The sequence below is a fragment of the Methylococcus sp. EFPC2 genome, assembly GCF_016925495.1.
Taxonomy (GTDB): Bacteria; Pseudomonadota; Gammaproteobacteria; order Methylococcales; family Methylococcaceae; genus EFPC2.
Genome location: NZ_CP070491.1, coordinates 3,394,021 through 3,450,988, shown reverse-complemented (window position 1 = coordinate 3,450,988; position 56,968 = coordinate 3,394,021). Strand labels below are relative to the sequence as shown.

Below are 56,968 nucleotides of genomic sequence, written 5' to 3'. Positions count from 1 at the left end.
ATTCGGCTTCGACACTTATACCTTGGACCAGATAGAAATCGCCGGGCTGCTGCACGACATCGGCAAGCTACGCGTTTCGGAAGAGATCATAGAAAAGCCCGGCCAACTCACGCCGGATGAAAGAGCCTGCGTCCACAGGCATAGCTACGATACCTATCGCATCTTGCTCAGGGTCTTCGGCAACTCGAACATCCCGAAGTGGGCCGGCCTCCACCACGAAAACCTGCTCGGCGCGGGCTACCCATTCAAGACCGCCGGGAAGAACCTGGATCTGGAAACACGCATCATCAGCGTATCCGACATTTTTCAGGCCCTGGCTCAACACCGGACATACCGGCCCAAACTGAGCTTGAACGAAATATTGCTGGAATTGGATAAGCGGGTTTCCTCCGGCGAACTCGACCGCGATGTGGTGGCGAAACTCCGCGAGCACTCAAGCTGGTGCTATTCCTTGGCGACGACCGGGACCTAACACTCATCCCTTGATCGTTCACCCATACGATGTTCCACGTGGAACAGCATTCAGCACTGCAACCAGGAATCTGAATATGCGCAGATAAGCCGGACGAAGTTTCGCAAACGGGCCATACTAAATCGGACTTAGACTCCCTGACGCCTTCAACCCATGCACCCCGCCATTGATAAACTGCTCGAAACCGCCTCCACCGTAATCCTAGGAAAACACCACCAAATTCGCCTAGCCGTATGTTGCCTGCTCTCACGCGGACACTTATTGATCGAAGATGTCCCCGGAGTGGGAAAAACCATCCTCTCCCATACACTGGCCAATCTGCTCGGACTCAATTACCAACGCATTCAGTTCACCAGCGATTTATTGCCGGCCGACATCGTCGGCTCTTCCATCTACGACGCCAACAGCCACAGCTTTCGTTTCCAGGCAGGCCCCATCTTTCACCAGATGATATTGGCCGACGAAATCAACCGTTCCACACCCAAGGCGCAAAGCGCGTTGCTGGAGGCCATGGAGGAACACCAAGTCACGATAGACGGCGAGACCCGACCGCTGCCTGAACCGTTCTTCGTCATCGCAACGCAAAATCCGAACTACCAGATCGGCACATTCCCCTTACCGGAATCACAACTCGACCGATTCCTGATGCGCATCACCATGGGCTATCCCGACAGCCGCTCGGAGCGTGCCTTGTTGCGGGGAGAGGCGCGTCTAGCACTGCTCGGAAGATTGCCGGTCTGCCTCGAAGCGAGTGAACTGAAGAAAATACAGGAAGACATCAATCAGATATTCGTGTCAGACCCTCTGCTCGACTATCTGCAGGCGCTGATACGTTACACCAGGGAGTCGGCCGACTATCAAAGCGGACTTTCGCCCAGGGCAGGACTCGCGCTGCTGAATGCCGCCAGGGCTTGGGCCTTCCTGGAAGGTCGGGACGCCGTGCTGCCGGAAGACGTCCAGGTCGTACTGCCGCCCGTCGCCGGCCACCGGCTGAAGCTTGCCGCGAGCGCGGAAACGGATTCCCAAACTACCGTCTTCCCTCTGCTCGAACGCGTGCCGATACCCTGAGCATGGCCGGACTCACGTTCCGCGAACGCCTGGATCCGCGACGCTTTTTCCGAGGTGAAAAAGCGGTCGACGGCCCTATTCAGCTCGATCACCGCCGGGTATTCATCCTGCCCAACCGCCGTGGCTGGGCGTTGGCGCTTTTGTTAACGATTCAGGTCCTGACGGCCACGCAATACAGCAACAACCTCACCTTTATCCTGACCTTCCTGCTCGCCAGTATCGCGCTGCTCGGCATACTCTATGGCTTTCGCAATCTCGCAGGTATCAGGCTGCGCCGGGGACGAGTCAGCCCGGTTTTCGTCGGAGAAAAGGCTCACTTCGAACTGCATATCGACAACCCGACCACCGCGCCACGTCTAGCGATAGTCCTGACCCTCGAGCAAAGTCCCAAGCTAACGATCCATCTCCCTCCGGGAGAAAGCCTGACGATACCCTTGCCGGTGCCGGCCGAACGGCGCGGCTGGCTTAACCTGCCTACGGTGACTTTGAGCAGCACGTTTCCCTTGGGTCTGTTTCGCGCCTGGTCGCCGGTCAATCTGAAACAACGGGTCTTGGTTTACCCCCGACCGTCTCCCGATCCGCTGCCGTTTCCAGAACATCCCGGTACCGAAGGACACCGGCTGGACCACGATGATTTTCACGGCTTCCAGAGCTATCAACCCGGCGATCCCCTGCGTCACATCCATTGGAAAGGTGTCGCCAAGGGTCAGGGGGTACATATCAAGGAATACCGGGGAGCAGAGCACCATGAGTTGCTGTTCGACTGGGTACTAACCCCCGGCAAGGACACCGAAGCTAAGTTGAGCCGATTATGCCGCTGGGTAATCGACGCCGAATCGGCCGGCATTCCCTACTCCTTACGAATACCCGGACTCAGTGTCTTACCGGGTCGCGGCCCACTGCATATGAGCCGCTGCCTGGAAGGTCTCGCCTTATTTGGAACCGGTCTATGAACGCCGATCTGATCCACCCAACGAAAGACCGCACACGACTGGGACTGCTATTGGGAACCGTCTTTCTGGTCTTGCTGCCACACATCGACAATCTCGAACCGTCCGTCCTGGGGTATGTCGGTCTGTTGCTCGCCTGGCGCGGAGCCGCCCTGTACGGGCGAGCCGCCTTGCCGAATCGATGGCTGCTCTTATTCCTGACCTTCGCCGGCGCAGGCTTGGTCTATTTCGAATACCACCGTTTTTACGGCCGGGAGGCCGGGGCGGCCTTATTCACGGTAGGCCTGGGATTGAAACTCATGGAGTTGAAATCCGCGCGCGACGTCTATCTGGTGTTCTTCCTGGCCTGCTTCGTCGCCGTCACCCAATTTCTATTCTCGCAAAGCCTATGGATGGCGGCGTATACCCTTACTATCGTGGTATTGCTGGTCGCGTCCTTGATCGGCTTCAACAGCCCGGACAGCTACGCGTTGCGCCAGAGACTCAAACTCGCCGCCGTGATGGTCGGTCTATCGCTGCCCTTGATGTCGGTGTTGTTCGTATTCTTTCCCAGAGTGCCGGGTCCGTTGTGGAAGCTGCCCGACGATACCCCTCAGGCAATATCCGGATTGAGCGATACCGTGGAACCAGGTGCGATCAGTCGCTTGGCGCTCTCGCAGGAACCGGCGTTCCGGGTCGAATTCGACGAGGCTCCTCCGCCTGCAAACCTGCGTTACTGGAGAGGTCCCGTCTTCTGGAAAACCGATGGCCGCCGCTGGACCCTGCCGGCAGACTTCAGATCGGAACCACGAATGCCGGCCTGGTCGGGTTCCGCCATCGGCTACACCATCACCCTGGAACCCCACCAACAAAACTGGGTGTTGGCGCTGGATCTGCCTTCGCACTTTCCGTCCGACGTACGTCAGACGAGTGAATACCTGTTGATCGCCAGGAACAAAATTGGCGAACGCGCCCGCTTCCATCTGGAGTCCCATACCGCTTACAACACCGGCGATCTGCTTCCGCGCGAAGCCAAATTAGGTCTGGAACTACCCAAACCGCCCGCCCCCAGAATCAAGGCCTTGGTGGAAAGCTGGAAATCCGAAACATCCGCCCCTGACGACATCGTTCAACGAGCCCTGCGTTATTTTCGCGATGAGTCGTTCTATTACACGCTGGATCCCCCCCCGCTCGGCGGCGATCCCGTAGACACCTTCCTGTTCGAAACCCGACGCGGATTTTGCGAACACTACGCCACCGCGTTCGTCGTATTGATGCGGGCGGCAGGTATTCCCGCGCGTCTGGTTACGGGCTACCAGGGAGGGCAATGGAATAATGTCGGGCGCTTCCTCGAAGTTAAACAAGCGGACGCCCATGCCTGGGCGGAGGTCTGGCTGCAAAATCGAGGATGGACACGGATAGACCCTACTGCAGCCGTCGCCCCCGAGCGCATAGAGCGTGGACTCGATATTGACACCCAGATCGCCGCAGGAGAAATACGCTTCAATCTCCCGGCAGGCATGGCAAAGGAAGGACGTTCCCTATTCAGCGAATACTGGCGTCAGTCGCGCGAGATCTGGGCCAGCATCGACCATCAGTGGAATTTATGGGTGCTGAGCTACGGTCCGGAAAACCAAAGCCGTTTGATGGCGATGCTAGGCATCGTGGACTGGCGCGGACTCGCCCTGGGCTTGGGTGTCGGCCTGGCGGTTTTCGGCGCTGTAGCCGCATGGTGGATATTCCCTCGGCGAGTTTCCGTGCGCGGCGATAGGTGCGTGCGCATCTATCAACGCTACTGCGCGAAACTCGCCAAGCGGGGCCTCGTTCGGCATCCGACGGAAGGACCTCTCGCCTACGCGAATCGTGCCAGCGAGGCCTTTCCGGACGCTGGCCATATCCTGGCGGAAATCACCGGTCTCTATCTGAAAATACGCTACGGACGAATCCCTAGCCAGAACGACCTGAACCGTCTGCATAAGGCTGTCAGAACTCTGAAGCTCTAAATCCTGCTTTTCATTTTGCCGCGCGGTCGAGCGTTGGATAAGTCCGTGTGCAAACCTGTGAATTGGACGTGCAAACATTCTGGATATCGACCAGCACCCGATTTATCCACAGGTCCTGCACCACCGAAAACACGATTGCCCACACCCACGAAAGACACCCAAGTCTTTGACTTATTTTGGGAAGAACGGCTTATCCACAAATAAATCTGACTTAATTATTAAAATTATCTTTCTTTTAAAAAAATTTTTAACAATTGATATCCCTCACGCATCTGCCGCATTCGAGTGTTATTCGACCACGAGGACTTTCAATACAACGCCGTCCGCGTCCACCACACGCACCTTGGTGCCAGCGGGGCAGTCATCGCCATGTATCTTCCAACTGGTATCGTCCACGTGGATACGGCCCTGGCCATTGATGATCGGCTGCTCCAGGGTAAAAACGCGGCCGATGTAAATTGCCGTACGTCGATTGAGCAAGGGTTGATCACTGACGATGGGATGCTTTTTCAAATACTTACGGAACACGCCGATGCTGGCGATCGACATCACTGAAAACGCGATGACTTGATATTCCAAGGGCAGCGTCGGAAACATCCACAACAGCAAACCGGTCACTCCCGCCGCTTCCGCCATCCACAGAAAAAACATACCCGGCGCCAGCAACTCCAGGATGAGCAGCAAGGCTCCGAAGGCCCACCAGTGCCAAAACACGATTTCCCGCATCATACCTTGGTCCCTTCCGCCTTCTTGTCGAACAGCGTTTTCGTCAACTCGCCTATGCCGCCGAGCGAGCCGATCAGGCTGGACGCTTCGAGTGGCATCAGAACGATCTTGTTGTTGGGAGCCGACGCGATGTGTTGCAGTGCCTCCGTATATTTCTGTGCGATGAAGTAATTCACGGCCTGAATATCGCCCTTGGCAATGGCTTCCGATACGAACAGGGTGGCGCGGGCTTCGGCTTGAGCCAAGCGCTCGCGCGCCTCTGCGTCGCGGAAAGCGGCTTCCTTCTTGCCCTCGGCCTGCAGTATCGCGGCCTGTTTCTCGCCTTCTGCACGAAGAATCTCGGCTTGCCGCAAACCTTCCGCTTCCAGTACCGAAGCGCGTTTGTCGCGCTCGGCTTTCATCTGCCTAGCCATGGCATCGACCAGGTCTTTGGGGGGCGCGATGTCCTTGATCTCGATGCGCGTCACCTTCACGCCCCAAGGGGTGGTCGCGTCATCCACCACAGACAGCAAGCGGATGTTGATCTCGTCGCGCTTCGACAACAATTCGTCCAAATCCATGGAGCCCATCACGGTGCGTATATTGGTCATCGTCAGTTGCTGGATCGCCCATTGCAGATTGGTCACTTCATAGGCCGCTTTGGCCGCATCGATGACTTGGTAAAAGATCACCCCATCCACGCGGACCATGGCGTTATCCTTGGTGATGACTTCTTGCGAAGGCACGTCCAATACCTGTTCCATCATGTTTATCTTGGCACCGACCTGTTCGATCAAGGGAATGATGTAATCGAAACCGGGGGTCAACGTGCGCGTGTATTTGCCAAAGCGCTGTACGGTGTATTGAGTTCCCTGCGGTACGAACTTGACGCTGAGCACTACGAACACGATGGATAAAACGAAGATCAAAAACACCAAGGAGATGAAACCGGTCATTGCGACCTCCTCATATGGGCGGTTGATGAAAAAGTTCTTCTTAGCATAGTCACTTGGGACCAGCATGAGCACTTTTGAGTCAAAGTGCATTCCACTAGTTGTAACAATATTTTTTAAAAAAAATATTTATTACAATGTAGTCAATATTCGGGGATAAGCCGGTTTTCCGTCGTAAAAACAAGCGCCTAGCGATTACATGGCTTGTGCGAAACGATGAGATGAAATGTGATTGAATTGTGGATAAGTTGGGAGTCTCTGAAGACTCACCAAGTCGGCATGTTTTTTCCACAGCTTATCCGCCGTCTTCGCATGCTATTTCTGAACCGGTCGGTACCTGCCGGCCCAAAACGATACATTTGCTGGGGATCTCTCCAATCCGCCCTTTTGCATAGCGAGCGCTATTTATGAACGAAAACACGGCTTACGCATCGAGTTCGGGCAGACGAGAGCACCGCAGAAGTCTGCGAAGTTCGTCGGGCAGGCGGGTCATATTGGTGATCGTCGCGGCGCTGGCGCTGGAAACGCTGGTTTTGGTGTTTCTGATTGTCACGGTCGGCGTACAAGAAAAAGAAAATTCGGATCTCGTGGCCGAAAGCAAAAAATTGACCGCGGAACTCGCCATGGCTCGCCCCGAACTGGAGAAATTGCGCGAAGAAGTAGAGGCCCTGGTTTCGGGGCGCTTGCCTCATCTAAGCCGACTGGAACTCGACAAGGTCGTGCCGCTGAACAAGGAGTATGTGAAAAACGTCACGTTCAGCGTGGCCGGCACGAGTAAGGAACAACATCACGAATTCAAGATGGTGATGCACAATTCCGGGCTCTTGGCGGTTCATCCGCGCGTCGATGTCCTGTTCTTCAACGAGGTTGGACTGCAGATAGGGGTATCGCCGATAGGGATACACAAGGACGGCACACCGACCCTGGACATGCTGGAACGCGGCGAAATACGTTCTTTCGGCGGCGTGGTTGAAGTCGTGGAAAACGAGCGGCCTGTTTACTTCATGGTGCGTATAAGGCAGTAGCCAAGGTCCGAGCCGAGGCGACGATTATTCCGGTCCTCGCCATACGCGTAGATATTCCCCCGGAGCTTCGCGGCTGGAGCCTATCACGAGGCGTTTGCGTCCATCCTCGCAGCATTCCAGCGATCCAGCCGCCTCTACCCATTCGCCCGACATCGCCTGCCCCGTGTAGGTGTGGGTGAAGCTCAGGATTTCGGCGATTTCCGGATGATCTATCCGATAAACGGAAGGCTGGCCGTAGGCTCCGGCATCGTCGAATATCCGGGCACGCAGGACGGTGCTTCCTGACTTGCGCCATCTGAGTGTGTCCGCCATCCCCGGACATGCTTCAATCAGGGCCAGGTCGAACTTGCTGCCGCCCGCCATGCCCTTGTTGCCCTTACGCCGTTCGTGCCAGACGAACTCGTCGTAATCCAGCTCACACTGCCTTCTCGCGTAAGCTTCGCGCCAGTCTGACTCGCTTAGATCGTCCAACTCCCCATCGTCCATCAATCGGCGGACCGCGGACCGAGCGGAAAAAAACACCGCGCTCCCATAAGCGACTAGGTCGATATCCGAGGCCGGGTTTTGTCGGCCGATCAGCAGCGATCCGGTCACGCCCAGGTCGCCGACCGGAACTCCCTTGATTGCCAACAGATCGACCAGATACAACAGGCGTTCTTCGATAATATCTTCCGCGCCTCTGGCGGTGATTATCCGTAAGCGCTCGCGGGGCCGATGATGATGGACGATATCGCCCAGAGGAACCCCGTGCAGCGGGGCGTCGAGGCGAGTCGAATGGTGTAGATAGCGTGGATAGTGCTTCGCCAACAGGCCGTTCGCCTCGTCGGTCGACACCTTACGGGGGCCTTGACCCTCCGGCGCATAACGCAGGAAGGCCAATACCTTGTTGTCTTCCACATGGGAGTCGACGACGGCGAAAATCAGTCCTTCGCGGGTTTCCACGAAGTCGCGGGGAAGGACCTTCATGATTGCACCAAGCTCGCTGGCAACAATGCCGACGCCCCGTCCATATCGGCGGTTTCTCGATAATTCATCGGCGATCGCTCCGATTCCAAGCGTTTGCCGTCGCGGACGAGGCCGAGTGCGAGGACATGGTCGCCGGCCGGATATTCACCGCTAAGCTCGCAACTAAACCACGCCAGCGCTTCCGGAAGTAGGGGAGCACCGCGAGCGTCCGCCGTCCAGCTGACGGAGGCCAGTTTGTCGACGGATGCTGGCTGGCCGAAGTGGCGGGCCAAGTCTGTCCTGCCTGCCGGCAGCACGTTGACCGTGAAGACGCGGCCGGCCTGCAACAGCCGATACGACGAATGCCGCGGGTTGATGCTGAGTGCCAGGAGAGGAGGATCGAATGACGCCTGCATGAGCCAGGCGGCGGTGAAGGCGTTATGTCGGGTACCGTCGGTGACGCCGATGACATAAACGCCGTGCGTCAAGGTTTCGAACAGGCTTGCAAGCATGGGGTCCCCGTCGCGTACTAAGTCTGGCGATTATAATGCGGACTTTTCCGGGCCGGAGCGATCATGAACACACTGACCCATTTCAACGACGCCGGGGAAGCCCACATGGTGGACGTCGGAAACAAGGCGATCACGAAACGCCGGGCTGTCGCCGAGGGTTACATCGAGATGGCAGCCGAGACGCTGGCCTTGGTACTGGCCGGCGGCCACAAAAAAGGGGATGTCCTCGGCATAGCCCGCATCGCCGGCATCATGGCCAGCAAGCGTACGGCGGATCTGATACCGCTCTGCCATCCCATTGCGCTGACTCACGTCGAAGTGGTCCTGGAGCCCGAACCCGAGCGCCACCGGGTGCGCTGCGAGGCGACGGCTGAAACCCTGGGCGTCACGGGGGTCGAAATGGAAGCCTTGACCGCTACCCAGGTTGCCTTGTTGACCATCTATGACATGTGCAAGGCCGTGGATCGAGGCATGACTCTCAACGGCGTGCGCCTGTTGGAAAAGACTGGCGGTAAGTCAGGCAGCTGGACCAGGCAACCGTAGTGTTCCCGAGCGCGCCTGCGCAAGGGGTGCGCAGACGCACTATAGGCGGACGTTGAAACCGTGAAGGAATGCTTACTCGCCGAGCGCTTCTTTCATCAGTAACAAAGTCATGTCGCGCTCGCTGAGCGGTCTGCTGTAGTAATAGCCTTGGATATGGGGACAATGCTCGCGCTCGAGGAATTCGGCCTGTTCGCCGGTTTCCACGCCTTCCGCGATCAAATCGATGTCCAGGCTGCGGCCCAGCGCGATGATGGCTCGAACGATGGCGGCGTTTTCCTTGTTGTCGGGAATGCCGTCCACAAAGCTGCGATCTATCTTCAATTGCGTGATGGGGAAGCGTTTCAGGTAGCTCATCGACGAATAGCCGGTTCCGAAATCGTCGATCGACAGGCGGATACCGAGAGCGCGTATTTGCGAGAGCTTAAGCAATGTTTCTCTCGAGCCTTCCATCAAGGTGCTTTCGGTCAGTTCCAGTTCCAGGTGCCGAGGGCTGATGCCTGTTTCGAGTATGATTTGGGTCACATTGGGCACCAGATTGTCGTCCTTGAACTGCCGGCCGGACACGTTGACCGATATGACGGGGGGACGAGGGGACTGCTTCTGCCAGAATGCGGCCTGATTGCAGGCGGTACGTAAAATCCATTCGCCCAGGGGGATGATCAGGCCGCTGTCTTCCGCGATGGGTATGAACTCGGCCGGATTGATGATGCCCAGCTCCGGATGCTTCCAGCGGACGAGCGCTTCCACACCCACGATGCGATTCTCGCGCAGATTGAATTGGGGCTGATAAGTCAGCACGAATTCATTCTTCTCCAGGGCGCGGCGTATGCCGTTTTCCAGATTGAGGCGGTTGAGCGCCTTGCCGTTCATTTCCGGCAGGAAGAACTGGTAGGTGTTCTTGCCCCTCTCCTTGGCGTAATACATGGCGGTGTCGGCGCATCGCAGCAGCGAACTGGAGTCCTGGGCGTCGTCGGGGCAAAAGCCTATGCCTATGCTGGCGCTCACAAAGATCTCGTGTTCTTCCAGGCTGAACGGCCGGCTCAGGGCGTCGATGATTTTTTCCGCCACATGTTCCGCGCTTAGCCTGTCGCCCACGCTTTCCAGCAGCAGCGCGAACTCGTCGCCACCGATGCGGAAGATCAGATCGCGGCTGCGCAGCACGGCGAACAGGCGTTTACCCACGCCGGCCAGCAAGAGATCGCCGATGTGATGACCCAGGGTGTCGTTGATGATCTTGAAGTTGTCCAGGTCGATGAACATGACGCCGGTGCGTTCACCGTACGCGGACGCCTTTTCCAGTGCGAAGTTCAGCCGGGCGTTGAAGGAGTGACGGTTGCGCAGGCCGGTCACGGTATCGAAATGCGCCAACCGGTCCAGCTTCTGCTCGGCTCGTCGGCGTTCCGACAGTTCCCGCCGCAGGCTTTGTTCGCGGTCCTGAATCTGCTTCAGCATGTCGTTGAAACCGTGCGCCAGGTCGCCCAGTTCGTCGTGGCTGTCCACGCCGGCGCGGGCGCTGTAGTCGCGCTCGGATGAAACCATGCGCATCAGCGTGGTGAGATTGGACAGCGGAGCGGTTATCGAGCGTTGCAAGCGCCGCAGGAACAGCATCGCCAGGATCAATGCCCCGGCCGCCGTGCCCGAGGCCACGGCCGCGTAACGCACGATGGTGGCGTATAGCTCGCCCAGGTCTGCGATGACGTCGAGGCGACCGACCGTTTCCTCCTTCACGGTGATGGCTTCCTGTACCCGGATTTGCCGCGGTAGGCCGAGTCGTTCAAACGTGTCGGCGAGTTTGATCTGCAGGCGGAAGTCGGACGGTTCGTGCCGCGCAAAGGAAGCGAACACCTGATCGTTGGCCAGACGAATTTCTGCGTTCGCGATGGTGGGCGAGGCTTGCAGGGAATCGAGTATCTCCACCACGGTCTTGCGGTCGCCGAAGACCACCGCCGCGGCGCTGTTGCGCGCGACGATGCGTGCCTGGGCGGTGAGGTTGTCGGTCATCGCATTGCGATAGGAGTCGAATTCGTGGACCACCAGATAGGTGGAGGCAAGAAACAAAGCCATGCCGGTGGTGGCCAGGCTGATGAGTTGCAACTTGGTGCGTATGGAAAGGCGCCGATACAGCCCGCGTAGTTTCAGCTTCATTCAATAAACCCGCTTGGCCAGCCTGAGCAGTTTGCCGCTGATTTCCAGTCCGGACCGGCTCGCGCTCTGGGCATTAATCTCGAACTCGATGTGCGCCTGATTGAGCGACATTTCTATCATCACGCCCTTTTCGATGAAACCCGCCGCATCGCTCACGGTCAGCGTGGGCTTGGTGCGGAGCGAATTCAGGATACGCGGCAAATTTTCCCGCTGCGCTTCGCCCAGAAAGAGGATGTGGCAGTCGCCGATCCGTTCGCTCGATTCGATCATGACGAATTGCAGCCGCTGCGTTCCCAGGGTTTTGCCATCGAGTTTTTCCAGGGTGGATGCGAGCGCATCATTTTCGAACACGCAAAGGTTCAAAGCCGCCGGCTTCTGCGGCCATTCGGCGAACTTGGCGAAGTTGTAGATGAAGGCCGCCTTGAGTTCGGTTTCCGTGACCGCTTCGAACTGTGCAAACGCGAGTGGAGCGAGCAGGCTCAGGACCGGAAAAACCAGAAACTTGCAAAGGATGGAGAAAAACCGCCGTCCCTCCTTAGGCCACCTGAGCATGCTTAGAAGCTCCAGCGCAGATTGGCATAGAAGTCGCGCGTGACCTGGGTCGGCCGGTAGCCAAACGAATTGTTGAATTCGTAATGACGCGAGTCTGTGAGGTTGCGTCCGGTCAGCGACAACTCCAGGTTTTTCAGGGGCGACCAAGCCAGGCGGGCGTCCAGGGTGATGTAGTCGTTCAGTCCCAGTTGAGGGGTTTCGTCCACATAGCGCAGCATCAGGTCAAACTGCGTATTGCTCGTCAAATCCAGCGAGCCGTGCATAAAGAATTGCTGCTGTGGATCCCGAGTCTCGTAATTTTCCGGGTATCCCTGTTTGCCTGGTTCGTTCTTCAGGCTTAGCTTGAGGTAGCTGTATCCGGCACGAAAACGCAGAAAATCGGCCGCTTGCCAGTTGGCGCTTAATTCCGCGCCGTAGGTTTGGCCCTTGAGATGGTTGGCGTGGCTGACAGGAAGTTCGAAATAGCTGCCCCGGTCCACCAGAGGGAGATCTTCGTAACTACGCAGGCGGTCGTAATCGTTGTAGAAAAGGGCAAGGTCCGTGCTCAGCCGCTTGCTCCACTCGGTCCGATAGCCCAATTCGTAGGCGATCAATTCCTCCGGTTTGAGATCCCGGCTGCCGTTGACCGTCCAAAGTATCGGACGAGGGTCGGGGTTTTGGGGCGGGTAGGTGGCTATGCGATAGTGGCTATCCTGTTCGGACCAGGAGGGTAAGCGGACCGCGCGGGAAATCGCCGCCCACAGGCTGGTGCGCCGGTTAGGCGTCCACAGCAGGCGGACGTTGGGTTGAACCTGCAGTTTTTGGGAGGTCCGGTGTTCCAGTTTGGTTCCCAGCGTCAGATGCACACGGTCGGGTATCAACGCGATTTCGTCCTGCAGAAACGCGGCGAATTGGTGATCCTCGCGCTCATCCGGGTTCAGATTGAATGTGGGGCTGCTTCGTGTCTCGTGAGACAGGTACCGGTAACCGCTACCCCAGATGATGCGATGGTGATCGAATACCAGAACGTCATGCTGGAAATCCAGGTCGAAAACATCGATCTCGTAGCTCGCATCCAAGCTGGCACTGCTGCGCCGGTTGTGATCGTAATAAAGCTGAAGAGCGAAGTCCGATGTCTCGGTAAACTTGTGCTTCCAGCGCGACAGCAGATGGTAGCCATCGGATTTCTGATCGCCGGAGACGGGCAGGTTATATGGCGGAGTTAGCCCAGCCTGGTTTTCCGTCGTTCCTCCGGAATCGCTATGAAACATTTCGCCCGACAAACTGAGCTGATCGTCGGCGCTCAAGCGGCTGTCCAGGCGAAACCCTCCCCGCGACGCACGCCAGTCATCGCCCGCCGGTTTACCGCTGGCGTTGTCATAGGCGTCCCGGTCGAAATACTTGCCGAACACGCGCCAATCGGTCCCTTCGCCCCAATGGCCGCCATAGCGCAGCCCTACCGTACCATGCTCCAGATTGCCTGCCGATGCGGATAGCAGCCCGCCCCGGGTCTCATTGGCGTTCTTGGTGATGATGTTGATGACGCCGTTGACGGCATTGGAACCCCACAACGAAGCGCCCGGACCGCGGATGACTTCGATGCGTTCGACGTCCTCCAGCATCGTGTCCTGATTGTCCCACCACACGCCCGAAAACAGCGGTGTATAGACGCTGCGGCCGTCTATCATCACCAGCAGCTTGTTGGCGTATAAATCGTTGAACCCACGTGCCGTGATCGCCCAGCGGTCGCGATCGACCCGTGCAACCTGAACCCCGGGCACCAGGCGCAGGGCTTCCGGTATGGTGGTGGCTCCGCTGCGGCGAATATCCTCCTGTCTGAGGACATAGACCGCGGCGGCTGACGCGGCCAGCGGCCGCGCTTGACGGGATACCGACGTCACTTCGGTGGCGAGCAACTTTTCCAGCGGCATATCGGTGAGCGACTCGGCGGACCCGCCCGATTCGGCGACGGCCGTTTGCAGAAAAGCGGCTACCGCTACGCAGGGCAGCCATAATGACGCGCGGCGGGCGGTAGCGGGACCGGACATCAGCAGGCGCGCGCCGGGCTGCGGTGAGGGGTCCGTATCATCGGCCAGGAGGCTAGTGAATCGGCCATGATCGTCCGAGCTTTAGTGTGTCCATCGGGCCAAAAGGGGTATCGCCAGCCAAGGTCCTAGCAAGTTCGCGGAGGCGGGCTCGAGCCCTGGGCGTAGGAAATCACGCTAAGGTTCGCGCAAAAGCCCGCTCCGCGGCCGCCAGGGTTTCATCCAGCACCGAGCGGTCATGCGCGGCCGAGACGAATCCCGCTTCGAAGGCGGAAGGCGCAAGGTATATCCCTTCCTCCAGCATGAAATGAAAGAAGCGCTTGAAGGCCTCCGCGTCGCATGCCATGACTTGTTCGAAGGTGCCGACGGAAGGCTGAGCGGTGAAGAATAGTCCAAACATGCCGCCTACCCTATTCGTCGTGAAGGGAATACCGGCCCGGTCGGCCAAGGTCTGGAGCCCGTCCACCAAATAACGGGTCTGTTCGCCCAGACGCTCGAAGAAACCGGGCGCGGAGATCAGTTCCAGGGTTTTCAAGCCGGCCGCCATGGCGACCGGGTTGCCGGACAAGGTGCCGGCCTGGTAGACGGGACCGAGCGGGGCGAGTTTTTCCATGATGTCGCGCCGGCCGCCGAACGCGCCCACCGGCATGCCGCCGCCGATGACCTTGCCCAGGGTGGTCAAGTCGGGCCTGATTCCATATAGGGCTTGCGCCCCGCCGAGCGCGACGCGGAAGCCGGTCATCACTTCGTCGAAGATCAGCACCGCTCCCGATGCGTCGCAGACCTCGCGCAGGGTTTGCAGAAAACCCGGCAACGGCGGAACGCAATTCATGTTGCCGGCCACCGGCTCCACGATCACCCCGGCGATTTCCTGGCCGAGTTCGGCAAAGACCTTACGTACCGCGTCGGCATCGTTGTAGGCCAGGGTGAGGGTGTGTTCGGCCAGCGAGGCGGGCACGCCGGGGGAGCTGGGAACGCCCAGGGTGAGGGCGCCGGATCCGGCCTTCACCAGCAGCGAATCGGAATGGCCGTGGTAGCAACCCTCGAATTTGACGATCTTGTCGCGGCCCGTGTAACCGCGAGCCAGGCGTATGGCGCTCATGGTCGCCTCGGTCCCCGAGCTGACCATGCGCACCAGTTCGATGGACGGGACCAGTTCGCAAACCCGCTCGGCCATCTGGGTTTCGATGGTCGTGGGTGCGCCGTAGCTCAAGCCCCGATCGACCGCCTCGTGTACGGCTTTCAAGACGTCCGGATGGGCGTGGCCCAGCACCATCGGTCCCCAGGAGCCGACGTAATCGATGTAGCGCTTGCCCTCGGTGTCGTACAGATAAGGCCCTTCGGCCCGCGACACGAAAACCGGCGAGCCGCCCACGCCCTTGAATGCCCGGACCGGCGAATTGACCCCGCCCGGTATATGTTTTTGTGCCGCTTCGAATAGCTTGGAACTCATGAGATCTCTCGATGGTGGTGCGTGGATTCGTATCGTAGGGTGGGTTAGACGCGCATCGCTCCGGTTTTTTTCGTCCCCATCAAGTCCGAAGCGCGTCGTAACCCACCAGAAAAGCTCAGGTCTTCGGCAAGGTCACTCCCGTCTGCCCCTGATATTTGCCGCCTCGGTCGCGGTAAGAGGTCGAGCAGACCTCGTCGGCACCGATGAACAGCACCTGGGCCACGCCTTCGTTGGCGTAGATCTTGGCCGGCAGGGTGGTGGTATTGGAGAACTCCAGGGTCACGTGGCCTTCCCACTCCGGCTCCAGCGGGGTCACATTGACGATGATGCCGCAGCGGGCGTAGGTCGATTTGCCCAGGCAGATGGTCAGCACGTCGCGCGGAATGCGGAAATATTCCACCGTCCTGGCCAGCGCGAATGAATTGGGCGGAATGATGCAGACGTCCGAGACCAGGTCGACGAAGCTGTTCTCGTCGAAGTTTTTGGGGTCGACGATGGCCGAATTGATATTGGTGAATATCTTGAATTCGTTGGAACAGCGGATGTCGTAGCCGTAGCTGGAGGTGCCGTAGGAGATCACCCGGTTGCCGTCCACCTCGCGCACCTGGTTGGGCTCGAAGGGTTCTATCATTCCCTGCTCGGCCGCCATGCGGCGTATCCATGTGTCGGATTTGATGCCCATTAGTTGTTCACGATGCTGATGGTGGGGAAGCGGGCGCTGTAATCCTTGGCTTTCAAGGCCAGGCGCGCCGCCAGCTTGCGGGCGATCTCCTTGTAGCGGAGAGCGGCAGGACCCTCCGGATCGGCAACCACGGTCGGATGTCCACCGTCGGCCTGTTCACGGATCTTGATGTCCAGGGGCAGGGAGCCGAGCAGGTCGACGCCGTATTTCGCCGCCATCTTCTTCCCGCCGCCTTCGCCGAAGATGTGTTCCTCGTGGCCACAGTTCGAGCAGACGTGCACGCTCATGTTTTCGATGAGGCCTAATACCGGCACGTTCACCTTCTCGAACATCTTCAGGCCTTTTTGTGCATCCAGCAGCGCGATGTCTTGCGGCGTGGTGACGATCACGGCGCCGCTGACCGGTATCTGCTGGGCCAGGGTGAGCTGGATGTCGCCGGTGCCGGGCGGCAGGTCGATGATGAGGTAGTCCAGATTGTCCCAGCGCGTGTCGTTGAGCAGCTGCTGCAGGGCGCCGGTCACCATGGGGCCGCGCCAGATCATGGGGGTGTCGTCGTCGATCAGATAACCGATGGACATGGACTGCAACCCGTAAGCCGTCTTGGGCAGGATGGACTTGCCGTCCACGATCTCGGGCCTCCCGGACAGGCCCAGCATGGCCGGCTGGCTGGGACCGTAGATGTCGGCGTCGAGGATGCCGACCCGCGCGCCCTCGGCGGCCAGCGCCAGGGCCAGGTTCACCGAGGTGGTCGACTTGCCCACCCCGCCCTTGCCGGAGGCCACGGCGACGATGTTCTTCACGCCGGGCATGGGCTTGAGGTTCTTCTGCACGGCATGGGAGACGATTTCACTGCTCAGATCGACCGTCACGCTTTCCACGCCGACGAGCGCGGCAAGCGTTTCTTTGACGGTGGCGGCCAACTGCTCGCGGAAGCTTGCCGCCGGGTAGCCCAATACGATCTTGATGCGGACCGTACCGCCTTCGACCTCGATTTTTTTGACGGCTTTGGCGCTTACCAGATCGATATCCAGGTGCGGGTCCAGGACGGTTTTCAGCGCGCTCTCGACTTCGCGCTCGGTGAGTTCAGACATGACGGACTCCGGTATAAGGGTTTGCCGACATTTTACACACCAGCACCGCGCGCCGGGCCGATTTGCGCACTTTTGTAATGGACTTGCGTACCCGTTTAAGGGCAAGCTAAGGCCCGTCCCCAGCCATTACGTCGTTCTGTAAGGAGTGTGTCATGTCCGCTCGTGATTCCGATGAACTGCAAGACGAACCTGCTCCGGCGGGTACCTGGATACTGCTGATTTTGGTGGCCGCGGCGATGACCGCCGGATGGCTGTTTCTCTACTTCGGCGTATTCCTGCCACGCGGCGTGGTGCACTGAAGCCGCAGACCTGTGTGGGCCGGGAGGGTGAGCCGGCCGCGTGACCGAGATCCGCGCCCAGGCTTACAAACGGCCGCATTTCCAACGAAAAGCTAGGGAGATCGTCGCATGCATATCGATCTGCTCGAAAAGAGATGGCTATACGTCGCCCTCGGAATGATACTTTTGTTCCTGGGGGCGATTTTTTACACCGCGTGGGTCCACAACGTGCACCCGCCGGGTCATGCGGAAACCATAGATTCGGCCAGCCTGCATCTGAGCGAGGAATTCGCCGAGGACAAGCTGGGCGTGCAGGCCGAGCCTTTGGCGAACGGTTCCGTCCAGGTCCGGCTGGTGGCGGGCCGCTACGGTTTCTATCCACGCGAGATCGAGATTCCCGCCGGCCGCACCATCGTGTTCCGCCTGGCCAGCATGGACGTGCTGCACGGGGCGCACATCCCCATGACCAACATGGGCACCATGATCGTCCCGGGCTTCGTTTCGGAAGTGACTACCGTCTTCCCCAAGCCCGGCGAGTATCCTCTGCTTTGCAACGAGTATTGTGGTTTCGGCCACGATCATATGTGGAGCAAAGTCACCGTGATCGCCCCGGAGAACTGGCATGCCCCGACCAAAGGAGGACAGCAGCCATGATCGACGCTACCAGCAGAAAACTCACCCTGTTCAACTTCTGGGTGGCCTTTGGCGCATTCGGGCTGGCCTCGGTCTTCGGCCTGTATCAGGTGCTGGAGCGCAGCGGTTTCATACCCGCCTTGCAGTCGCCCGCCGTCTATTTCGCTTCGGTGAGCACCCACGGCGTATTGATGGCCTTTGTGCTGACCACCTTCTTCATCATGGGTTTCGGCTACTACACCCTCGCCAGCAGTCTGAAAGTCCCGATCTGGAACCCGCTGCTGGCCTGGGCCGGCTACGGCGTCTGCCTGGGCGGGACGGTGCTGGCGGCGATACCCCTGCTGCTCGGCAAGGCCTCGGTGCTCTATACCTTCTACCCGCCCATCCAGGCCAGTGCCTTGTTCTATATCGGCGCGACCCTGCTGGTGGTGGGTTCCTGGTTCTGGGCGGCGATCGTCATCGTGATGTACGTGGAGTGGAAGAAGGCCCATCCCGGCGAACCGGTTCCCCTGCCGGCGTTCGCCACGGCGGCCAACGCTTTCCTGTGGCTGTGGACCAGCGCGGGCGTGGCGCTGGAAGCGGTGTTCCAACTGCTGCCCTGGTCGCTGGGGCTGGTGGACACCATAGACGTGGGCCTGGCCCGCACCCTGTTTTCCTGGACCCTGCACCCCATCGTCTATTTCTGGCTGATACCGGCTTACATCGTGCTCTATGGCTTCGTGCCGCAAGCCGCGGGTGGCAAGCTGTTCAGCGACGAGCTGGCGCGCCTGGCTTTTTTGCTGATCCTGCTGTTCGGCCTGCCCATCGGCTTCCACCATCTCTACATGGACCCGGAACAGGCCCACGGCTGGAAGTTCATCCACATGGTCGGCACCTTCGCGGTGGCGATACCTACCCTGCTGACCGGCTTCACCGTGATCGCCTCGCTCGAAGGGGCGGGACGCAAGCGCGGCGGGCAAGGCCTGTTCGGCTGGATCGGCGCCCTGCCCTGGAAGGATCCGACCGTGCTGGCGGCCATCCTTTCCCTGCTCATGCTGGTGCTCGGCGGCTTCGGCGGACTGGTTAACGCCAGCTACGCGATGAATGCCATGATCCACAACACCGCCTGGGTGCCGGGCCATTTCCACCTGATCTTCGCCGGCACGGTGGTGATCCTCTACCTGGCCGTGGCCTATCGCTTGTGGCCCAGGCTGGTGGGCAAGGCCCTGGTGTCCAAGGAACTCGCGCTGGTGCAGTTGTGGAGCTGGTTCATCGGTTTGGGGATCTTGACCACGCCCTGGCATGTGCTGGGCTTGCTGGGACAGCCGCGGCGAATTTCCAGCGTCAACTACAACAGCGTGCTGACTCTGGCCTGGGACCCGTACGAGCTGGCGATGATCCTGGGCGGCCTGGTTTTGACGGCATCCGCCGGCTTGTTCGTCTACATCCTTTACAAGACGCAGACGGCGGGGGAAGCGGAACAACCCGTCGAGGAGAACTGGGCCGTCGCGATACGGCCGGCGACCGCCCTGCCGGAGTGGCTCAACAGCTTCGGCGTGTGGAACAAGGTCATCGCGGGCCTGATGGCGCTCAGCTACGGCTATCCCATCATCCAGTTTTTCGTGCTGAAGACCTACGATCCGACGGCCTGGGGGTACTGAGATGAGAAGGTTCATCCTCTTTTTTACCGCATGGGCGCTGGCCGGAACGGTCGGCGCCGAACCTTCCACCCGCGTGGCCTGGACTCCGGATCTCCTGCGCTTCGTCAAAGCGGGCGATCCCGCCAAGGGCAAGGAACTGGCCGGCGTCTGCGGAGGCTGCCACAACGACGTCAGCACCAATCCCAACCTGGAAGGCCAGTTGCCGACTTATCTCTATCGCCAGTTGCTGGATTACAAACAGGGCAGCCGCAAAGATCCCTCCACGGCCATGAACGGAGTGGCCGGCACGCTCAGCGAAAAAGACTTTGCCGACCTCGCCGCTTATTACAGCCAGCTGGAACCGGTGCGCGGCATCGGCGGTGCCGACGATCCGACCGACATCGTGGCACGTGGCGACGGCCGTCGCATGGAGCCACCCTGCTCCAGTTGCCACGGAGCCGGCGGCCAGGGCGAGGCGGTCGACACGCCTCGTCTGGCCGGACAAAAAACGGCTTATCTGGAACAAGTCTTGCTGGCGTATAAGAGCGGCGAGCGCCATAACGATGTTTACGGTCGCATGCGCCTGATCGCGGGCAAGCTGAGCGATCGGGAAATCAAACAGCTCGCCGAGTATTACGGCAAGTTGAAGTAACGTGGTTCGCGCCGCGCAACCGACCGGGCATCCGCTCGGTCGGAGACAGCCCGTGCGCGGTTGTCGCGATTCATCAAATTTGTAAGAAACCGAACACTAAAGAGGTAGGTATGAGCATAGCTGGAAGCGTAACGGACTTGATCGGCAACACCCCCCTGGTGCGGATCAACAGACTGGCCCAGGGTGCGGGGGCCGAGATCGCCGCCAAACTGGAATTCTTCAACCCGGCGCACAGCGTCAAGGACCGCATCGGTGCGTCGATGATAGACGCCGCCGAGCGCGCCGGACTGATCAAGCCGGACACCATACTTCTCGAACCCACCAGCGGGAATACCGGCATCGCCCTGGCCATGGTCGCCGCCGCTCGCGGTTATCGGATCACCCTGACCATGCCGGAAACCATGAGCAAGGAAAGGCGTGCGCTGCTGCGCGCCTATGGCGCCGAACTCATATTGACGCCCGGCAGCGAAGGCATGGGCGGAGCCATCAAGAAGGCCGAAGAACTGGCCGCTGCCGACCCGCGCTATTTGATCCTGCAGCAGTTCAAGAACCCGGCCAATCCCGAGATCCACCGCAAGACCACGGCGGAGGAAATCTGGCGCGATACCGACGGCAAGGTCGACATACTGGTGTCCGGCGTCGGGACCGGCGGCACCATCACCGGTATCGGGGAAGTGCTGAAGGAGCGCAAGCCGGGTTTTCAGGCCATCGCCGTGGAGCCGGACGCCTCGCCGGTGCTCTCGGGCGGACCGAAAGGGCCGCATCCCATCCAGGGCATAGGCGCGGGTTTCGTGCCGGACATCCTCAACACCCAGATCTACGATGAAGTCATCCGTGTCACCGCGGACGACGCCTTCGATTTCGCCCGCCGCGCCGCGCGTGAGGAAGGCCTGCTGGTCGGTATCTCTTCCGGCGCCGCATTGTGGGCAGCGACCCAGGTGGCCAAGCGTCCGGAAAACGCCGGCAAACTGATCGTCGTCATCATTCCCTCTTTCGGCGAGCGCTATCTCAGCACCAAGCTGTTCGAGGGCTTGCTGGACTGAGCAGCATGGCGGTCGAACGCGAGGCCCTGACGGCGTTCTTCGAGGATCTGCTACAGGCCTCGCGCTTTCCCGATTACGGTCCGAACGGATTGCAGATCGAGGGGACCGCCCGCATCGCGCGGGCGGCCTTCGCCGTTTCGGCCACCGCCGATTCGGTACTGCAGGCGATCGCCGGCGAGGCACAGGCCTTGGTGGTGCACCACGGCCTGTTCTGGAAATTCCACGGCGCGCGGCCTTTGACCGGGCCGTTCGCCCGCCGGGTGCTGCCCCTGGTGCGCCACGAGGTCAATCTGTACGGCTATCACCTGCCGCTCGATGCGCACCCGGAGGTCGGCAACGCGGCGACCCTGGGCCGGGCGATCGGCCTGGTCGAGCAAACGCCGTTCGGCGATTACCAGGGGGTGCCCACGGGCGTGAAGGGACAACTGGCCGATGCGCCCAGCGCCGGGGAATTGCGTGAGCGGCTGAGCGGATTGCTGAACCGCGAAGTCTGGCTGTCCAGCCCGGACGATACGGCTCGGGTGCGCAGCCTGGGCATCATCACCGGCGGCGCCAACGGCGAATGGAAACAGGCGGTGGCCGCCGGGCTGGACGCCTATCTGACCGGCGAGATGAGCGAACACGACTGGCACGAGGCCCAGGAGGCCGGCATCCACATGTATGCCGGGGGCCACCACGCCACCGAGCGTTTCGGCATCCGGGCGCTGATGGCCTATACGGAGAGTCGTCTAAATCTGAATTGTTTTTTCATCGACAGCGAGAACCCGGCGTGACGGCGAGCCTCTATCGTCGACCGCTGGAAATCGCATCCTGACCGATGCCCGATCGCCGGGATCCCGGAGCTCTCGGCTCAGCGCTGGCAGTGCGCGCAGTAATAACTGGCGCGTTGTCCCAATTTAAGCTGTCTGATGGGCGCGCCACAGCGTCGGCAGGGCTCACCTTCCCGTCCGTACACATTGAGCGTTTGCTGGAAATAGCCGGGGCTGCCGGATTCGTTGACGAAATCGCGCAAGGTGGTACCGCCCTGGGCTATGGCTTCGCTTAGCACCGCCCGTATCGCATCGGCCAGGGCCCGGTAGCGGTCCAGGCCGACCGCCCCGGCCTTGCGCTGCGGATGGATGCCCGCGCGGAACAAGGCTTCGCTGGCGTAGATGTTGCCGACGCCGACCACCTGCTTGCCGTCCATGAGGTAAGGCTTGATCGCGGTCTTGCTGCCGCGCGAGGCCCGGTATAAGTCGTCTCCGGAAAAAGACGCCCCCAGAGGCTCCGGACCGAGGCTCGCGAGCAGTACATGATCGAGCGGATCGTCCGCGGTCCACAAGATACAACCGAAGCGGCGGGGATCGTGAAAGCGCAGACACAAGCCGTCGTCGAATACGAGGTCCACGTGATCGTGCTTGCGCGGTACAGTGTCCGCCGGAACGATACGCAGGCTGCCCGACATGCCCAGATGGATGATCAGGCTGCCGCGTTCGGTGCGCAGCAAAAGATATTTGGCGCGCCGGTCTACGGTTTGGATGACACCGCCGATTAGAAGCTCGCCCAGCTCTTCCGGCACCGGCCAGCGCAAACGGGGTTCGCGGACGACCACGGCGCTGACGGTGCGCGCCGTGATGTGCGGGGCGATGCCACGGCGCGTGGTTTCGACCTCGGGAAGCTCGGGCATGCGGTGCAACGCCTATTTCTTGCCTTTCTCCGGTTCCGGTACAGGCGGCTTGCCCTGGTTCTGCGGATCCAGCGCTTCCATGTCCTCGTCCTCATGATCCAGGTCTTCGTCGGTGAAGTTTCCCCCGGTTTCGTCGGAGTCTTCCTCGTCTTCCTTGGGAGACGGCTGCGGTTTCTGCAGACTCAGCAAGGACTTGGCCGATTCGCCCGCCACCTGATATTGCAGGCCCCAATCGCTGCGCGCCAGGATGAGGTCGGGTTCGCGCTGCAGGATGACGAATTCGATCGGCGCGTGGTCGGCGAAGCCGATGCGGATGATGTCGCCTTGTGCGGGTTTATCCAGGCGCTTGACGTCGATGGCGCGTGCCTGAGACCAGGCGCTCAGCAGATCGGTGATGCCCTCGGCGGCATCGCTGGGCGGCTCGAAGCTCCACTTTCCGTCCTGTCCCTTGCTGGCCTTGAGGCCGGGCAAGAATAATTCATTCGGCTGAGCGGCTTCGTCGGGCAGCAGTTTTTTCTCGACGAAGTCGGTCGCCGGCGCGCTCAAGTGATGGGAAAAATCGTCGTTCACCAGACTCAGGGTATTGCCCACCGCCACGTAGCGGCGCATGTCTATGGGTTCGTAGCCGCCGAAGATCAGATGCAGACTGCCCACGGTCAATTCGGCCTTGGGCTTGTCGAGTTCGTACTTGGCCAGATCGTCCGGGTTCAAGGGGTACTGGGCTTCGCTTTCCGACTTGGCGATATCGAGCAGTTGTCTGACCCGAATCTCGTTGGCCGGCGCGGCGAAGGGAGCGCTCAGCCACCAGCGGCCCTCGCGCTTCTCGAAAACCAGCGTGTCCTTGGCCTTGAGGACGATGCGATCGGCCGCGTTTTCATCCATTTCGCCCAGGGTGTGGGTCTTGGATTCTTCCTTGCCCGGTTCCAGCCAGGCCAGCGCCACCAACCCGGCGATCATGGCCAACATGATCAGATTCAGCCACAGCTTTTTTTGCATCAGCGTCTCCGGCGTTTCCACCATATGAAAGCGCCGCTGCCGAACAGCGCAAGGGGTACGAAGAACAGAAAGCCCAAAGCGATCAGGCTGGAAGCGATGGGCGACAAGTTAAGGGAGCGGTCCGGGGCGGTCTTGGCTGGGATATTGATGAACTGCTCGTTCTGGCTCAGCCAATGGACGATGTTCAAGCCCAGGTTCAGGTTGCCGCCGTTGCCGAGATAGGCATTGCTGAGAAAATCACCGTCGCCCAGGACGACGATGCGCTGTTCGGCGGGCGATTCGGGTTTTTTGTCCTTGCTTTCCGAGCCGGGCTTGGTGCGAGTCAGGGAATAGGCGAGCGTCAGGGGGCCTTCGCGCTCGTTCTTGTCGGCGTCGAACTTGATCTTGCCTTCGATGGGGCCGGTTTCGGTCCAGGAACGCGGCAGGGTTTGCAGGAAAGGGGTGCGTTCGAACGGGCTGTCGCCGGCCTTGTCCAGGGCCGCCACGGTGGGAAACAGGGTCATGGCTTGAAAGCCCATGACGATGGGATGAGGCGGATATTCGGCGACCAGGGCGAAGGTGGGATCGTTGATGCCGAACAACTGGGCCGATGCGTCGACCACTTTGCCGGGCAGGAAGCTCAATCCGAGTTTCTGAGCCAGGGGTTCCAGGCCATGGAGCTCGCCCGGCTCGGCCAGCCAGAGCAGGTTGCCGCCCCGGTCGAGATAGCTCTGGATAATGGCCAGCTCGCCCGGCAGCAGCTTGGTGCGGGGCTCGGCGATCACTAGCACGCTGGTGTTGTCGGGGACCGTCGGCGTGGTGGCCAGATTGAGCAGGGAAATCTTGATGCCCTTGCGGCCCAGCTCGTCGCCGAACTGGCCCAGGTCGTGATTGGCCTGGCCCTTGGGCGAGCGGTCGCCGTGCCCTTCGAGGAAGACCACGTGCTGTTCGCCGACGTGGATCAGCCGTTGCAGGGCGTTGGCGATGGCGCTCTCGCTCGCGTCCTGGACTTCCTCGCTGCGGCCCTGGTATTCGATGCGCAATTCGCCGTCCACGGCGATGCCCAGCTCCCTCACCTGGTCCGGCTGGGTATCCGGGTTGACGAAGCTCAGGCTCAAGTCCGGTTTCTGCCGGCTGAAACGGCCGACCTGCTCGCCGATGCGATCGCGCAAGGCCTTTTCCTCGCGAGCATAAGCGGTGACCTTGACCGGCTCCTTCAGCAGGCCCAGCACCTTGACGCTGGCCTCGGACAGGGTATTGCGGCCGCCGGCGGTCCAGTCGAACTGCGTGGAATAACGGGTGCTCAGCCAGCCGACCAGGCCGATCACGCCGAGGAAAAGCAGGGTGAAAACCAGGTTCTGCAGCCTGATTTCCAGATGAGTGCGGGCGTTGATCTTCATTTTTGCAGTCGGTCGTTATCCAGGGTGTGGATGCTGAGCACGAGGAAGGCGAGGATGAGCAAGGCGAAATAGACCAGGTCGACGGTGCCGACCGAGCCTTTCAGCAGGCTTTCGTAATGTTTGAGCAGGGACAGGTATTCGAGCAGGCCGCCGGCGGTTTCTTCGCCCGGCTTGCCCGTCCAATCTATGATCCATAGCCCGAGCAGGGCACCGAACGTGCTGATGGCCGCGACCGTCGGCTGGTTGGCCAGCGCCGAGATGAACAGTCCGATGGCGGCGAAACCGCCCAATAACAGGACCAGCCCGGTCAAGGCCGCGGCAAGCTTGCCGAAGTCCAGTCCACCGCCCACCAGGAGCGAGAGCGGCATGGCCGCGATCAGGCCGACCATGATGAGCAGAAAGCCCAGCACGCCCAGGTATTTGCCCAGGATGATTTCGGCCATGGACACCGGTGCGCTGAACAGCAGACTCAGTGTGCGGTTGCGACGCTCCTCGCTGATCAGCCGCATGGTCAGCAGCGGTGTGACCAGCAGGAGGATCACCCCGGCATTGCCGAACAGCGGCACGACGATCAGGTCGGTCACGCCGGGCGCGTCGTCCATGCCGGCGATGCGCGGCTGCAGCATGAGGTAATAATCGAGTTGGGCCAGGAACATGTAGGCCAGGATCAACTGGACCACGCCCAGGATGGACCAGGCCAGCGGCGAAAGAAACATCGTGCGGAGCTCGCGCCCCGCGATGGTGAGAGCCATCATGCGCTCAATCCTCCCTGCCGGGACTTTGTTGGGTGATGTCGATGAAGATTTGCTCCATGCTGCGCCGTTCCGGCGTCAATTCCAGCAGTCCCCAGCCCGCGCCCACGGCGATTTCGGAGACCCGTTCGCCGGGGCTGTGCTCCTTGTCGTGCACGATGCGGTAGCGGTTGTCGCCCAACTCCTCGATGGACTGTACGCCCTCGATGGCATAAAGCGTGACCAGCTCGGGCGCCCGCCGGGTCGTCAGCAGCAGGCTGGAAGCCCGCATCTGCCGGGTCAGGCCTTCGATGCTGTCATTCAGCGCCAGTTCGCCCTGGTGGATGATCTGCACCTGGGTGCAGGTGGCCTGAACCTCCGAGAGGATGTGGGTGGACAGGATGATCCCGTGTTCCCGGCCGAGATCCCGGATCAGTTCGCGGATCTCGCGGATCTGGATGGGGTCCAGGCCCACCGTCGGTTCGTCCAGCACGATCACCGCCGGGCTATGCAGTATGGCCTGGGCGATGCCCACCCGCTGCTGATAGCCCTTGGATAGATTGCCGATCAGTCGGTGGCCGACGTCGCTCAGGCCGCAGCGTTCCTTGGCGTTGTTCACGGCGGGACGGCGGCGTTCGCTCGGCAGGCGGTGCAGTTGGGCGCAATAGTCCAGATATTCGTCGACCGTGAGTTCACGGTAGACCGGCGGGTTTTCCGGCAGATAGCCCAGTTCCCGCTTGGCCTCCTTGGGCTCGTCGAGGATGTCGATGCCGTTGATCAGGATTTGTCCGGAGGTGGGCGCCAGGTTGCCGCAGATCATCTGCATGGTGGTCGACTTGCCTGCTCCATTGGGGCCGAGGAAGCCGAGGATCTCGCCCTTTTCCAGGGTGAAGGTGACATTGTGTACGGCGCGCCGGTCGCCGTAGTAACGGGTCAGTTGGTCGACGCTGATGAGGCTGCTCATGGGGCGCTAAAGATACAAAAAAAATCTGAAAGGACAAAGCGTTGGGAGCGCAAGGCCCCCAGGAAGCGCCTTATTTTGGTCAAGCTCCGCCTCGGAGTCCAGGCGGAAGCGTCCGGGAGGGTACCCAGGCCCGATCGTCGGCGGTGGCTTAAAGCAGGTCGGCGATGGCGCTACCCAAGGCTAGGGACAGGGTCAATACCACGGGTATGACGACGACCAGGACACCAACGATCACGGCCGCCTTGTTGAGCCAGTCCTGCACCTGCCACCAGGCGAGAAAACCCTCCACCCTCTCCAACCATGTCTGGCGGGCGGCGGCACTGAAGGCGCACCACCAGAGATAACCGGTATGCCTCACCCGCCGGAGGGCGACGAGCACGCGGCGGACCAGCCAGATACCGAACACTCCGGCGACGGTCAGGTAGGTATAAGCACTGGCCATCTGCGCTCGGTAGGTGGTCAGGCCGAAGACGCGGGTGTAGAAGCGTTCGATGCCCTCTTCCACCAATTCCGCGAGCGTCGACAAGGCTTCTTCTCCGACCACCCAGACCAGGTCCGAGCCGAGGGCGACGGCAAATATCAGGGCGGCAATGACCAATCGTCTCCCGCGGAGATCGCTCCGGCCGGTTCCCGAACCGTTCTTGTCGGACGGGGAATACTTACCGTAATGCAGCCCTGGGAATTTGAACATGGTGAACACTCCTCACCGGATGATCGAGTCCGTGAACCGGCATTCGTTGCAAATGACAATGTCCTGTCTGACAGACGCGTTTTCGATCGAGTTCCCCACGGGTGAGCGGAAAAAACGCCGGCTCGCGGACGAGTCGGCGTATTCGGTACGAACGGAGCGGAAACGGCTCAGGAATTTCGGCTTTCCTCGATCATGTGTTCGAGGATGGGACGGAAGATGATCTCCATGGCCAAGCCCATCTTGCCGCCGGGGATGACGATGGAGTTGTAACGCGACATGAATGAGCCGTGCAGCATGGACAGCAGGTAGGTGAAATCCACGTTGAATTTGCGAGGATCCTTGAAACGGATGATGACCAGGCTTTCGTCCGGCGTCGGAATATCGCGCGCGATGAAAGGGTTGGAGGTGTCCACCAGGGGCACGCGCTGGAAGTTGATATCGGACTTCGAGAACTGCGGCGTGATGACCTTCACGTAGTCGTCCATGCGGCGCAGGATGGTCTCGGTCACATCCTCCGGTTTGTAGCCGCGCTGCGCGGTGTCGCGATGGATCTTCTGGATCCATTCCAGGTTGACGATGGGCACCACGCCGATCAGCAGGTCCGTGTACTTGACCACGTCGATGTCCTCGGTCTGGACGCCCCCGTGCAATCCCTCGTAAAACAGGACATCGGTGGTGCCGGTAGGAATTTCTTCCCAGGGCGTGAAGGTGCCTGGACCATAGCCTCCCAGCGCCTTGCTCTCTTCCTCGCTGTGCACGTAATAGCGGCGGCGGGCGGAACCGGTTTCGCCGTATTGTTTGAAAATGTCGGCCAGCTCGTCGAGGATGTTGGCTTCGATGGCGAAGTGGCTGAAATGCCGGCCCTGATCCTGGGCTTCGGCGATCTTCTTCCGCATTTCCAGCCGGTCGTAGCGATGGAAGCTGTCGCCTTCCAGCACCAGGGGCTTGAGCCCCAAACGGAAGAAGATGTGTTCGAACGACTTCTTGACGGTCGTGGTGCCGGCGCCGGACGATCCGGTCACGGCGATGACAGGGTGCTTCTTGGACATGCGGGTCTCCTTTTGTGTGTGGCACTCCGTTGCCGGTTCGTTGTTATTTTATGCTCAATGCGCCTTGGCCAGCGCGTGCAGCCGGTTGAGCGCGTCGATATCGACCAGATTGAAGTCTTCCCAGGGACGAGCCGTCAGACAGGTCGGGGGCTGATGAGGCTCGCCCAGATGGTCAACGACCAGCAGCGCCCCGCCGAAATCCTGACCGGCGGTGTAGTCGTTGACGCTTACCACGGTATCTATGCCTGCCTGGTGCGAAGAGCGCAGGCCATTTTCCGAGTCTTCGAAGGCCAGACAGACTTCCGCCGGCAAGTTCAAGGCGGCAAGGACGTAACGATAAATATCCGGCGCCGGCTTCTTTTTCGGCACGATATCGCCCGCGCCTATGACCTCGAACCAACCCGGCGCATCGGCGCCGAACGAGGCCGCCAGCAGCGCATCGACGTTTTCGGGCGTGGTGGTGGTGGCTATGGCCAGCCGCAGTCCCGCGGCTCTTGCTTCCTTCAGCAAGCGGATCACGCCGGGCCGGGCGGGTATGCCGCCGCTCGCCACCAGCGCGGTGTAATGCCGGGTCTTGCGCGCCTGCATTTCGTCGATGAAATTGCCCAAGTCATCGGTTCCGATCGGCGGCTCGGGGAGAAAGCGCTCGATGAAATAGCGCATCCTTTCCTTGCCGCCGGTGACGGCGAGCAATTCGCCGTACAAGCCCTCGTCCCAGACCCAATCCAGGCCCGCTTCCGCGAAGGCGAGATTGAAGGCCACGCGGTGGCCCTGGCGTTCGGTGTCTGCCAGGGTGCCGTCGACATCGAAAATCAGGGCTTCCAGCATTGCTTAATTGACGACCGCGTCCAGTTCGCCCTTGGCATACCGGTGGAACATGTCTTCCAGCCGGATTGCCTGGATCCTGGACGCCTGTCCGGCTGCGCCGAAGGCCTCGAAACGGTCCTTGCAGATGCCGGTCATGGCCTTCTGCGATTCCTTGTAGACCTTGCGCGGATCGAAGTTCTTCTTGTCGTCGACCAGGAATTTCCGCATGGCGCCGTAGGAGGCGATGCGCAGGTCGGTGTCGATGTTGACCTTGCGCACGCCGTGCTTGATGCCCTCGACGATCTCCTCCACCGGTACGCCGTAGGTCTGGCCGATATCGCCGCCGTATTCGTTGATGATCTTGGTCCAATCTTCGGGCACCGAGGACGAGCCGTGCATGACCAGGTGCACGCTGGGAATGCGGGCATGGATCTCTTTCACCCGGTCGATGCGCAGCACCTTGCCGGTGGGCTTCTTGGTGAACTTGTAGGCGCCGTGGCTGGTGCCGATGGCGATGGCCAGCGCGTCGACCTGGGTCTTCTTGACGAAGTCGGCCGCCTCGTCGGGGTCGGTCAGCAACTGGGAATGATCCAGCGTGCCTTCCGCGCCGTGGCCGTCTTCCTCGCCGGCCTTACCGGTCTCCAGCGAGCCCAGACAGCCCAGTTCGCCTTCCACGGAAACACCGCAGGCATGGGCGATGTCGACCACCTTGCGGGTGGTTTCGACGTTGTATTCGTAGGTCGACGGGGTCTTCATGTCTTCCTTGAGCGAGCCGTCCATCATCACCGAGCTGAAACCGGACTGGATGGCCCGTGAGCAGACCGCGGGCGAGGCGCCGTGATCCTGGTGCATGCAGACCGGAATGTGCGGATACATTTCCACCGCCGCGAGCACCAGGTGGCGCAGGAAGGGCTCGCCCGCATAGCTGCGGGCACCGGCGGAGCCCTGCAGGATGACCGGAGCGTCGACGGCAGAGGCGGCTTCCATGATGGCCTTGATCTGTTCCATGTTGTTGACGTTAAACGCCGGCAGGCCGTAACCGTGTTCGGCCGCGTGATCGAGTAATTGTCGTAAGGAAATGATGGCCATGGTATGTCCTCGAGAGTACGGAAATCGGGGCGCGATCGCCTAGCCGGAGTCACCCCGAATGCTCCTGATGGGGTGGAAGTGTAGTGCTTGGCCGCGCGGGCGGCGACACCATACAAGGCCGGGGCTGGCGCTTCAAGTGATTATTGACCCGGTGCCGCCTGACGGTGGGCCTGTCAGCCCATGAAACTGCGGGTAGCGGCGCACGTTTGAGGGAGCCGTCCCGGCGTCGATATGGGAACGATACCGAGAGGATAGGGGCGGGATGCGACCGGCTTCGGTGATGGGCTCACGCCGGGAGGCGCAAGACGCGCCTGGCCTGGTAGCCCGGCCGGTCTCGAAAATCGGGTCCGGCTGTTTTCAGCCGATGGCGAGCGCCGTCGGTCGTTTCGCCAGGCGTAGCAAGCCGCCGAGACTCGCGCAGAACAGCCAGAATAGCGAGGGAACCGGAACAGACCCGCCGCCGCCTCCGCTGCCTTCGGAGCCGTTTACATAGCCGTTGATATAGGTTTTGCCGGTAATGTTGCCGAACCATCCGTCGTGGAAAAATAAGGCCACGGTGAGCACGCCGCTGTCCGTCAGCGAGTTGGAGCCCGAGGACCGGTTGTAGAGGGTCTTATTGCTCTGCGCCGTTTCCGAGCCAAAGTTAGAGCTGTTCACCGAAGATGTACTTACTGCGAGCCAAGCGTTCGTGGTGACTGAACCAGCGCGCGTGCTGTCTGTATCGGCATCGACGGCATAATTGATTTGAAACAGGAGCACACCGTCGCCCTGTACGCGGAAACTCCCGGACCGCTCACTGCCTTCGTTCCAGTATTGAGACAGATAGCCACCGGTGGCCGTGGTGAGAGAAGATTCCGTCGACAAGGTGGCGGTGGACGTGGAACTCCTCATTCCCAAGGTATAGCGCGACGTTATGTTGGTCTGGCTGGTCAGGGTGCCGCTGGTCCAGCTTGCCGCAGAGTCCGATAGCCCGGAGTAGAAATTGGAGCTGAGATTGCTATTGTCCGACCGTGTGTACCAGGTCAGTGTCGGGAGTCCTGAGCCCGTGTCTATCGGAGTCACGGTCAGACTGGACCAATCGAGCGTGGCGTGGGCCGTTATCAGGGAGGCGGAGGCTGTCTGGAAAACACTGGAAAGCATTAGGCCGGCCAATACGCAGAGGACTTTCCGAAATTGAGTCACGGACGCGGTGTCGATAGGGTTCGGATAAAACATGTCGTACTCCTTAAAATGTGCGGATTTTTCAGGCTTGCGCCGAGTGCTTGATAAGGACTATCGTCCCGACCGCTCAGGCTGCAAGCCGCCGGCCACGTTTCCTGTGGCGAGGTGGCTCGACGAAATTCCTGTCGCATTGACAAGCCGCGTTGTCATCGCCGAATCGTTCCGCGCCGCCCGTGCGGATGCCGGATTACCCCCACGTCGGCACGCGATGCTTGCCGCGAACGAAGCCAAGGAAGATGGAAGGACCGAACATGCACCCACTCGTCATAGATAACCCGGAACCCTTGTACGCCGCCCTGAGCCTCAAGATGGCCGGGGATGTCGATCCGGCTTTTCTGCATCGCATTCATTGCCTGATACTGTTGGCTCAGGGATGCAACTGCTATCAGGTCGGCGCCTGGTTTTCCCATAGCCCCAGAACGATCCAGCGGTGGGTGCACCATTACCGGCATTTCGGCGTGGAGGGACTGCGCGATGACAAGAAACCCGGCCGGCTCCCCAGGCTGGATTTCGCGACTATGAAAGATCTGAAAAGGGATTTGTCGCGGCCTCCCTATGAATTGGGCGTTCCGTCCTCGGAGTGGAACAGCAGCGCTTTGGAGCGGCACCTGACCCGGAGATTTGGCGTCTCGCTGAGTCGAAGGCAATGCCTCCGGTGGCTAGGGAGGCTCCGGCCGCAAACGGCGGGCGGCATGCGCCAGCATTAACGGCGAGCCGGAAGGTTTGGAAACCCCGTGTTTCCTCCCGAGGGGCGAACTGTAAAAAATTACTACACTATATGTGTGGGTATTCCGTATTCGCTGCAACCGACCGGTTCGAAATGTCTTCCGTTACCGATCGCTGATAAGTAAATTACTGAATAACGGGCACAAACCGTCGATGTCATAGCCACCGGCAAACATCGCGGTGCGTGGAAGTGTAAAAAATTCCGACAAATTCCCGGCTCCGAGGGAAGCACGAGGTACGAACGTCCGTATCAAGTCCGAAACTTCGCGCCCGACGATACTGAAACGGCCAAAGGGTTTATCTCGGCCCACATCGAACCATGAACTATCAAATCACGCCCATCACGGAACACCATATCGAAGGCTATGCCCAGGCGCTCGACCGCGTCGCCCGGGAGCTGCGTTATCTGGCCTATACGGCGGGTCCGCCACTAGCGGTGACGGTCGACTTCGTCCGGCAGAACATCGCGGGTGGATGGCCGCATTTCGTCGCCCTGGACGGTACCGAAGTCGTCGGCTGGTGTGCGTGGCTACTCTGCACCGGCCGGTCTTCGACCATGCCGGCGTGTTGGGTCTCGCGGTGGTGCCCGAGCACCGGGGCAAGGGGCTGGGCCGCAGGCTGCTGGAAACGACCTTGCAGGATCCCCTTCTCCCTCTGGGAGAAGGTGGCCCGAAGGGCCGGATGAGGGAAGAGAGCGCTCGGTTCCAGGGCTACAATCCGCGGGCTATGGGGCCGAGCGGTCTCTCTCGAAGTGAGCGGTCTATTGAGCTGGTGAAATTTCAGCACCAGTGCTGGTTTGGTGTCTTTAAGCCAGCAGTATCGGCGCCGGACCGTGGTTGGGGATGTCGTCGTTGCTCGATGGGCGGGGCGGCATGAGATTGATGGCTAAGGATGGTACGTCCATTGCTTGGGCTTACCGATGCGTTGCGTTCGCCAAGGCTGGCGCAGCCGGGCCGGATCACTGCCGGGTGCCTCCTTACCGAAAGAAATCTCCCGAAAGCCATGTGGATAGTCAACATTGCCCTGCGCCGTCCGTACACTTTCCTGGTGGCGGCGCTGCTCATCCTGCTTTCCACGCCCTACGTCCTGCGCAAGATGCCGACGGACATCTTCCCCACCATCGACATCCCGGTGGTCGCGATGCTGTGGGACTACAAGGGCATGAATGCCAAGGAGATTTCCGACCGGCTGGCCGGTAGCGTCGAGCGCTCGATGTCGCAGATCGACGGCATCGACCACAGCGAATCGGTGTCGATCGCCGGCGCTTCGGTCATCAAGGTGGTCTTCCACGAAGGCACGGACATCCGCACCGCCCTCGCCCAGGTGATGGCCGGCGCCAACTCGGTATTCCGTTCGCTGCCGGCCAATACCTCGCCGCCCCAGGTCCTGCAATATTCGGCTTCCGACCTGCCTCTGGTGCAATTGGGGATCTCCAGCGCGACGGTGCCGGAAACCGATGTGAACGACTACACCAACAACGTCGTGCGCAACGTCCTTCAGGCCAAGCGCGGGGTTTCGTCCACCGCGCCGTTCGGTTCCAAGTACCGCCAGGTCACGGTGGATGTCGACCCGCCTTCCCTGCTGGCACGCGGGCTCGCGCCGGTCGACCTGGTCGACGCGTTGGCGGTGCAGAACCTGATCCTGCCCACGGGAACCATCAAGATCGGTTCGACCGAATACGACGTGACCCTCAACGGCAGCATCGCAGCGATTCCGCGCCTGGCCGACATCCCGGTGCGCACGGTGAACGGCATCACCACCCTGGTACGGGACATCGCCAACGTGCGCGACGGATCCGCGCCGATGACCACCATCGCCCGCCAGAACGGCGTGCGCGGCATCCTCAATTCCATCTACAAGGTGGGTCGAGTGTCGTCCCTGGAGGTGGTCGATTACGTCAGGAGCGCCATCCCCAGGATGCTGGAGCAGATGCCCGAGGGCATAGACATGAGGCTGATGTTCGACCAGTCGCTGTTCGTCAAGGCGGCCATTGGCAATGTGCTGCACGAGGCGCTGATCGCTGCCGGCCTGACCGCCGCGATGATCTTGCTGTTCCTCGGCAACTGGCGCAGCACCTGCATCATCGCGGTGTCCATCCCGCTGTCGATCATGTGTTCGCTGATCGTGCTTTATCTGATCGGCGAGACCATCAACCTGATGACCATGGGCGGCCTGGCGCTGGCGGTGGGTATCCTGGTCGACGACGCCACCGTGGAGATCGAGAACATCGAACGGCAGATGCTGATGGGCAAAAACCCCCATCAAGCCATTCTGGACGGCGCCCAGGAGATCGCGCTGCCGGCCTTCGTGTCCACCTTGTGCATCTGCATCGTGTTCGTGCCCATGTTCTTCCTGACCGGCGTGGCACACAGCCTGTTCTGCCCGATGGCGGAAGCGGTGATCTTCGCCATGCTGGCGTCCTATGTGTTGTCGCGCACCCTGGTGCCGACCCTGGTGATGTACATGATGGCGGGCCACCACGGCCGTAAGGAAAAAACGCCGACCAAAGGCTGGGCGGCGCGTTTCCAGCGCGTACATCATGCCTTCGAGCACGGCTTCGAGGTTTTCCGCGGACATTACGTGGTCCTGTTGAGCCATCTGCTCAAGCACCGCGTCCGCTACGGCGGCCTGTTCCTGGGCTTCTGCCTGCTGTCGCTGAGTTTGGGGCCGCTGCTCGGCGAGGATTTGTTCCCGGCGGTGGACGCCGGCCAGATCCGCCTGCATCTGCGCGCGCCTTCCGGCACCCGCATCGAGGAGATGCCCCGGCTGGTGGACGACGTCGAACGGGTGATCCGCGAACGCATCCCCACGGAAGAACTGGGCGACATCCTGGACATCATCGGCGGCCCGTACAGCACCCGCAATACCTTGTTCGGCAATTCCGGCACGGTAGAGGCGTCCGACACCGAGATCATGATTTCCCTGCGTCCGGGCGAGCATGCGCCCAGCGCGAACTACATCGCCGACTTGCGCGCCGAGTTGCCGCAGCGTTTCCCCGGCATCGAGTTCTACTTCCAGCCGGCCGACCAGGTCAGTCAGACGCTCAATTTCGGCATCCCGGCCCCCATCGACATCCAGTTCGTGGGCGGCGTGCCCAAGGAAGTCATGCCCAAGGTGGTGGAGCTGAACAACCGTCTGCGGCAGATACCCGGCATCGTAGACGCCCATGTCTATCAGCGGACCAACAAGCCGTCGCTGGATCTGGAAATGAACCGCTCGCAGCTCCAGCAAATGGGACTGTCGGCGCGCGACGTGGGGCAGAATCTGCTGCTGACGCTGAGCGGCAGCATGCAGACGGCGCCGTCCTACTGGCTGAATCCGGCGAACGGCAACACGGTGAACATCGGCGTCATGGGCAACGCGCTGGATCTCGACAGCATCGACGCGCTCATGCGCACCCCGATCGGCGGCCTAGCCAATGAGGAGCCGCAACTGCTGGGCAACCTGGTGACGCTCAAACGGTCGTTCCAGCCCTCGGTGGTCACCCACTACAACGCCAACAATTCCATCAACGTCTATGCCAACGTCGAGGGTCGTGATCTGGGCTCGGTCAGCCGCGACATCGAGGCGCTGGTCGAGGACATCCGCGGCACGCTGCCGCGTGGCGTGGAATTGATGGTGCGCGGCCAGATCGAGACCCTCAAGAGTTCCTTCGAAGGCCTGGCCGTGGGACTGGCCGTGGCCATCGTGCTGCTTTATCTGCTGCTGGTGGTGAATTTTCAGTCCTGGCTGGATCCCTTCATCATCGTCAGCGCGCTGCCGGCCGCCCTGGCGGGTATTGCCTGGACCTTGTTCGTGACCGGCACCACGCTGAGCGTGCCGGCCTTGACTGGGGCCATCATGTCCATGGGCGTGGTGACCGCCAACAGCATCCTTCTGGTTTCGTTCGCCCGCACCCGGTTGGCCGAAGGCGTGCCGCCGGTGACCGCGGCTCTGGAGGCCGCCGCCACCCGGGTGCGGCCGGTGATGATGACCGCCTTCGCCATGATCGTCGGCATGCTGCCCATGGCCGCGGGATTCGGCGAAGGCGGCGAGCAGAACGCCCCGCTAGGCCGCGCGGTCATCGGCGGCCTGGCCTTCGCCACGGCCTCCACCCTGCTCTTCGTTCCCCTGGTCTTCGCCAGCGCACACCGCTGGCTGGATCAGCGTTATTCGACCCGCACTCTTCTTGTCGCCGATTGAAAACCCTATGAGTAGTCACCAACCGCCCGCATTCGCCCTACCCGCCGCCGAACAGCCTCAACGTACCCTGGTCTTCGCCAAGCGTGCCGGTGCCTCGGTCCTGGTTTTCCTGCTGATCGCCGGCGCGGTGAGGTTGGCGTACAACCAGCGCGAGTCCGAAAATCTCAAGCAGCGCACCGCCGAGAGCCTGCAGCGCAGCGTGATCGCGGCTCATCCCAAACCGGCCGATTCCGCGCGCAAGGTTTCCCTGCCTGCAAGCCTCCGCGGCAATACGGAAACGCCCATCTATGCGCGCAGCAACGGCTATCTCAGCGCCTGGCACAAGACCATAGGCGACGCGGTGAAGAAGGGCGAGCTGTTGGCGAGCATCGAAGTGCCGGAATTGGAGCAGGAGCTCGCCCAGGCCCGCGCCCAGCGCAACCAGGCCAAGTCCCGGCTGGATCTGGCGAAGTCGACGCTCAAGCGCTGGGAGATCCTGCATCAGACCGACAGCGCGCCGCAGCAGGAATACGAGGAGAAGCGCAGCGCGGTCCCGCAAGCCCAGGCCGATCTGGAGTCGGCCGAGGCCAACGTCAAGCGCCTGGAGCAGATCGAAGGCTTCCGCCGCATCGTTGCGCCGTTTTCCGGCGTCATCACCCGTCGCAACGTCGATGTCGGCAATCTCATCAGCGCCGGCAGCCAGGAGTTGTTCGCCATCACCCAAAACGAAAACCTGCGCCTGACCGTCTGGGTGCCCCAGGTCTACGCCGACGATGTCAGGGCCGGGCAGGATGTGACCGTGCGTTTCCCCGAGGCTCAGGGCAAGACGGCGACGGCCAAGATCGATCATGTCGCCGGCGCGCTGGACCCGGTGAACCGCTCACGTCAGGTCGACATTTCCCTGCCCAACAAGGACGGCAAGCTTCTACCCGGCGCTTACGTGGAGGTCACCCTCGCCCTGGCGAGCAAGAACAAGGCCCTGCTCGTGCCGGCCAACGTGCTGGTGATCGACAACGAGGGGCCCCGGGTCGTTGCGGTCGGTCCGGATAACCACATCGAATTCCGCAAGGTCAAGCTGGGCCGCGACTTCGGCCGCGAGCTGGAAGTGCTGGAAGGCGTAGGCCCGGAAGACGTGCTGGTGGCCAGCCCGTCGGATCTGCTGGTGGAAGGGGACGTGGTGAGAACCGTCGAGCCTGTGCAGAAAGCGGCGGCCAAGCCGCAAGACAAGAACAAAACGGCAGACCAGACACCCAACATTCCGGCCGGCCCCAAACCGGCGTCCAACACTCCGTCCTGAGAAGCGGCTAGTCCGATCGAGATGCCGTTGAATCTAGCCTCTCTGTAATATCCGGCGGAGCGGCGGCATGGTTGTCGCCGATTCGATTGGGAAACGACACTTCCAACACCACACAGCCTATGTCCGTCATGAAGGGGCCGTGGAGTTCTCCGGGCGGCCGGCTGGCGTAGTGCCCGGCTTCCAGCCACAGATCGAATGCCTGGTCATAGAGACGACCGCTGACGATGAATACCTCCTCCGGATAGGGATGGGTTTTTCCTCCGAATGCCGTTGTATCGGCGCCGGGAAGAAAGCGGGTCAATCGGGTGTATTCGCCCGTGACCTCATCGATACTCAGGGTCAATTCCTCGGCCATGTGCCGTAGGCCTTCGATGGGCCTCCAGCGCTCCCGATTCTCCGGGCTTAAGGCGTTCCAATAGCGTGAAGTCGACTTGGTCATGTCTGGCTCGGAGCGCAATGCCTCAGAGTATCGGGTTCGGCCGGGTAATCGCGTGGGTCCGCGGGAGCGATGGCTGGGCTCGCAATCTCATAGTCCTCGACCAGCGCGGCCATTTCCAGGGACTCGGCGAGTGCGGAAGAGCGGAGGCCATGAGCGACGCCGGCTTGATTCTGCGGCGGTTGGTTCTGACTGACCTTCCACTTGCCGGATAGCCGTGAGACGACGATTTCTATCCCGACGACCGCTTCGATGAGCTTATCCGTGAAGTCGTGCGGTGCATCGGATAAGTGCCAGGGATCGGGGAACGCGGCCTCGTTGCTGGCCGTGAATGTCTCCAGGTGGGCGCGTAGCCACGAGGCGTCATCGATGACGCGCAGCGCGCCATAGGCATGGGCGACGGTGTAGTTCCAGGTCGGCACGACCTTTCCCGTTTCAGCCTTCGTCGAATACCACGATGGCCTGATGTAGACGTCCGGGCCGTGAAATACCGCCAATACCTCGACATCCTTGGAGAAATCGCTCCAGATGGGGTTTGATCGGGCGACATGGCCACGCAAGGTACCGAAGGGTGTCGGCTCTGCCGTAAGATGCAGCGGGATGTGATTGGCGTTGAGCCCGCCCGATGACAGGGTGATAAGGGTTGCCAACGGTCGGGCACGGATAAGTTCGTGCAGGACGTCGATTCTCGGCTCGTCGAATTGCTTGGGAATGTACATGATTCTGCGCGAATGAAAGGCTGACCGGGTTCGGCCACGGAAAGTGAACAATAAGGTTGAATTCTAACCGCGCCTCCCGGCCAGGCACCAACCGGGTTCGTATTACTCCAAATCGGGTGGGTGTTCACATCGCCGTTCGACCGCTTCGTTTTCAGTTAATACCGTGATGAGCACCGGCCATGGCTTTGAGCAGATTCCGGGCAAGGCTCTCGCCGCGGTGTCTCCAAATATGTAAATCCAATAGGGTGTGCCGACGAATCGCGAACGATGCGCCGCGTGCCTCAGCGCATATCCCATGGTCTTTTTTAGAGTACAAGCCATGCCAGCCTGACTACCATAAACCACAACACCAAGCTGGATAAGAAATAGGCCGAGAATCTAAAATTGACGATATTTACGGTGCAATGGATAAGGCTATGTATGGCCCGTAATCCTACATAGGTCCAGGCAGTATACAGGAATAAGGCATCGACTTTCTGTGCCAGCAGAAGGAATGCGCATAGGGTATAGAAAACTACAGGAAGCTCGAAGAGATTCTTCAGGTTGTTTGATGGGTTATTTATGTTGGCCGGGAGTCTTGCATTTAGAAGTTCCGGCGTGGCGATGCTTTGTGGGTCTATGCCGTTGCCGAGAATGAATGCAAGCCGGCGCGCGTACATGTATGTCCATACCATGCCGGTAAGAAGGAACAAGGACACTACGGGCTGAAGTATGATCTGCTGACTCATGCGAGTTTTCTTTTCTGGATGCTAACATAAAGACAAGAGGCACACCGCCAACGGAGGTTTAGCGAAGCCGCCGACCCCGATTCAAAAGCCAATCTTCAAAACCGCCAGCCGGCGGCGCGTCCCTTTGGCCACGGTATTGGGCAAAATAGGTAAATCCAATAGGATGTGCCGACGAAGGAGGCGTTCGTGCCTCAGCGTATCCTATGATCCTCTACCTTGGCCACACGGAGTTCGTAGTGCTCGTACCACGCGGCCTTGCCCAAGTCTTGTGCGACAATGTGCTCCACATTCGCTCTCCAATGGGCGATGGCTTCGGTGGAAGCCCAATATGAGACGGTAATTCCGAATCCGTCTGCGCCACGAGCACTTTCGACTCCCAAGAAACCAGGTTGCAAGGAAGCAAGCTCAAGCATTTTCTCGGCCATTGCGCCGTAACCGTTGTCTCCAGGGGTCCGGAGGGAAGAAAAGATTACCGCGTAATACGGTGGTTGCGGAGTTTTCGAGAATGTAGACATGGTTACGAAGCCTGATGGTAAAGCTAAAGGCCGTTGTGAAGCGCAGCGTAGCAACGGTCGACTGGTATGTGTCATTAATGTGTGTAGTTCTTTATTCCCAAGAACCAGACAAATGATGTTGAATGGTTGCGTGACCGATAGTTTTTTTAATTGCGAGTTGAAAGGTATCTGGCTCTGCAAGCCAATAATCGTTGAATAGAGCGAGCCACAGCGGCCTGTGAACAATATTACTGCACTCGTTACTTTATCATTGATCCTTTCGCTCAGTATATACGGAACAGTTGCAAGAATATTGGGACTTGAGGCTTGGTTAGGCGGGTAAAAAACGGAAAAACGGGGTCACGATTAGTTTCCACCCCTTTTCTCCTTCTAACCCTGTGCGGCTCGGTGCTCGCCTGGCATTTCGCTTTTCCGGGGCGAACCGTCCACCCTCCGTCCGCTCAATAACGCTGCTTCGACTGCGCGGGCCGCCAGTCGGCATTTTTTTCGGTGGAAGCCGATAAGGCGCCTCGAGGCCAAAGCAGAACCCCGAGCATGCCCTGGCGGATGAACGGCGGTGTCAGGCTTGTTAAACTCGGCCCTTCCAACCCTGTCATTCAAGGAGTCCCCATGACGCGCTACCTCGCCCTCGCCTTGTTGTTGTTCAGTTCCTGCCTGCAGGCCGCGATCCAGGAAAAAACCGTCGATTACCGCAGCGGCGATACCGCCCTCAAGGGCTATCTGGTGTGGGACGACGCGGTCGCCGGCAAGCGTCCCGCCGTGCTGGTGGTGCACGAATGGTGGGGACTGAACGACTATGCCAAACGCCGCGCTCGGATGCTGGCAGAACTGGGCTATACCGCCCTGGCCGTGGACATGTACGGCGACGGCAAGAACACCGAACACCCCGAAGAAGCCCAGGGCTTCATGCAAGCCGTGCTGAACGGGGCGGGCGTGGCCCAGCAGCGCTTCCTGGCCGCCAAGTCCTTGCTGGAGCAGGAACCGACCGTCGACGCCGGTAAGATCGCGGCCATCGGCTATTGCTTCGGCGGCGCCACCGTCCTGGACATGGCGCGGCAAGGCGTGGACCTGGCGGCGGTCGTCAGCTTCCACGGCAACCTGGTCACCCAGACCCCGGCCGCCAAGGGCAAGGTCAAGGCGCGGGTGCTGGTGCTCAACGGCGCCGACGACAAGTTCGTGACGGCGGACAGCATCGCCGCCTTGAAGAAGGAAATGAAATCCGCCGGCGCCCGCTACCGCTTCGTCAACTACCCCGGCGCCAAGCATAGCTTCACCAACCCCGACGCCGACCGCATCGCTCAGACCACCAAGCTCGATATCGCCTACCAGCCCGAAGCCGACCGGAAATCCTGGGATGCGATGCAGGCCTTGTTCCGTGTAGCGTTCGGCAAGCCGCGCGCAGGCCACGCATCCAAACACCCGCATTGACGGCGCCGCCGTAGCCTGCCGGGTTAGTGCCTCCAGCGCGTCAGCCCGCGTCCCCCTGTCGTCGGGTTAGGTCCGATGCCTAACCCGACCCGTCGGCTCGTCTGCTCGCCGAGTTACTTTTCCAGCAAAGGCTTCCCGGCATCGCCGCCGAAGGTGCGGAGGAACCAGCGTCGTAGCAGCACTTTTTCGTAGCGCAAGGGATCGTAGGTCCTGAAGTCCCGGTAGCCCGTCAGTATCCTGTAGTTGAGTTCGGTGAGCAGTTCATCCCGGTCGGCCTTGACCTGACCGGACGGGTCTTTCCAGACGTAATGCACGGAGAGTTTGGGAGGGTAGACGTCGCTGATGATGCGCGTCCATTGCATCATCTCCGTCCGGCGCCAGGGCTCGAAACCTCCGGCCATGTCGATGTCCTTGAAAACGATCTCCAGAGTGTCGCCCTTGGGCAGATATTCGGCACCCAAGTCCTTGAGGTATTTATCGACCTGCTTGGTCAGATCCGCCACGATACGGGGCGAGGAACTCCCGCCGATCATGAAGTCGGTATAGTTTTCCGGCTGGTTGAATTTGACGGTCACTTCGGCTTGGGCGGACGTGGATATGCAGTATCCAAGCAGCAGGAATATCGGCAGGATGAGCGCTTTCATCGGTGTGTCCTCTGGAACGTAAAGGGATGACGGGGCCTCGGGCGCCGGGTTCCTTCTTTCGCTAAAATCGTTTCGACAAGATCTTCCCGGCTTGGTGCCATCGGCCGCCGAGTGTTGCCAGGGCAACCTCCAAGACGCAGATTGGTGCGATGGCAGCAGCGGGGCTGGGGCGAACGGGGGAAAACCCGTGCAATCCGATTGGGGCTGCGCGGCACGCATGCTGCATCGGGATGCGGGTTGTTTGATGCCGCCCCCATTCATCCCGCTGTTAAGAGTCGTCCATGACCCATAAAAATTCCGTTCCGTCTGCGCGTTTCCGTCACACAGCGCTATCGTTGCGTCCCCAGCAGATCGCGCTGGCCTTTGTTGCCACCACCCTGACCCTGCCGGCATTGGCCGGCCCCGGCGTGTTCCCCACCGGCACCACGCGCTACGATCCGGCCAAGGCCTATAACTCGTTCGTGTTGTTCACCTCTGGGGACAACATCGCCCATCTCATCGACCTCGACGGCAATTCGGTACACGAATGGAAAGACGCCGCCGGCCACAGCACCGCGATCGACCCCAAGCTCAACGGCGGCAAGCTGGGCCACGTGTTCGTGACGCTGGAAACGGGCGAGGGTAAGGGAACCGACCTCGTGCCGGGACAGGTCAACCGCCGCATCACCAAGACGGTGGGCGAGCTGGATTGGGAAGGCAAGACCGTCTGGTCTTTCGGTGAGAAGGCGCCGGGCGGCGCGGCGCAGCAACACCACGATTGGGCCCGTCTGCCCAACGGCAACACCGTGGTGCTGGCCAACCTGGTCCACCCGGTTAAAGGCTTCAAGCTGCCGCAATTGCTGGACGACGTGATTTACGAAGTGAACCCGGCGGGCGAGGTCGTCTGGCAGTGGAAAGGGGGAGATCATGTCAACGAATTCGGCTTCAAGCCGGACCAGCTCAAACTGCTGCGCGCCACCGAAGATCCCGATTATCTGCACGTCAACAACCTCAAGGTGGTCGGGCCGAACCGCTGGTTCGACGCCGGCGACAAGCGCTTCGATCCGGAGAACCTGATCTTCGACGCGCGCAACGCCAATTTCATCGCGATCATCGAGAAGAAGACCGGCAAGATCGTGTGGACCCTGGGCCCCAGTTTCCCCAAGACGCCCAGAGGCCCCGAGGGCCGTAAAGTGCCGCGTCCGGTCGATCAGATCGCCGGCCAGCACGACGCGCACATCATCCCGGACGGCCTGCCGGGCGCCGGCAATCTTCTGGTCTTCGACAACCAGGGGCAATCCGGCTATCCGCCGGTCGCGCTGCCCATTACCGGCGGTTCGCGGGTGCTGGAGATCGACCCCGTCAAGAAGGAAGTCGTCTGGCAATACACCGGTGAAAGTTCCGGCGGACCAGGCTGGTCGTTCCGCAGTACCCACATCAGCGCGGCGCGCCGCCTGCCCAACGGCAACACCTTCATCGACGAGGGTCAAAGCGGGCGTTTGTTTCAGGTGACGCCGGACGGCGAAATCGTGTGGGAATATGTGAACCCCTACTTCCGCACCGGCAAGGATCCGGTCACCGGCAAGCCGACCGCCAACAACCAGCTCTATCGCGGACAGCCCGTACCCTACGAATGGGCGCCGGCCGGCACACCCCGTGCCGAAAAGCCCGTGGTACCGCCGGATTTGAGCAAATTCCGCGTCAATTCGGCGCCTTGATGACGAGGGGGGAGCAGCCCTGAAGCCTGGACTCGCTGCTGTGTGCTCGTCTGCACGCCCAGTGGGTACTGGGAAGGGCTCCCACGAAGCCGGTTTAAGTTATGGTCCGATTGCCATGAAAGCCGCGAAGCGAACACTTTAATCTCCCTCTCCCTCTGAGAGAGGACGGGGTGAGAGAAACAGGTGATGGCGCGAGCGCCATAGCCGGTTAATCAAGGAGAGGGGTATGAACATCTCGGCTTTGTTAATCATCGGAACGATGGCATTGCTGGCAGGCGCAATTCTCTACCTTCCGTTTTTCATCGGGTTTCGGATAATTCACAAGAAAATGCCGCCGAAAATCACAATTACGCGCGCTGGACTAACCGTCTATGGAGCAGGAGTCGTTGTGCTGTTCACATGCTACGCGCAAAGTGTTCTCGCTCCGGATACGATCTTCGGTGATTTTGTAAGTACCCGCGACGGGAGGCTGGCGTTCGCTTTGTTCATAATGGCTTTTTGGGCTTTCGCCGCATCCGTACTGGGAAGATGCGGATATCCCCTGTACATCTACCGACCTCACAGTGGACCTAATTCATAACTGATGGGGCCTGCCGTCCGCACTAATTTGCACGTTTTGGACGAAGATATTGCTCCGCCCCCAAATCCGATCACCGTTTCGAGGTTTTCGATGCATCGCCATTTGCTTACCGCCACCGTCCTTGCCGTTCTCGCTCAGATGTTTCCCGCTGCCCATGCCGTGGCGGCGCCGCCGGCCGCGGATGAAGTCCCGACCCAGTTGCCGCGCAACGTGCGTCCCACCCATTACGACGTGGCGATCGTGCCGGATATTAAGGGCCTGAGCTTCACCGGCAAGGTGGCGATCGCCATCGAAGTGCTGGAGCCCAGCTCCCGCATCGTCCTCAACGCCGCGGATCTGGCTTTCGGTAAAGTCAGTTTGTCCAATGACTCCGACGGAACGGTGTTTGCGGCACCGGCCGTGCAGGCCGATGCGGCCGCACAGACGGCGACCTTCACGTTCGACCGGTCCATACCGCAAGGCCGGTATCGGCTGGACATCGACTATTCCGGCAAGATCGGTACCCAGGCCGCCGGCCTGTTCGCGCTCGACTACGACACTCCGGAAGGCGCCAGGCGCGCACTCTACACCCAGTTCGAAAGCTCCGACGCCCGTCGCCTGATTCCGTCTTGGGACGAGCCGGCGCACAAGGCGACCTTCCGGCTGGAGGTGACAGTGCCGGCCGGACTGACGGCGATCGGCAACACGCCGGTGGAAGAGACGTTCGCACTCGGCAAGGGTTTGGCCCGGGTACGCTTCGCCACCACGCCGCGCATGTCCACCTATTTGCTGTTCTTCGGTCTGGGCGAGTTCGATCGGGCCACGGCGCAGTCCGGCGCCACCGAAATCGGGGTGGTCACGCGCAAGGGCGGAGCGGCGCAGGCGGCATTCGCCCTGGAATCGTCCCGCGCGTTGTTGACGGAATACAACGACTATTTCGGCACGCCTTATCCCTTGTCCAAGCTGGACAACGTCGCGGCTCCCGGCCGCAGCCAGTTCTTCAGCGCGATGGAAAACTGGGGGGCGATTTTCACCTTCGAGCATTCCATTCTGCTCGACCCGACCATCTCCAACCAGGCCGACAAACAACAGGCTTTCTCCGTCGCCGCCCATGAGATGGCCCATCAGTGGTTCGGCGATCTGGTGACCATGGCCTGGTGGGACGATCTCTGGCTCAACGAAAGTTTCGCCTCCTGGATGGACAGCCGCACCACCGCGCACCTGCATCCCGAATGGCGCACCGAACTGCGCGCGGTCGGCGGGCGCGAGCGCGCCATGGAACTGGACGCCCTGGCCAGCACCCATCCCGTCGTGCAACCGGTGAAGGCGGTGGAAGAAATCGCCCAGGCCTTCGATGCCATCACCTACCAGAAGGGCGAAGCGGTCATCCGCATGCTGGAGGCTTATGTGGGCGCCGACGCCTGGCGCGAAGGCATCCGCCGCTATATGAAGGACCAGGCTTACCGCAACACGCAATCGGACGATCTTTGGCGCGCGCTGGAAACGGTCGCCGACAAGCCCATCGCGGCCATCGCCCGCGATTTCACCCTGCAGCCGGGTGCGCCGCTGATCGAGGTGGACGAGGCGGTTTGCCGCGGCGGCCGCAGTCACCTGAGTCTCAAACAGGGCGAATTCAGCAAGGACAGACCGGACAAGAAGCCTCTGGCCTGGCGCGTGCCGGTGATCGTCCGGTCGCTCGGCGATGCGGCGCCGGCGAGCACGCTGGTGACCGGAGGCAGGGCAGATATCACGGTGCCGGGCTGCGGCAGCCTCATCGTCAACGCGGGGCAGAGCGGCTATTACCGGACGCTGTACGCGCCGGGAGCGTTCGCCGGCATCGTGCGCAATTTCGCCGCCATCGCACCCATCGATCAGCTCGGCATCCTGTCCGATACCTGGGCGCTGGGTTTATCCGGGCGGCAATCCGCCGCGGATTTTCTCGACCTGGTCGAGGCCACCCCGGTCGATGCCGAGCCGCAGGTCTGGGGCAGGATCGCAGGCGTGTTTCGCAGCATCGACGAGTACTATCGGGGCGAACCGAGCCGCCAGGCCGCGTTTCGAGCCTATGCGGTCGCCCGGCTGAGGCCTGTCCTGGAACGGGTGGGCTGGGCTGTCCGGGAGAACGAGCCGGATCCGGTGGCCATCCTGCGCAATGAATTGATCGATACCCTGGGCTCGCTGCAGGCGCCGGAAGCCATCGCCGAAGCCCGCCGGCTTTATGCCGCCCAGAAAACCGAGGCGTCGGCCCTGCCCGCCGCGCTGCGCAAGACGGTTCTTGGCGTGGTCGCACGGCACGCCGACGGAGCGACGTGGGATGAATTGCACGCCGCGGCCACGGCGGAGAAGACCCCGCTCATCAAGGACCGGTTCTATGCCCTGCTGGGCGCGACCGAGGACGAAGGGCTGGCGCGGCGCGCCCTGGATCTGGCGCTGACGAACGAGCCGGGCGCGACCAACAGCGCCGCGATCATCCAGGCGGTCGCCCGTCTGCATCCCGATCTGGCTTTCGACTATGCGGTGGCTCATCGTGAAGCCGTCAACGAGAGGCTGGACGGACCCTCGCGCAACCGCTTCTTCCCGCGCATCGCCGAGGCTTCGGTCGACCCGGCGATGATAGGCAAGGTGAAGGCGTACGCGGAGGAGCATATCGCTCCGGGTGCCCGCCGCGCCGCCGACACGGCGGTCGCCAGCATTGCCTACCGCATCAAGGTGCGGCGGGAGCGTTTGGCTCTCCTGGATGGCTGGCTGGCGCGCAGTTCCCATTGAACGGCGGCTTTGCCGTCCACGCCGGCCATCGGTCTGCCCCGGTGCGTGCAGTACTGTTGCCAGGTCACCATGGTCTGCTCGAATTTCAGCAGCGACCCGGGCCGCGCCCGCCTTCCGGTTCGCGCCGCCGGGCGTCAGGTCATCTTCATCTGGCTGAAAGACAAGATCTTTTCAGCTCCCGGTCATGGCGTGTTTCTGGCGGTACGGATTTCGCATAAGCATGCCCGGTTCCAGTCATTCCCTTATATACAAATCTCATCACACCTCGGAGCTTACATGAGTAGATACAAGTACCCGGTTCTCGCTTTGGCAGTCGCGGCCATCCTCGGCGGCTGCGCGAGCACGGACAAGCACCCGGTGCACGCCGCCGCACACCAGCTGAAAGTCGGCGAAACCAAGTCCATCGAATTCTCCGGTACCGGCCGCTGGTTCCAGTTCGGCCAGGCGCCCAACCCGACTCTGGCATGGCCGCCGTTCGCGGTCAGCAGCTATACGGCGGATATCAATTACGATACGTCCAGCGCGCACGTTCAGATCGCCCGCAAGCAGATCGTCGAACCCGGCCGCAATCGTCCGACCCCGGTCGAGCAGAAGCCCGACCAGTACATCAGCGGAACGACCGCATGGAACGTGGCTCCGGCCCCCAACGCCGCACCGGGTTCGGCCGGCGTACCCTCGCTGCAGGCCGCCGCCGTGGAAGAGCGCGCCGCCGAAATCTGGTCCACCCCGCAAGGCTTTCTGAAGGCCGCCCGCGACAACCACGCGAGCTCGGAAGACAGCGAGAACGGCAGCGTCGTGTCCTTCACCGTGGGCGGAAAATACCGCTACGTGGGTACCATCAACGCCAAGAACGAGGTCGAGAGCATACAGACCTGGATAGACAATCCGGTGCTGGGCGACACGCTGGTCGAAACCAAGTTCTCCGATTACAAGGATTTCGGCGGCATCCAGTTCCCCGCCCACATCGTCAGGACCCAGGGAGGTCATCCGGTGCTGGATCTCAACGTTTCCGAGGTCAAGCTGAACCCGGCCGTGGACATCGTCGTGCCTTCCGAAATCGCCAATGCCAAGCCGCCCGCCGTGGTCGTGAAGAGCGAGAGGCTGGCTAACGGCGTCTACTACCTGACCGGCGGAACGCACCACAGCGTCGCCATCGAACAGAAGGACCACATCGTGCTGGTCGAGGCTCCGCTCAACGAGGACCGCTCCAACGCCGTGATAGCCAAGGCCAAGGAATTGATCCCCGGCAAGCCGATCAAGTTCCTGGTGAACACCCATGCGCACTTCGATCATTCCGGCGGCCTGCGTACCTTCGTGGACGAAGGCGCGACCATCGTGACCGAGCAGGCCAACAAGGACTACTACGAGAAGGTTTGGGCCAATCCGCACACGCTCAACCCGGACCGCCTCGAAGGCTCCAAGAAGACTCCGCAGTTCGCCGCCCATAACGGCAGGGTTGCGCTGTCGGACGGCGACCGCAAGATCGAGATCCATTCGATCGCCGGCAACAGCCACAACGACGCATTCGATCTGATCTATCTGCCTGCGGAAAAGATCCTGATCGAAGTCGATGCCTACACCCCGCCGGCTCCGGGCGCGGCGCTGCCGACCTCGGTGAATCCGTACTCGCAGAACCTGTACGAGAACATCCAGAAGCTGAAGCTGGATGTGGCCCAGATCGCACCGCTGCACGGACCGGGCGTGGTCAAGCTGAACGACTTGCGCGGCTACATCGGTCTGGCCAAGGTTGAGGAATCCGAGGCCAAGGGCAAGCCGGGCAAGGCCAAGGCGCACAAGCACAAAGCCGGCGCCCAGGGATAGCAGGCGCTCTAAGGAAAGGGCCGGTGCTGCGGGTTACCGCCGCCCCGGCCCGCTTGCGTTTAACGCGAGCATGGATGAATCAGGAACGTGGAATGGGGTTTGGGTCTGCGATCACGGAGCGGTCGCGGGGCAAAACCCCATCCCGCCATCACCAGCGTAGTCCCCGGCTCGGCCGGGATTCATTCGGAGTGCCCCCGCTTCATGAGCAAATACACACTCACCATCAACGGCGCGTCCAAAACCGTGGACGTCGCTTCCGACACTCCGCTGCTTTGGGTGCTGCGCGACAGCCTGGAACTCGTCGGCACCAAGTTTGGCTGCGGAGTCGGGCAATGCGGCGCCTGCACCGTGCATCTGGACGGCGTGCCCACCCGGGCCTGTCTGACGCCTATTTCCAGCGTCGGCAAGGCCAAGGTCACGACCATCGAAGGCCTGGACCCCAAGGGCGCGCATCCCCTGCAGCAAGCCTGGCAGGAGCTGGACGTGCCGCAGTGCGGCTATTGTCAGGCCGGCCAGATCATGACCGCCGCGGCCCTGCTCAAGGAAAAGCCACATCCCACCGACGAGGACATCGACCAGGCCCTGGCCGGCAATCTGTGCCGCTGCGCCACCTACATCCGCATCCGCGCCGGCATCCACCGTGCGGCCGAAATCGCCGGCAACAAGAAAGGGGCTAAAGCATGAGCGCGCAGATACTTGAAAATGTCGGCCGCCGCGCATTCCTGCGCCAGTCCGCGCTCACCGGTGGCGGGCTGGTGCTCGGCTTCTACCTGGGCGGCGCGGAAGGGGCCGAAGGCAAGGTCGCCAAGCCCTCGGCGGCGCCGGACGGCGCGGTGTTCAAGCCCAACGCATTCATCCGCATCGCGCCCAACGGCCAGGTGACGCTGATCTCCAAACAGCCGGAGATCGGCCAGGGCATCAAGACCTCGCTGCCGACGGTCATCGCCGAGGAACTGGAAGTCAACTGGAAGGACGTGGTCATCGTCCAGGGCGATCTCGATCCGGCCTACGGCAGCCAAAGTGCCGGGGGCTCGCGCTCGACGCCGACCAACTACGAGGAATTCCACAAGCTCGGCGCGACCGCCCGCACCCTGCTGATCGAAGCGGCCGCGCAGACCTGGAAAGTCCCGGCGTCCGAGCTCATCGCCCAGGACAGCGCGGTGCATCACCCGGCCAGCAAGCGCAAGCTGGGCTACGGCCAGCTCGTCGCCAAGGCCGCGACCCTGCCGCTTCCGCCGCCGGAGTCGGTGCGTCTCAAGGATCCCAAGGACTACAATCTGCTCGGTACGCGCATCGCCGGGGTGGACAATCCCAAGGTCGTCACAGGCCAGCCCTTGTTCGGCATCGACATCAAGCTGCCGGGCCAACTCTACGCGGTCTACGAGAAATCGCCGGCCTTCGGCGGCAAGGTGGTCAGTGCCAACCTGGACGAGATCAAGAAACTGCCCGGCGTGAAAGACGTCTTCGTGATCGAGGGCACGTCCGATCTGAAAGGCCTGCTGCCGGGCGTGGCCATCGTGGCCGACTCGACCTGGTCGGCGTTCAGCGCGCGCAAGCAGCTCAAGGTGGTGTGGGACGAAGGCAAGGTGGCCGAGCAAAGCTGGGCGGGATTCGCCGCGAAGGCCAAGGAGTTGTCGAGCAAGCCCGGCAGCGAGACCTTGCGCAAGGATGGCGACCTCGCCGCGGCTTTGAAAGGCGCCGCGAAGACCGTGGAAGCGGCCTACAGCTATCCCTTCATTTCCCACGCGAGCATAGAACCGCAAAACACCACCGCCTGGGTCAAGGACGGCGGCATCGAAATCTGGGCGCCCACGCAGAATCCCGAGGCCGGCCAGAAAATCGTCGCGGAAATCTTGGGCATCCCCAAGGACAAGATCGTCCTGCACATCACCCGCAGTGGCGGCGGCTTCGGCCGGCGGCTGATCCCGGATTACCTGATCGAGGCGGCGGCCATCGCCAAGCGGGTCAGTGGGCCGGTCAAGCTCACCTGGACGCGCGAGGACGACCTGCGCCACGACCAGTTCCGCGCCGGCGGCTTCCATTTCTTGCGCGGCGGCGTGGACGCCAAGGGCAAGCTCATCGCCTGGCACAACCATTTCGTGACCTTCGCCCACAACCTGATCCAGAACGGCAAGCCGGCGCTGGTGCCGGGTTCCGGGGCGAGTCTGTCCGGTGACGAATTCCCCGGCCGCTGGATCCCCAACCTGCTGCTGGAGCAGACGCCTTTGGAATGCGGCATCCCCATGGGGCCCTGGCGTGCGCCGGGCAGCAACGTGTTCGCCTGGGTGTTCCACAGTTTCATCGACGAACTGGCCCATGCGGCCGGGCGCGATCCGCTGGAATTCCGCCTGGAGATCCTGGGCGACAAGGACATCGTGCCCGGCACCGGCGAGCGCGGCGTGCCCTACGACGTCAGCCGCATGAAGCACGTGTTGCAGCATGTGGCGGAGCAGGCCGGCTGGGGCAAGAAGAAATTTCCCAAAGGCCAGGGCCAGGGCATCGCATTCCACTTCAGCCATCGCGGCTACATCGCCCAGGTCGCCGAAGTGACGGTGTCGAAAGACGGCAAGCTCAAGGTCGACCGCGTGGTGGTCTCCACCGACATCGGCGCGCAAATCGTCAACCTGAGCGGGGCGGAAAACCAGGTGCAGGGTTCGGTGATCGACGGCCTCAGCACCCTGCTTTACCCGGAACTGGACATCCAGAAAGGCCGCATCGTGCAGGGCAATTTCCATGAGTATCCGCTGATCCGCATCCCCGAGGCTCCGCCCAAGGTCGAGGTGCATTTCCTCAAGACCAATTATCCGGTGACCGGACTGGGCGAACCCGCCTTGCCGCCTTTGGCGCCGGCCGTGTGCAACGCCATCTTCGCCGCCACCGGCAAGCGCGTGCGTCAACTGCCTTTGTCGAAGACGGATTTGAGCTGGAGTTGAGCCAGAGTAGGCGATCGGTTATCCGCACCGGGAAGAAGCGGGACATTACCGGAACCCTCCCCCTTGCAGGGGGAGGGCAGGGTGGGGGTTGAGCCGTTTGCCCTATGGCGGGTGAGGCAAATTCGTTGGGATATAACCGATGCCGCACGCATGCTTGGGCAATGTTTTTGGAACCAGGAACTTGCTGGAACTGGACGCGGTCCTTGCGTCAGTTTGCCAAGTCCCGGCGGTACCACGACCTTCGGTTGTTTGGGCTCGCTCTCCCCTAACATTGCCGGGGATGACCGCAGAGAAGAGTGCCGCGGTGGGACATTACACGAGATGACGTCCCCAAGTACCACCCCCACCCTGCCCTCCCCCTGACAGGGGGAGGGTTTGTAGTTGCTTTCCCCGTCTCGTCGGGGCTATTTGTTCTTCGATCAAACTCAATGATAGGCATCGTCCGCGTCGCGCTTGCGCGACCTTATACTTTCATCGTCCTGGCCATCGCCATCCTCATCGTCGGGCCGCTGGCGGCCTGGCGGATGCCGACGGACATCTTCCCCAACATCAACGTGCCGGTGATCGTGGTGGCCTGGCAGTATACGGGCCTGTCGCCGGAGCAGATGGCCGGGCGCATCACCACGCCTTACGAGCGCGTGTTGACGACCGTGGTCAACGATATCGAGCACATCGAGGCGAATTCCTACAACGGGCTCGGCATCGTCAAGATTTTTTTCCATCCCAACGTCGACATCAGCGTCGCCAACGCGCAGGTGACGGCGGTTTCGCAGACCATGCTGCGCGCCTTCCCGCAGGGCGCCCAGCCGCCCTTCATCCTCAATTACAGCGCGGCGACCGTGCCCATCCTGCAACTGGCCTTGTCCGGCAAGGGCATGACCGAGCAGATGCTGGCCGACCTGGGCATGTTCGGCGTGCGGGCGCGGCTGACCTCGGTGGCCGGAGCGGCCATCCCCTGGCCCTTCGGCGGACGTTCGCGCCAGGTGCAGATCGACTTGAAGCCGGCGGAGTTGCAGGCGCGCGGCCTGTCCGGCCAGGACGTGGCCAACGCGCTGGCCGCGCAAAACCTGCTGACGCCGGCCGGCACGCAGAAGATCGGCCAGTTCGAATATTTCATTCAGCTCAACAATGCACCGTCCGACCTTAACGCCATCGCCGCCTTGCCGATCAAGACGGTCAAGGGGGCCATGGTCACCGTGCGCGATGTCGCCAACGTGCGCGACGGCGGCGCGGTGCAGACCAATGTCGTGCACGTGGACGGCGCGCGCTCGGCCTTGCTGAATGTGCTCAAGGCCGGCGCCACCTCGACGCTGGACATCATCGGCGGCGTCCGTTCCGCGGTACAGGCCATGAAGCCGTCGCTGCCGGAAGGCCTGGAGGTCAAGCCGCTGGGCGACCAGTCGCTGTTCGTGCGGGCGGCGGTCGACGGCGTGGTGAAGGAGGGCGTGGTCGCGGCCGCGTTGACCAGCCTGATGGTCTTGCTGTTTCTGGGCAATCTGCGCGCGACCTTCATCATTGCGACCTCCATCCCGCTGTCGGTGCTGGGCGCGATCGCCGCCCTGTCGGCACTGGGGGAGACGCTGAATCTGATGACCCTGGGCGGGCTGGCGCTGGCCGTGGGCATCCTGGTGGACGAGGCCACGGTCACCATCGAGAACATCAACTGGCATCTGGAGCAGGGCAAGCCGGTGGAACAGGCCATCCTGGACGGCGCGCAGCAGATCGTCGTGCCGGCCTTCGTGTCCTTGCTGTGCATCTGCATCGTGTTCGTGCCGATGTTCTTCCTGCAGGGCGTGGCCAAGTTTTTGTTCGTGCCCATGGCCGAGGCGGTGATGCTGGCCATGGCCTGTTCGTTCGTCCTCTCGCGCACCCTGGTGCCGACGCTGGCGAAATACCTGCTGAAGCCCCATACGCCGCATACCGACATCCACGGCAACGACCGGGCCCTGCCGCCCGGCCGCTATCCCTGGGTGCGCTTGCAGCGCCGCTTCGAGGCCGGTTTCGAGGGTTTCCGCGAAGGCTACCGCGGGCTGTTGGCCACCGCGCTGGGGCATCGCCGCGTCTTCGTTGCAGGCTACCTGGGCCTGGTTCTGGCGTCTTTCGGCCTGCTGCCGTTTCTCGGTCAAAACTTCTTCCCCTCGGTCGATGCCGGGCAGATCCAGATGCACATACGCGTTCCGGTGGGCACGCGGCTGGAAGAGACGGCCGCCCGCTTCGGCGAGATCCAGCAGGCCATCCGCGGTTTGATCCCGCCGAACGAACTGGGCGTGATGGTCGACAACATCGGCCTGCCCTTCTCGTCCATCAGCATGTCCTACAGCAACAACGGCCTGACCGGCACGCACGACGGCATCCTGCAGATATCCCTGCAACCTGGGCACAAGCCGACCGAGGATTACGTGCGGGCCATGCGCGAAGAATTGCCGCGGCGTTTTCCGGGTATCGCGTTCTCTTTCCTGCCCGCCGATATGGTCAGCCAGATCCTCAACTTCGGCGCGCCCGCGCCCATAGACCTGCAGGTGCGCGGCAACGATGCGGCCGGCAATTTCGCCTATGCGCACAAGCTGCTGAACCGCATCAAACACATCCCCGGCGTGGCGGACGCGCGCATCCAACAGGCGCGCAACAGCCCGGTATTCAATGTCGACGTGGACCGCTCGCGCGCCCGCTATGCCGGCGTGACCGAGCGCGACGTCGCCAACAGCCTGGTGGTGCAGCTCGCCGGTTCCGGCCAGGTCGCTCCGACCTATTGGCTCAATCCGCAGAACGGCGTGACCTATCCCATCGTGATGCAGACGCCGCAATACGAGTTGGACACGCTGGAAGGGCTGCAAAGCCTGCCCGTCACCTCGGACGACAGCACCCTGCCCCAGTTGTTGGGCGGCATCGCCGACATCAGGCGCGGCATGACCCAGTCGGTGGTCTCGCAATACGACATCCAGTCCCTGGCGCAGATCTACGCCAACGTGCAGGACCGCGACCTCGGCGGCGTGGCGCAAGACATACAGAAGGCCGTGGACGAGAGCGCGGGCGAGCTGCCCAAGGGCAGTTCCGTGGCCTTGTTGGGCCAGTTCAAGACCATGAACGGCGCCTACACCGGCCTGGCGTTCGGTCTGCTGGGCGCCATCGTGCTGATCTATCTGCTGATCGTGGTGAACTTCCAGTCCTGGAGCGATCCCTTCGTGATCATCACCGCCCTGCCGGCGGCCCTGGCCGGCATCGTCTGGATGCTGTTTGCCACCGGCACCACGCTCTCGGTGCCCGCCCTGATCGGCGCCATCATGTGCATGGGCGTGGCCACCGCCAACAGCGTGCTGGTCATCAGCTTCGCCCGCGAACGCCTGGACCAGCTCGGCGATGCCACGGCCGCCGCGCTGGAGGCCGGTTTCGTGCGCTGCCGGCCGGTACTGATGACGGCGCTGGCCATGATCATCGGCATGGTGCCGGTGGCCTTGGGCTGGGGCGAGGGCGGCGAGCAGAACGCGCCGCTGGGCAGGGCGGTGATCGGTGGCCTGGTCTTCGCCACCGTCAGCACCCTGCTGTTCGTGCCGGTCATCTTCAGCCTCGTTCATGCCCGCCGCGGCCGCATCGCCGGCACGCGCCCCCTTACCGGAGAGCTCCATGCCGCAAATTCCTGATACATCGCGATCCGCGCAGCCCTCGAACGAATTGAGCCCCTCTCCTTATGGGAGAGGGGTTGGGGTGAGGGGAGAAACGTTAACTGCTCGCGATTGCCGCGCTGGGATGATCAACGCATTTTCCCTCACCCTGCCCTCTCCCAGAGGGAGAGGGTTCAAATATCAAGACGGAAGGGCGCAGGTTTCGGTCGCATTGGTGTTGAGCGTTTTGGCCCTGACCGCCACCGCCGTCCTGACCGTCGCCCACGGTTTGACCAGCCGCAATGCCGAGAACGAGCGGTTGAAGGCGTGGACCGAGGCTCAGGCCATACCCACGGTGGCGGTGGTGAGTCCGGCCGCCGGCGGGAATGTCTCCGGGCTGGAGCTGCCGGGCCGGCTGGAGGCTCATGCCCAGGCGCCCATCTTCGCCCGCGTGAACGGTTATTTGAAACGCTGGACCTCCGATATCGGTACGCCGGTCAAGGCGGGGCAGTTGCTGGCGGAAATCGAGACGCCCGACCTCGACCAGCAATTGGCCCAGGCCAGGGCGGATCTCGCCACGGCGGAAGCCGACGCGGCGCTGGCCGTGACCACCGCCAAGCGCTGGCAGGCTCTGCTGGCGAGCAACACCGTGTCGCGACAGGATGTGGACGAGAAGACCGGCTTCGCCAGCGCCAAACAGGCGGCCTTGCAATCGGCGCGCGCCAATGTGGAACGTTATGCGGCCCTGAAGAATTTTGCCCGCCTGGTGGCCCCCTTCGACGGCGTGGTCACGACCCGCAACACCGATGTGGGCGCGCTGATCAACGCCGGAACCGGCGCAGGCCAGGAATTGTTCGTGGTGTCCGACGTGAAGCGTTTGCGGGTCTACGTCAGCGTGCCGCAAAGCTATGTGCCCCGGGTACCGCCCGGCACCCAGGCCAGCCTCAAGGTGCCGGAACATCCGGACCGCAGCTATACGGCGACCGTGAGCGCCGCCGCCGGAGCCGTGGATGCGGCCA

The 56,968-nt window shown here is 61.4% G+C and carries 50 protein-coding genes (2 of these 50 running past the window's edge); 26 read left to right on the top strand and 24 right to left on the bottom strand.

Going from position 1 to position 56,968, the window contains the following annotated elements:
* From JWZ97_RS14850 to JWZ97_RS14835, 4 genes are all read left to right on the top strand, one after another.
* Window positions 1-472, top strand: the 3' portion of a protein-coding gene (locus JWZ97_RS14850) for an HD-GYP domain-containing protein (protein WP_205430819.1). The gene continues 758 nt to the left of window position 1, outside the view; only the last 472 of its 1,230 coding nucleotides appear in the window; its start codon lies beyond the left edge, outside the window; it ends in the stop codon at window positions 470-472.
* A gap of 153 nt (window positions 473-625) precedes the next feature.
* Window positions 626-1,540: a MoxR family ATPase gene (locus JWZ97_RS14845; RefSeq protein WP_205430818.1), complete on the top strand. Its 915-nt coding sequence runs from the start codon at window positions 626-628 to the stop codon at window positions 1,538-1,540.
* Window positions 1,541-1,542: 2 nt separating this feature from the next.
* Entirely contained in the window at window positions 1,543-2,493 is a 951-nt protein-coding gene (locus JWZ97_RS14840) for a DUF58 domain-containing protein (RefSeq protein WP_205430817.1), read from the top strand.
* Window positions 2,490-4,472 (top strand): DUF3488 and transglutaminase-like domain-containing protein, encoded by a 1,983-nt coding sequence (locus JWZ97_RS14835; protein ID WP_205430816.1) that lies wholly within the window; start codon window positions 2,490-2,492, stop codon window positions 4,470-4,472. Before JWZ97_RS14840 ends, JWZ97_RS14835 begins: the two co-directional genes overlap by 4 nt.
* A gap of 288 nt (window positions 4,473-4,760) precedes the next feature.
* Here the strand turns inward: JWZ97_RS14835 and JWZ97_RS14830 are convergent, their stop codons facing one another.
* Complete coding sequence (locus JWZ97_RS14830; protein ID WP_205430815.1) at window positions 4,761-5,201, bottom strand: NfeD family protein; 441 nt, start codon at window positions 5,199-5,201, stop codon at window positions 4,761-4,763.
* Window positions 5,198-6,133 (bottom strand): SPFH domain-containing protein, encoded by a 936-nt coding sequence (locus JWZ97_RS14825; RefSeq protein WP_205430814.1) that lies wholly within the window; start codon window positions 6,131-6,133, stop codon window positions 5,198-5,200. The genes JWZ97_RS14830 and JWZ97_RS14825 overlap by 4 nt, the downstream gene beginning before the upstream one ends.
* 404 nt (window positions 6,134-6,537) lie before the next feature.
* Here JWZ97_RS14825 and JWZ97_RS14820 point away from each other — a divergent pair, with 404 nt between their 5' ends.
* Complete coding sequence (locus tag JWZ97_RS14820; protein WP_205430813.1) at window positions 6,538-7,155, top strand: hypothetical protein; 618 nt, start codon at window positions 6,538-6,540, stop codon at window positions 7,153-7,155.
* 24 nt (window positions 7,156-7,179) lie between these two features.
* Here JWZ97_RS14820 and JWZ97_RS14815 read toward each other — a convergent pair whose 3' ends face one another.
* Together JWZ97_RS14815 and JWZ97_RS14810 are read right to left on the bottom strand one after the other, a co-directional pair.
* Entirely contained in the window at window positions 7,180-8,121 is a 942-nt protein-coding gene (locus JWZ97_RS14815; protein ID WP_205430812.1) for a hypothetical protein, read from the bottom strand.
* Window positions 8,118-8,612 (bottom strand): flavin reductase family protein, encoded by a 495-nt coding sequence (locus tag JWZ97_RS14810; RefSeq protein WP_205430811.1) that lies wholly within the window; start codon window positions 8,610-8,612, stop codon window positions 8,118-8,120. The genes JWZ97_RS14815 and JWZ97_RS14810 overlap by 4 nt, the downstream gene beginning before the upstream one ends.
* A gap of 63 nt (window positions 8,613-8,675) precedes the next feature.
* Between JWZ97_RS14810 and moaC the strand changes: the two genes are divergently transcribed.
* Window positions 8,676-9,155, top strand: a complete 480-nt coding sequence (gene moaC, locus JWZ97_RS14805; RefSeq protein WP_205430810.1) for a cyclic pyranopterin monophosphate synthase MoaC — start codon at window positions 8,676-8,678, stop codon at window positions 9,153-9,155.
* A 72-nt stretch (window positions 9,156-9,227) separates the two neighbouring features.
* Here moaC and JWZ97_RS14800 read toward each other — a convergent pair whose 3' ends face one another.
* From JWZ97_RS14800 to apbC, 6 genes are all read right to left on the bottom strand, one after another.
* Window positions 9,228-11,300, bottom strand: coding sequence for a bifunctional diguanylate cyclase/phosphodiesterase (locus tag JWZ97_RS14800; protein WP_205430809.1), 2,073 nt, complete (start codon window positions 11,298-11,300; stop codon window positions 9,228-9,230).
* Window positions 11,301-11,852 carry a YfiR family protein gene (locus tag JWZ97_RS14795; RefSeq protein ID WP_205430807.1) on the bottom strand — a complete coding sequence of 184 codons (552 nt, stop codon included), beginning with the start codon at window positions 11,850-11,852 and terminating at the stop codon, window positions 11,301-11,303.
* Between the two features lie 2 nt (window positions 11,853-11,854).
* Window positions 11,855-13,879 (bottom strand): TonB-dependent siderophore receptor, encoded by a 2,025-nt coding sequence (locus tag JWZ97_RS14790; protein ID WP_205430806.1) that lies wholly within the window; start codon window positions 13,877-13,879, stop codon window positions 11,855-11,857.
* A gap of 169 nt (window positions 13,880-14,048) precedes the next feature.
* Window positions 14,049-15,329 (bottom strand): glutamate-1-semialdehyde 2,1-aminomutase, encoded by a 1,281-nt coding sequence (hemL, locus tag JWZ97_RS14785; protein ID WP_205430804.1) that lies wholly within the window; start codon window positions 15,327-15,329, stop codon window positions 14,049-14,051.
* Between the two features lie 115 nt (window positions 15,330-15,444).
* Complete coding sequence (gene dcd / locus JWZ97_RS14780; protein WP_205430802.1) at window positions 15,445-16,011, bottom strand: dCTP deaminase; 567 nt, start codon at window positions 16,009-16,011, stop codon at window positions 15,445-15,447.
* Window positions 16,011-17,102 carry an iron-sulfur cluster carrier protein ApbC gene (gene apbC / locus JWZ97_RS14775; protein WP_205430801.1) on the bottom strand — a complete coding sequence of 364 codons (1,092 nt, stop codon included), beginning with the start codon at window positions 17,100-17,102 and terminating at the stop codon, window positions 16,011-16,013. The genes dcd and apbC overlap by 1 nt, the downstream gene beginning before the upstream one ends.
* Window positions 17,103-17,254: 152 nt before the next feature.
* On the opposite strand from apbC, the gene JWZ97_RS14770 reads away from it, so the two are divergent.
* From JWZ97_RS14770 to JWZ97_RS14745, 6 genes are all read left to right on the top strand, one after another.
* Window positions 17,255-17,401 carry a hypothetical protein gene (locus tag JWZ97_RS14770; protein WP_205430799.1) on the top strand — a complete coding sequence of 49 codons (147 nt, stop codon included), beginning with the start codon at window positions 17,255-17,257 and terminating at the stop codon, window positions 17,399-17,401.
* Between the two features lie 108 nt (window positions 17,402-17,509).
* Window positions 17,510-18,034 (top strand): cytochrome C oxidase subunit II, encoded by a 525-nt coding sequence (locus tag JWZ97_RS14765; protein WP_205430797.1) that lies wholly within the window; start codon window positions 17,510-17,512, stop codon window positions 18,032-18,034.
* A complete protein-coding gene (locus JWZ97_RS14760; RefSeq protein WP_205430796.1) occupies window positions 18,031-19,653 on the top strand; it encodes a b(o/a)3-type cytochrome-c oxidase subunit 1 in 1,623 nt (540 codons plus the stop codon). Before JWZ97_RS14765 ends, JWZ97_RS14760 begins: the two co-directional genes overlap by 4 nt.
* Window position 19,654: 1 nt before the next feature.
* Window positions 19,655-20,284, top strand: coding sequence for a cytochrome c (locus tag JWZ97_RS14755; protein ID WP_205430794.1), 630 nt, complete (start codon window positions 19,655-19,657; stop codon window positions 20,282-20,284).
* A 110-nt stretch (window positions 20,285-20,394) separates the two neighbouring features.
* On the top strand, window positions 20,395-21,327 hold the full coding sequence (cysK, locus tag JWZ97_RS14750; protein WP_205430793.1) for a cysteine synthase A: 933 nt from the start codon (window positions 20,395-20,397) through the stop codon (window positions 21,325-21,327).
* A gap of 5 nt (window positions 21,328-21,332) precedes the next feature.
* Window positions 21,333-22,100 (top strand): Nif3-like dinuclear metal center hexameric protein, encoded by a 768-nt coding sequence (locus JWZ97_RS14745; RefSeq protein ID WP_205430791.1) that lies wholly within the window; start codon window positions 21,333-21,335, stop codon window positions 22,098-22,100.
* 77 nt (window positions 22,101-22,177) lie between these two features.
* On the opposite strand, the gene mutM is transcribed toward JWZ97_RS14745, so the two are convergent.
* From mutM to JWZ97_RS14695, 10 genes are all read right to left on the bottom strand, one after another.
* Entirely contained in the window at window positions 22,178-22,993 is an 816-nt protein-coding gene (gene mutM, locus JWZ97_RS14740) for a bifunctional DNA-formamidopyrimidine glycosylase/DNA-(apurinic or apyrimidinic site) lyase (RefSeq protein ID WP_205430783.1), read from the bottom strand.
* Between the two features lie 12 nt (window positions 22,994-23,005).
* A complete protein-coding gene (locus JWZ97_RS14735) occupies window positions 23,006-23,989 on the bottom strand; it encodes a DUF4340 domain-containing protein (RefSeq protein ID WP_205430781.1) in 984 nt (327 codons plus the stop codon).
* The gene (locus JWZ97_RS14730) at window positions 23,989-25,368 is read right to left on the bottom strand and encodes a GldG family protein (RefSeq protein ID WP_205430779.1); all 1,380 of its coding nucleotides are present in this window, start codon (window positions 25,366-25,368) and stop codon (window positions 23,989-23,991) included. The genes JWZ97_RS14735 and JWZ97_RS14730 overlap by 1 nt, the downstream gene beginning before the upstream one ends.
* Entirely contained in the window at window positions 25,365-26,123 is a 759-nt protein-coding gene (locus JWZ97_RS14725; protein WP_205430777.1) for an ABC transporter permease, read from the bottom strand. The genes JWZ97_RS14730 and JWZ97_RS14725 overlap by 4 nt, the downstream gene beginning before the upstream one ends.
* 4 nt (window positions 26,124-26,127) lie before the next feature.
* Window positions 26,128-27,063, bottom strand: a complete 936-nt coding sequence (locus tag JWZ97_RS14720; RefSeq protein ID WP_205430775.1) for an ABC transporter ATP-binding protein — start codon at window positions 27,061-27,063, stop codon at window positions 26,128-26,130.
* A gap of 148 nt (window positions 27,064-27,211) precedes the next feature.
* Window positions 27,212-27,754: a hypothetical protein gene (locus JWZ97_RS14715; protein ID WP_205430765.1), complete on the bottom strand. Its 543-nt coding sequence runs from the start codon at window positions 27,752-27,754 to the stop codon at window positions 27,212-27,214.
* Between the two features lie 167 nt (window positions 27,755-27,921).
* A complete protein-coding gene (locus tag JWZ97_RS14710) occupies window positions 27,922-28,803 on the bottom strand; it encodes a phosphoribulokinase (protein ID WP_205430763.1) in 882 nt (293 codons plus the stop codon).
* Between the two features lie 54 nt (window positions 28,804-28,857).
* Window positions 28,858-29,631 carry an HAD family hydrolase gene (locus JWZ97_RS14705; RefSeq protein WP_205430761.1) on the bottom strand — a complete coding sequence of 258 codons (774 nt, stop codon included), beginning with the start codon at window positions 29,629-29,631 and terminating at the stop codon, window positions 28,858-28,860.
* A 3-nt stretch (window positions 29,632-29,634) separates the two neighbouring features.
* Window positions 29,635-30,699: a class II fructose-bisphosphate aldolase gene (fba, locus tag JWZ97_RS14700; protein ID WP_205430759.1), complete on the bottom strand. Its 1,065-nt coding sequence runs from the start codon at window positions 30,697-30,699 to the stop codon at window positions 29,635-29,637.
* Between the two features lie 357 nt (window positions 30,700-31,056).
* Entirely contained in the window at window positions 31,057-31,914 is an 858-nt protein-coding gene (locus JWZ97_RS14695) for a hypothetical protein (RefSeq protein ID WP_205430757.1), read from the bottom strand.
* Between the two features lie 257 nt (window positions 31,915-32,171).
* On the opposite strand from JWZ97_RS14695, the gene JWZ97_RS14690 reads away from it, so the two are divergent.
* The 5 genes from JWZ97_RS14690 to JWZ97_RS14675 all read left to right on the top strand — a co-directional run bounded on the left by JWZ97_RS14690 (window position 32,172) and on the right by JWZ97_RS14675 (window position 38,104).
* Complete coding sequence (locus JWZ97_RS14690; RefSeq protein WP_205430755.1) at window positions 32,172-32,627, top strand: helix-turn-helix domain-containing protein; 456 nt, start codon at window positions 32,172-32,174, stop codon at window positions 32,625-32,627.
* A 338-nt stretch (window positions 32,628-32,965) separates the two neighbouring features.
* Window positions 32,966-33,331: a hypothetical protein gene (locus JWZ97_RS20095; protein ID WP_240342362.1), complete on the top strand. Its 366-nt coding sequence runs from the start codon at window positions 32,966-32,968 to the stop codon at window positions 33,329-33,331.
* On the top strand, window positions 33,214-33,522 hold the full coding sequence (locus JWZ97_RS20375) for a GNAT family N-acetyltransferase (RefSeq protein WP_371822627.1): 309 nt from the start codon (window positions 33,214-33,216) through the stop codon (window positions 33,520-33,522). Before JWZ97_RS20095 ends, JWZ97_RS20375 begins: the two co-directional genes overlap by 118 nt.
* Window positions 33,523-33,648: 126 nt before the next feature.
* Entirely contained in the window at window positions 33,649-36,828 is a 3,180-nt protein-coding gene (locus JWZ97_RS14680) for an efflux RND transporter permease subunit (RefSeq protein WP_205430752.1), read from the top strand.
* A 7-nt stretch (window positions 36,829-36,835) separates the two neighbouring features.
* The gene (locus JWZ97_RS14675; protein WP_205430750.1) at window positions 36,836-38,104 is read left to right on the top strand and encodes an efflux RND transporter periplasmic adaptor subunit; all 1,269 of its coding nucleotides are present in this window, start codon (window positions 36,836-36,838) and stop codon (window positions 38,102-38,104) included.
* 7 nt (window positions 38,105-38,111) lie between these two features.
* Here the strand turns inward: JWZ97_RS14675 and JWZ97_RS14670 are convergent, their stop codons facing one another.
* The 3 genes from JWZ97_RS14670 to JWZ97_RS14660 form a co-directional block, all read right to left on the bottom strand.
* The gene (locus JWZ97_RS14670; RefSeq protein ID WP_205430748.1) at window positions 38,112-38,543 is read right to left on the bottom strand and encodes a cupin domain-containing protein; all 432 of its coding nucleotides are present in this window, start codon (window positions 38,541-38,543) and stop codon (window positions 38,112-38,114) included.
* On the bottom strand, window positions 38,540-39,259 hold the full coding sequence (locus tag JWZ97_RS14665) for an FMN-binding negative transcriptional regulator (RefSeq protein WP_205430747.1): 720 nt from the start codon (window positions 39,257-39,259) through the stop codon (window positions 38,540-38,542). The genes JWZ97_RS14670 and JWZ97_RS14665 overlap by 4 nt, the downstream gene beginning before the upstream one ends.
* Before the next feature lie 305 nt (window positions 39,260-39,564).
* On the bottom strand, window positions 39,565-39,987 hold the full coding sequence (locus tag JWZ97_RS14660) for an MAPEG family protein (RefSeq protein ID WP_205430745.1): 423 nt from the start codon (window positions 39,985-39,987) through the stop codon (window positions 39,565-39,567).
* Window positions 39,988-41,111: 1,124 nt separating this feature from the next.
* Here JWZ97_RS14660 and JWZ97_RS14655 point away from each other — a divergent pair.
* Window positions 41,112-41,930, top strand: coding sequence for a dienelactone hydrolase family protein (locus JWZ97_RS14655; protein ID WP_205430743.1), 819 nt, complete (start codon window positions 41,112-41,114; stop codon window positions 41,928-41,930).
* A gap of 113 nt (window positions 41,931-42,043) precedes the next feature.
* Here JWZ97_RS14655 and JWZ97_RS14650 read toward each other — a convergent pair whose 3' ends face one another.
* Window positions 42,044-42,574, bottom strand: coding sequence for a DUF3016 domain-containing protein (locus JWZ97_RS14650; protein ID WP_205430740.1), 531 nt, complete (start codon window positions 42,572-42,574; stop codon window positions 42,044-42,046).
* Window positions 42,575-42,855: 281 nt separating this feature from the next.
* Between JWZ97_RS14650 and JWZ97_RS14645 the strand changes: the two genes are divergently transcribed.
* The 8 genes from JWZ97_RS14645 to JWZ97_RS14610 form a co-directional block, all read left to right on the top strand.
* Window positions 42,856-44,271, top strand: a complete 1,416-nt coding sequence (locus JWZ97_RS14645; RefSeq protein ID WP_205430738.1) for an aryl-sulfate sulfotransferase — start codon at window positions 42,856-42,858, stop codon at window positions 44,269-44,271.
* Between the two features lie 226 nt (window positions 44,272-44,497).
* Window positions 44,498-44,851, top strand: coding sequence for a hypothetical protein (locus JWZ97_RS14640; protein WP_205430736.1), 354 nt, complete (start codon window positions 44,498-44,500; stop codon window positions 44,849-44,851).
* A gap of 90 nt (window positions 44,852-44,941) precedes the next feature.
* A complete protein-coding gene (locus tag JWZ97_RS14635) occupies window positions 44,942-47,596 on the top strand; it encodes a M1 family metallopeptidase (protein WP_205430734.1) in 2,655 nt (884 codons plus the stop codon).
* A gap of 276 nt (window positions 47,597-47,872) precedes the next feature.
* Window positions 47,873-49,417: an MBL fold metallo-hydrolase gene (locus JWZ97_RS14630; RefSeq protein ID WP_205430732.1), complete on the top strand. Its 1,545-nt coding sequence runs from the start codon at window positions 47,873-47,875 to the stop codon at window positions 49,415-49,417.
* Between the two features lie 201 nt (window positions 49,418-49,618).
* Complete coding sequence (locus JWZ97_RS14625; protein ID WP_205430730.1) at window positions 49,619-50,101, top strand: (2Fe-2S)-binding protein; 483 nt, start codon at window positions 49,619-49,621, stop codon at window positions 50,099-50,101.
* Window positions 50,098-52,350: a molybdopterin cofactor-binding domain-containing protein gene (locus tag JWZ97_RS14620; RefSeq protein ID WP_205430728.1), complete on the top strand. Its 2,253-nt coding sequence runs from the start codon at window positions 50,098-50,100 to the stop codon at window positions 52,348-52,350. Before JWZ97_RS14625 ends, JWZ97_RS14620 begins: the two co-directional genes overlap by 4 nt.
* Window positions 52,351-52,778: 428 nt before the next feature.
* Window positions 52,779-55,988 carry an efflux RND transporter permease subunit gene (locus JWZ97_RS14615; RefSeq protein ID WP_205430726.1) on the top strand — a complete coding sequence of 1,070 codons (3,210 nt, stop codon included), beginning with the start codon at window positions 52,779-52,781 and terminating at the stop codon, window positions 55,986-55,988.
* A 106-nt stretch (window positions 55,989-56,094) separates the two neighbouring features.
* Window positions 56,095-56,968, top strand: partial view of an efflux RND transporter periplasmic adaptor subunit gene (locus tag JWZ97_RS14610; protein ID WP_205430724.1) — the 5' portion only. Its footprint extends 347 nt past the window's final position; only the first 874 of its 1,221 coding nucleotides appear in the window; the start codon lies at window positions 56,095-56,097; its stop codon lies off the right edge, out of view.

What these genes read in the sequence shown, in the direction of transcription:
- mutM (WP_205430783.1), bottom strand. Translation starts at nt 22,993, where the DNA reads ATGCCCGAGCTTCCCGAGGTCGAAACCACGCGCCGTGGCATCGCCCCG.
- JWZ97_RS14620 (WP_205430728.1), top strand. Translation starts at nt 50,098, where the DNA reads ATGAGCGCGCAGATACTTGAAAATGTCGGCCGCCGCGCATTCCTGCGC.
- JWZ97_RS14755 (WP_205430794.1), top strand. Translation starts at nt 19,655, where the DNA reads ATGAGAAGGTTCATCCTCTTTTTTACCGCATGGGCGCTGGCCGGAACG.
- JWZ97_RS14790 (WP_205430806.1), bottom strand. Translation starts at nt 13,879, where the DNA reads ATGTCCGGTCCCGCTACCGCCCGCCGCGCGTCATTATGGCTGCCCTGC.
- JWZ97_RS14845 (WP_205430818.1), top strand. Translation starts at nt 626, where the DNA reads ATGCACCCCGCCATTGATAAACTGCTCGAAACCGCCTCCACCGTAATC.
- JWZ97_RS14765 (WP_205430797.1), top strand. Translation starts at nt 17,510, where the DNA reads ATGCATATCGATCTGCTCGAAAAGAGATGGCTATACGTCGCCCTCGGA.
- fba (WP_205430759.1), bottom strand. Translation starts at nt 30,699, where the DNA reads ATGGCCATCATTTCCTTACGACAATTACTCGATCACGCGGCCGAACAC.
- JWZ97_RS14625 (WP_205430730.1), top strand. Translation starts at nt 49,619, where the DNA reads ATGAGCAAATACACACTCACCATCAACGGCGCGTCCAAAACCGTGGAC.
- JWZ97_RS14675 (WP_205430750.1), top strand. Translation starts at nt 36,836, where the DNA reads ATGAGTAGTCACCAACCGCCCGCATTCGCCCTACCCGCCGCCGAACAG.
- hemL (WP_205430804.1), bottom strand. Translation starts at nt 15,329, where the DNA reads ATGAGTTCCAAGCTATTCGAAGCGGCACAAAAACATATACCGGGCGGG.
- JWZ97_RS14655 (WP_205430743.1), top strand. Translation starts at nt 41,112, where the DNA reads ATGACGCGCTACCTCGCCCTCGCCTTGTTGTTGTTCAGTTCCTGCCTG.
- JWZ97_RS14840 (WP_205430817.1), top strand. Translation starts at nt 1,543, where the DNA reads ATGGCCGGACTCACGTTCCGCGAACGCCTGGATCCGCGACGCTTTTTC.
- JWZ97_RS14650 (WP_205430740.1), bottom strand. Translation starts at nt 42,574, where the DNA reads ATGAAAGCGCTCATCCTGCCGATATTCCTGCTGCTTGGATACTGCATA.
- JWZ97_RS14615 (WP_205430726.1), top strand. Translation starts at nt 52,779, where the DNA reads ATGATAGGCATCGTCCGCGTCGCGCTTGCGCGACCTTATACTTTCATC.
- JWZ97_RS14770 (WP_205430799.1), top strand. Translation starts at nt 17,255, where the DNA reads ATGTCCGCTCGTGATTCCGATGAACTGCAAGACGAACCTGCTCCGGCG.
- JWZ97_RS14640 (WP_205430736.1), top strand. Translation starts at nt 44,498, where the DNA reads ATGAACATCTCGGCTTTGTTAATCATCGGAACGATGGCATTGCTGGCA.
- JWZ97_RS14670 (WP_205430748.1), bottom strand. Translation starts at nt 38,543, where the DNA reads ATGACCAAGTCGACTTCACGCTATTGGAACGCCTTAAGCCCGGAGAAT.
- moaC (WP_205430810.1), top strand. Translation starts at nt 8,676, where the DNA reads ATGAACACACTGACCCATTTCAACGACGCCGGGGAAGCCCACATGGTG.
- cysK (WP_205430793.1), top strand. Translation starts at nt 20,395, where the DNA reads ATGAGCATAGCTGGAAGCGTAACGGACTTGATCGGCAACACCCCCCTG.
- JWZ97_RS14735 (WP_205430781.1), bottom strand. Translation starts at nt 23,989, where the DNA reads ATGCAAAAAAAGCTGTGGCTGAATCTGATCATGTTGGCCATGATCGCC.
- JWZ97_RS14745 (WP_205430791.1), top strand. Translation starts at nt 21,333, where the DNA reads ATGGCGGTCGAACGCGAGGCCCTGACGGCGTTCTTCGAGGATCTGCTA.
- JWZ97_RS14825 (WP_205430814.1), bottom strand. Translation starts at nt 6,133, where the DNA reads ATGACCGGTTTCATCTCCTTGGTGTTTTTGATCTTCGTTTTATCCATC.
- JWZ97_RS14815 (WP_205430812.1), bottom strand. Translation starts at nt 8,121, where the DNA reads ATGAAGGTCCTTCCCCGCGACTTCGTGGAAACCCGCGAAGGACTGATT.
- JWZ97_RS14730 (WP_205430779.1), bottom strand. Translation starts at nt 25,368, where the DNA reads ATGAAGATCAACGCCCGCACTCATCTGGAAATCAGGCTGCAGAACCTG.
- JWZ97_RS14795 (WP_205430807.1), bottom strand. Translation starts at nt 11,852, where the DNA reads ATGCTCAGGTGGCCTAAGGAGGGACGGCGGTTTTTCTCCATCCTTTGC.
- JWZ97_RS14725 (WP_205430777.1), bottom strand. Translation starts at nt 26,123, where the DNA reads ATGATGGCTCTCACCATCGCGGGGCGCGAGCTCCGCACGATGTTTCTT.
- JWZ97_RS14680 (WP_205430752.1), top strand. Translation starts at nt 33,649, where the DNA reads ATGTGGATAGTCAACATTGCCCTGCGCCGTCCGTACACTTTCCTGGTG.
- JWZ97_RS14820 (WP_205430813.1), top strand. Translation starts at nt 6,538, where the DNA reads ATGAACGAAAACACGGCTTACGCATCGAGTTCGGGCAGACGAGAGCAC.
- apbC (WP_205430801.1), bottom strand. Translation starts at nt 17,102, where the DNA reads ATGTCTGAACTCACCGAGCGCGAAGTCGAGAGCGCGCTGAAAACCGTC.
- JWZ97_RS14830 (WP_205430815.1), bottom strand. Translation starts at nt 5,201, where the DNA reads ATGATGCGGGAAATCGTGTTTTGGCACTGGTGGGCCTTCGGAGCCTTG.
- JWZ97_RS14690 (WP_205430755.1), top strand. Translation starts at nt 32,172, where the DNA reads ATGCACCCACTCGTCATAGATAACCCGGAACCCTTGTACGCCGCCCTG.
- JWZ97_RS14665 (WP_205430747.1), bottom strand. Translation starts at nt 39,259, where the DNA reads ATGTACATTCCCAAGCAATTCGACGAGCCGAGAATCGACGTCCTGCAC.
- JWZ97_RS14715 (WP_205430765.1), bottom strand. Translation starts at nt 27,754, where the DNA reads ATGTTCAAATTCCCAGGGCTGCATTACGGTAAGTATTCCCCGTCCGAC.
- JWZ97_RS14800 (WP_205430809.1), bottom strand. Translation starts at nt 11,300, where the DNA reads ATGAAGCTGAAACTACGCGGGCTGTATCGGCGCCTTTCCATACGCACC.
- JWZ97_RS14660 (WP_205430745.1), bottom strand. Translation starts at nt 39,987, where the DNA reads ATGAGTCAGCAGATCATACTTCAGCCCGTAGTGTCCTTGTTCCTTCTT.
- JWZ97_RS14810 (WP_205430811.1), bottom strand. Translation starts at nt 8,612, where the DNA reads ATGCTTGCAAGCCTGTTCGAAACCTTGACGCACGGCGTTTATGTCATC.
- JWZ97_RS14720 (WP_205430775.1), bottom strand. Translation starts at nt 27,063, where the DNA reads ATGAGCAGCCTCATCAGCGTCGACCAACTGACCCGTTACTACGGCGAC.
- JWZ97_RS14710 (WP_205430763.1), bottom strand. Translation starts at nt 28,803, where the DNA reads ATGTCCAAGAAGCACCCTGTCATCGCCGTGACCGGATCGTCCGGCGCC.
- JWZ97_RS14760 (WP_205430796.1), top strand. Translation starts at nt 18,031, where the DNA reads ATGATCGACGCTACCAGCAGAAAACTCACCCTGTTCAACTTCTGGGTG.
- JWZ97_RS14695 (WP_205430757.1), bottom strand. Translation starts at nt 31,914, where the DNA reads ATGTTTTATCCGAACCCTATCGACACCGCGTCCGTGACTCAATTTCGG.
- JWZ97_RS14705 (WP_205430761.1), bottom strand. Translation starts at nt 29,631, where the DNA reads ATGCTGGAAGCCCTGATTTTCGATGTCGACGGCACCCTGGCAGACACC.
- JWZ97_RS14630 (WP_205430732.1), top strand. Translation starts at nt 47,873, where the DNA reads ATGAGTAGATACAAGTACCCGGTTCTCGCTTTGGCAGTCGCGGCCATC.
- JWZ97_RS14835 (WP_205430816.1), top strand. Translation starts at nt 2,490, where the DNA reads ATGAACGCCGATCTGATCCACCCAACGAAAGACCGCACACGACTGGGA.
- JWZ97_RS20095 (WP_240342362.1), top strand. Translation starts at nt 32,966, where the DNA reads ATGAACTATCAAATCACGCCCATCACGGAACACCATATCGAAGGCTAT.
- JWZ97_RS14635 (WP_205430734.1), top strand. Translation starts at nt 44,942, where the DNA reads ATGCATCGCCATTTGCTTACCGCCACCGTCCTTGCCGTTCTCGCTCAG.
- dcd (WP_205430802.1), bottom strand. Translation starts at nt 16,011, where the DNA reads ATGGGCATCAAATCCGACACATGGATACGCCGCATGGCGGCCGAGCAG.
- JWZ97_RS14645 (WP_205430738.1), top strand. Translation starts at nt 42,856, where the DNA reads ATGACCCATAAAAATTCCGTTCCGTCTGCGCGTTTCCGTCACACAGCG.